Genomic DNA, 57,671 nt, shown 5'->3' on the forward strand with positions numbered 1-57,671 from the left:
AGCATCATTCACGAGTCCGAGCAAAACGCGGTCGCCCACGGCAGGGAATTCCCCAAGCGTCTTGGAGGTGGTCGCACGGTACATGGCTGTAACAGTAGACGGTAGGAAGTCGGAAGTAGGAAGGTTGTCATGCCCGCCTTGAGCGGGCACCTCCTTCTCGTTTAATCTCACTTCGCAGGTGCGGCGGTGGACTTCGAGCACAAGCCCTTCCACGCAATTTTCTTCACCGATGTTTTCGACCGGATTCTTGATGCGCTTGATTTTCGCCTTTTTAAATTCGCGGCTGAAACGCTCCTTGATTGGGCGTTCATCAACGACTCCCGATTCCAATTCTCGCATCACGTCGATACGGCGGCTTCTGTGTTCGCGTCTAGACGTGCGAACACTCTTCAATGGGGCTTCATTTTCGTCGGAATCAAAATCGTTATTTCGCATCTTTCTTCAATTTAGAAAGTTTTTCGTCTTCGAGCTCCCGCGCTTCTTCCAATTCCTCTTCAGTCACAGGGCGTCCACGGCGAATTGATTCCATCAAAAAATGAATCGCCTTCAGGCGGCCATTGCACTTTTCGATGCAATTGTCATAAAAACCTTTCGTTTTCCAGTCACTTTCGGGAATATGTTCCGAGGCGTACAGAAAATGCTCGACACAAATAGAAAGCTGTTCCGCTTCCTTTCTCAAATCTTCCAAATTACTCTTCGTAAAAAAAGGCATAGTGTAAAGATAGAAATTAGAACTTAGAGCTTAGCCCCTATAGACATCATGTTGAGTTCAAAGAACGAAACATCCAGTTATTTCTTGATAACTAGACTTTACTGGATCTATCGCTTCGCTCTGGATGACGTAGCAGTATAGTCGAACTGAACTATTTTTTCGCACATTTAAGGCAATTTTAAAGACATGACTCTTTTCACAGAGGTATTTTTTGTCTATTATTCTGCTATAATCGAAGGGAAAATCAATGATTTCTACGATCTATAAGCTTTTTAAGATGACTCGTCCCGTGAATATCGTGATTGCCATAATCACACTTCTCGTGGGCTACACTTTACTACAGCACAACCCCACCCTCCCTGTTTTAATCCTGCAAATGCTCGGTTTTGCCACCGCCATCGGATTCGCCAACATCCAAAACGACATTCTCGATTTGGAGTGCGACAAGCTGAGCCACCCGGAACGCCCCCTTGCTACCGGCGAAGTTTCGGTCAAGGCAGCCCGCATAACATGCTATACCTTGGCAGCTATAACACTTCTTTGCGGAATTGGCGATAGCGTCATACAAAATATCAGATTCATTGATATTGTTAAAGACCCAGAACACGCTCTTGATTTCGGCTGGATGGGCGCACTCATCTTGTCTTTCCCGATGTGGTTCTTTGCATTGCTTTGCGCACTACTCGTTGCATACAACCGCACGCTCAAGCGTTCTCCAGCACTCAAGAACATCACAGTCGCGTTCCTTTGCACAACTCCGCTACTGTATGCCGTTCAACATTTCTTTAACTTTTCGAACCACGACTTTCCTGAAGAACACATGTGGGCCATCATCCCCGCGATTCCATTTGCGTTTTTGCTGACCATCGCCCGTGAAATCTACAAGGACTTGGAAGACAAAACGGGAGACCTCAAGGCTGGCATTATGACATTCCCGCTCGTTGTTGGAGACAAAGTAGCAAGAAGACTTGCTGGCGATATCATCATTTTCACGTGGATTTCGCTCCCAGTCCCGGTTTTCTTTTTAGACAAACTTTTCGACCACAATTATCCGCCGATTTTCCTCGCCATGACAGCAGCGACACTAACCCCTTGTTTCTTCATCGTCATCATGAGTGCAAGCAGCCAAAATTACCGTCGTGCACAGACATTCACAAAATTTGCAATGTTACTCGGGCTCATTTCACTCCTATTTTGCTCAATAGTCCAATAACAATCCGCGCTATTAACGATTTCCATGAATCTCCTCATTTTCGAGGAGATTTTCATTTTGTGTAATGTTTTACATTTTGTGTTTTACAATTTACGTAATATCATTCGTAGAAAGCGCGTTTTACGTTTATGGCACGCATTTTGCTAATCCGCGGCGTCCGCTTCCCCGCTTGCACCCGTATGGGTGAGCTAAGGCCCTCGAGGCAAGGGAGGCTCCACTTCAAAGAGGCGTTATGCTCGAAGAATTGCATGAAGAATGCGGCGTCATCGGTATCTATAACGGTGATAATGTGGCCCGCAATGTAGCCATGGGACTTTACGCATTGCAGCACCGCGGTCAAGAAAGTGCCGGGTTCGCTGTTTCTGACGGAGACAAAGTCCGAGTCCGCAAGTCCATGGGTCTGGTTTCCACCCTTTTAAGAGATTACAACATCGACGAACTGCAAGGTTTTGCAGGTATCGGACACGTGCGTTACAGCACGACAGGTGCCTCCACCCTCGCGAACGCTCAGCCGATTTTGATCAGCTGCAAATGGGGACAAATCGCAGTCGCCCACAACGGGAACATCACAAACGCTCCCGAACTCCGCGCCGAGATGGAAGCCGACGGTCATATTTTCCAGACCACATCCGATTCTGAAATTCTCCTGCACGAAATCGCCCGCACCAAGGCGGACACTTTAGGCGAAGCCATCAAGATTGCCATTACCAAATTTACCGGCAGCTTCTGCCTCGTATTCTTAAGCAAAGACACAATGTACGTCGCCCGCGACGGTTACGGTTTTAGACCTCTTTCGATTGCCCGCATGGGTAAATCCTGGTGCGTCGCTAGCGAAACTTGCGCTTTCGACTTGCTCGGTGCAAACTACGTTCGCGACATCCAGCCCGGCGAATTCTTGACCATTACCAAGAACGGTCTCCATTCCGAACGCTTTACGCAAAAAGACCGCCTCGCCCACTGCATTTTCGAATACATCTACTTCAGCCGCCCAGACTCCAAGATTTTCGAGCAGAGCTGCGACAAGATTCGCCGTAAGATGGGCAAGCAACTCGCCAAGGAATGCCCGGTCGATGCCGATATCGTTATTTCTGTGCCGGATAGCGCCACCACAGCCGCGCTCGGTTACGCACAAGCTAGCGGCATCCGTTTTGAAATTGGACTTTTGAGAAACCATTACGTGGGTCGCACCTTCATTGACCCGACACAGAATGTACGCGAGCAAAAGGTCCGCTTAAAGTTCAACCCGATTGAAGGTGTGCTTAAGAACAAACGAGTTTGCGTCGTCGAAGACTCCATCGTTCGCGGCACAACACTCCGCATTCTCTCTAGAATGCTCCGTGATGCAGGCGCCCTCGAAGTGCACATCCGCATTGCATCACCTCCGGTCGCCCACCCGTGCTTCTTCGGGATGGACTTCCCGAGCCAGGGCGAACTTGCCGCAAGCTCCATGACTCCCGACGAAATCGCCAAGATGCTCGGTGTCGAAAGCCTCGGCTACCTGAGCGTCGAAGGCATGAAGAATTGCACCGGCGAAGGTGAAAACTACTGCGCCGCATGCTTTGACAACTGCTACCCCGACTACATCGGCGCCCATGCCGAAAAGACGAGATGCGGGTAAACTAGACGAAAGAACGCCCGCATTAGCGGGCTATCGACGAAAGACGAGAGAGGCGGGCTAAAGCCCGCCTTTTTCTATTGACCAAGGACCAATAACTAACAACTATCGCTTATGCGTTTTCGAAAGTCCAACGGATGTGTTCGTCTAAGTAATCGTGAGCGTCAAACGCAAGACCGAAGCAATCCCTGATTTTCTGAACATCATAGAGCATTGGTTCATCGCTCCAGCCCATGTCGGTTTCCACAATCTTGGAAGTACAACCCGGCTTGAGGGCAATCATCTTCTGCGCGATTTCCTTCCAGCTAATCCATTCCGAACCGAGGCCCAAGAAGATTTCTTCGTTGTAGTCGGATTCCAGCAATTTCATATAAATTTGAGCCTGCTGGGAAGCATGGATAAACTGCGTACCGTCGTTCTTGATGATGTTGATATCGCGGTTTTCCTTGACGGCGTAAGCCATTTCAAAAAAGCGGCGGTCCGGCTGCGAACAGCCATCGGGGAACGCCGGATTGCCAAACGTATAGCCCGGACGAATGATGTTGCGCTTCATCTTGACTTCGGGGAACTGGCTTCCGTAACCGTGGCTAAAGCCAAGTACAAAAGCTTCGCCCGCCGCCTTGGTGGCGCCGTACAAGTCAATCGGCATATTGCTTGTGGTTTCGCGCATTTCGGAACGCACACGGCCCATAGCCGAAGTACTACTCGTCATGATGAACTTTTCACAGCCTGCACGAGCGGACATTTCCAAAAGAGCCACCGTTGCACGGGTATCGTTCATGAGCATAGCGCTCGGCGTATCGCCCCAGCCAAGAGCCACGTGGATGCAAGCATCGCAACCAATCAGTCCTTCGCCCATTTTTTCAAAATCCGTAAGAGCAGCCTCGACAAACGAGACATTCGGATTAGCTCTTAATGTCGGCACCTTGTTCGGGTGGCGCGTTGCGACAACAACTTCGTGACCTTTCTCCAAAAGCGCCTTGACCACGTAATGGCCAATAAAACCAGTTCCACCCGTTACAAAAACTCGCATAAGAACTCCTTTTTCAACACCTATCTTTTTCAATATAGATTATGTCAGTTCAATCCGGCAAGAGTTTACGTGAAATTACTAGATTAAATCTCGAAATTTCTAGTGAGGTTTTTATGTCCCGTTTACGCGTTTTGGTATTGATGGGCGGTCCATCTACTGAACATGATGTTTCTGTCGTTAGCGGTACTGGCGTTGTGCGCGCCATGGATCCGGAAAAGTACAATATCCACCCGGTGCTCATCGACAAGGACGGCACCTGGCACTGGTCTTCCCGTGAACTTTCTCCGTACCAGAAAGCAAATTTCTCGGCAAACTATTTCCACAGCCTCGAAGGTTCAGCCGCCAACAAGAAGAAGTCTCCGGCACTTTCGGAACTCCCGTCAGCTGACATCGCATTCCTCGCCCTCCACGGCAAGTGGGGCGAAGACGGCCACATCCAGGCAATGCTCGAAAACTGGAACATTCCGTACACGGGTTGCGGCCTTTTGGCATCGGCACTCGCCATGGATAAGATCAAGTCCAAAGAAATTTATCGTGCAAATGGCATCCCGACTCCGCCTTACCGCGTCATCTGGAAGCACGACTTTACCGGTGACACACTCGTAAGCGTTGCCGACGAACTCGGATACCCGCTCGTGATCAAGGACCCGCTGGGAGGCTCTTCCATCGGCATTGGCATCGCCAAGAATCTCGACGAAGCAGGCAAGATTGCACAGGACTTGTTCAAGGATTCTAACCGTTTGCTCTGCGAAAAGTTCATCGCCGGGGGCGAAGCTAGCTGCGGCTACATCGAAGGTGAAAAGCCCTTGCCGCCGACAGAAATGCGCATGACGACCCGCGAATACTTCGACTTCGAAGCGAAGTACAACGGCGAATGCCAGGAAGTCACTCCGGCTGAATTTGCACCGGAACTCACCGCACGCATCCAGGAACTCGTGAAAAACGCCCACTACGCTTTGGGCGGCGCAGGCTACAGCCGCACGGACGTCCGCATCACAAAAGATGGCGAACTCTTTGCAATTGAAACGAATACGCTCCCGGGCATGACCCCGACATCGCTGTTGCCGCAACAGGCAGCTTGCGTTGGCATCACCTACAGCCAGCTCATCGACCTCATCATCGACAAGAGCTTGGAGATTAAGCGTTAGTCATGAACTACGATCTTTTTGTGGACACTTCCCGAAAGGGGATTGCGATGGCGCTGTGCGCGGACTCCGTGTACGAAGAAATGATCGATCCGTCTGCCAAGGGCGAAATCCTGAGCGCAAGCTTGGATAACCTTTTGGCTAAGGTCGGCGCCACACTTGATGACGTGAAGCGCGTCATGGTGACTGTCGGACCGGGTTCGTTCAGCGGACTGCGCACGGGCGTTGCATTCTGCCAGGGGCTTTGCTTCAGCGGCAAACGCAATTTGTATGGTGTGACGACATTGCAAGCACTCGCCTGCTTCGCCGGCGTTTCCGATGAATCTGTTGCGGTCGTAATTCGTGCACGCAATGGATTCTGGTACTTGCGCTTGAACAACGAAGAGAGCTTTATCGAAACTGCAGACGTTGTTGCACGACTCCAGGCAAGTTCTGTGAAGAACGCCGTTGTCGATGCAGCTGCGCTTGCAGACGAAGCGCTCGTCGCCGTGTTCAATGACAAGGGAATCGCAACGACTCTCGACACCGATAAGAAGCTCAACATGTGGACTCCGCTTTTTGATACAGTGAAGCCTTCGCTCATTCAAGAAGCAAACTACATCCAGCCCTCTTACTTCGAGAAGCTGAAGGTGTAATCACAATGCTACTGCGCGAGATGACCGAATCCGATTTGCCACAAGTTCTCGAATTGCAACGGGAACTTTCGTTTCAGGATTGGAACGAAAAGCAATTTTCGTCGGAAATCCGTGCAAGTTACGCGTACTGCGTTGTTTGTGAAGAAGCCGACAAGCTTTTAGGCTACGCAATATTCCATTTGCTCGGTCCCGATTCCGAACTGTTAAGTATTGCGACACGCACATCTGAACAGCGCAAGGGCATCGGGAGCCAGCTTTTGAAAGCGGGCTTGGACAAACTCACCGAAAATGGTGACCAATGCTTTTTAGAAGTTCGCGATGGCAACGCCAAGGCTCGCGCCTTTTACGAGAAGTACGGATTCAAGCTGTATAGCGTTCGCAAAAAATATTATTCCGATGGCGAAGACGCCGCATTGTACAAATTCAGCAGGTAATTATTTTGTCAATAATTCGCAAATCCGACAAGAACGATCGAAAGAAAAAGAACTTCAGCGTGGGCATAGCGCTGCTGATTTTATTTGTTATTGCAGTCCTCACATACGCCATTTTTGAAAAGAGCGGTCACTGGCTTGTCCAAAATGATGAAGTCGACCACGTCAAATGGGTTGCAGTACTCGACGGACAAACCGCAGATCTTGAACGTAGCGATTATGCGGCAAATCTCGTCAAAGAAGGCAAAGCCGATTCCGTATTGCTCCTTGGTCGCCGTGTCTACCGAGAACGCAGCAATTCCGAATTCTACGCCGAAGACTTCATGAAACTCGGCGCATTTGATAGCAACGCCGTTTTCCTTGTTCCGCACAACGACCCCTCCACCATTAGCGAAGCCTACTCAATTATTCCCTGGTTAAAAAAGCATAATATCGATACAGTTCTTCTGCTGACTGATGCAGCATCTACGTATCGCGTCAAGAGAATTTTCCAAAAACTTTCGGGCAACAGCCCTGTTTACGTGACCAAAGACATCCATCACGTGACATACAATCCCAACTGCTGGTACAGCAATCGCGAGTCGCGCAAAACCTGGCTCCGTGGCTGGGCTGCACTTTTTGCCTCATACCTTGACCTGTTCAACACAGACACGCTTGAAGCAGTCGATTCCTCTTATTACAAGCCTATTAAATCCTACGCAGAATACAAACGCGAATTCCGTTCTAACGTCAACTTGCAAAAAATCTTGCCGAAAATTGAAGACAAGATAAAGACAGAATCGGAAAAAGAAGCTGTAAAGGATTCTGTGAAAGCAACGATCAAAGAATCAGCAAAAGATTCTAGCAAGGCCCAGGAAAAAGCTCCTGAAAAAGCTCAAGCCAAGGAAACGCCTAAAGACGCGCCCAAAGCCTCGGCTAAAGAAACGCCGAAGGATAAGGCTACGGAAAAGAAGACTGATGCTAAAGCGCCTAACAAGACGCCAGCAAAGCAAGGCAAGAAATAACGAGAAAGACAACCCCAATTACGTCATTCTGACACCGAAGGTGGAAGAACCCAGTAAAATCTAGTGTTACAACAAGACTTGACTGGATGGGGCAAAGCCCCATGACAGTGAGTCGGTGAATTAAACGCTTAGCAGCAACAGTGCGGCGGTCAGGGGCGCACTCCAGTTGATAGCGACTTCGTTACTCGCAAAAGAGCATTGTTCGTCAGCATAGGACATGCCACGAGCGTCACCCAAATAATGCGAATTTCGATGAGTATCTTGGCGGTCTTCGTTAATGCCACCAACGACAAGTCCCGGCACAGGTTCATCAACGCCATCGGAATGGCTAATGCGATGGTGCGGGAACTTCGGAGAACTCCACGCCGAGCCTGTTACAAAGCTAACATCCACAGGATTCTTGCCGTAAATAAATTCAATTTGTTCCATCGCCGCATTGCGATACTTCAATTCATCAAGCCATTCATACGCCAAATACAAAGTCAGCGCATGGTTCGCAATATCGCCATTGCTCCCCCAAATAAACTTGCGGATCGAAAGTCCATACGGGTCTTCATTTTGCAAATGCATAATTTCATCGGCTGTGTACTTGAACGCCATTCGAGCACGGTCTTTCCACTTGCAATCAGTCGTTGCCAAGGCAAACCAAGCCAAGTTCTGAGTCGAACGCCATTGCAAACCGTACGTCGGCAAGTACGTATCCATATCCACCAATAATTGACTTTCCAGGCGTTCAAGCATCCCGGCAACGCCCACATCAGCGATACTTTCAACATTTTTCAGTTCGCGGTACAGCATGGCTCGCGCCCAGAAAAAGTCATCGCCTAAATCAGAATCGCCATAGCCGCCGCTGCCTTCCGTATTGTGCGGCCAATCAACTTCGGGATTTTTCTCAGCCCAAAGGAAAGCCCGGATACTAGCAAACAAACATTTTTCTGCAAATTCGCTATCGACATTTGCGTAAACGTGATGCGCCTGTGCAAGCGCGCCCGCAAAATTCAAAGCCGAAGATGTAGACTTGCCAAGAATGTAGCGCTTTTGAGAAGCATCCGATTCCGACGGAGTCACAAAGCCATCCCAACGGTAAGGCGTTACCTTGAAAAATACGCCACCATCTTCGTCTTGCATGCGCAAGAAAAATTCCAGTTCAAAACGGATTTCATCAAGCAAGCTTACCGGCAGTTCGTACGTTTCCTTGAACGCCGCCCCACCAACAATCGAAGACTTTTGAGAATGAGCCTGCATGAGTTCGCAGCCAAGCATCAGCGTCGCCACGCTCACCCCACCATTCACAATGTACTTGCCGTAATCTCCTGCATCATACCAGCCGCCATGAGCGTTCCAAAGCCCAGCACGTTCCATCGTCGGGTGGAATTCCAGCTTATCATCCAAGTGCGCCGCCGGGCGGGCCCAAAGCCCCGCCAAGCGTTCCGGCAATTCGACACCGCTCCGTTGGTAATAGAACGACTTGATATTTGCCTTGAGTTCGCGAACGAGCCATTCATCCGAGACTTCAAATAAATGTGACTTCACATCAAAGTCTTCCAGGACAATCTGATATCGCCCCGGTGCCGTTACAGCCGTAAAAAAGCCTTTGTACAAACACTCGCCCGTATATGCGCAACGGGAAATTTTTTCAGTCTCGCCCTTATAGACTTCGCGAGAATCGCTGTCCAAAATTTTGAACTTGACCGAAGGCAAAGAAACGTCCTCCGAAAAGGCGACCAAAAAAGTCTTGGAAGCCGAGGGAACGTAACCGGGATGACAATAATGGATTTTCGCGTTCATACCCTAAGAATAACTTTTTTCGGACAAAGACGGAAAACAAATCGCGACAGACGTGTTTACCTTAGGGAACATAACATTTTCGTCACAATTATATTTAGATTTTATACTATGAAAAAGCCACTCAAAATTACCCTCATTGTATTAGGATCTCTGATCCTCCTCTACTTCGTCACACTACTCATAGCGCCCAAGATTGCACGTAGCTACATCGAAGAGCACTCCAAGGAAATGATTGGCCGAAGCATCACCATCAAGGACATCAGCCTGAACCCGTTCACCTACGTTTTGGACGTAGATACGCTCGCGGTCATGGAAGCGGACGACAAGACCCGCTTTGTCGCGTTCGACAAGTTCAGCATGAACATCAACCCGCTAAAGCTCTTCACGAGAACGCTCGACATCAGCGACATCTACATGAAGGCGCTTTACGTTCGAGTCAAACAGCATGGCGAGCGCTTCAACTTTAGCGACATTCTGGATTTTCTAGCCCAAAAGGATAGCCTCTACTACGCCGAGCACCCCGAAGAAAAGAAAGTCGAATCGGACAGCAGCAAGAGCGCGGCAGAAATTGCAGCAGGCCTCCCCGTCAAGCTCAGCCTCCGTAACATTGTATTCGACAAAGGCAATATTATATATCAGGACACCAAGGTCGGCTCCAAGTTCCACCTCAAGGATTTCTCGATTAACATCCCCGCCATTTACCTCGAAGACAACTCGACCGGTGTCGACGTGAGCCTCAAGTTCGCAGACGGCGGTGACCTCAGCGTCAAGGTCGACGCCAACATGGCAACATACGACTTCAATATTTTCCTGAACCTGAACCGTTTTGCCCTCAGCTGCATCAAGCCGTACCTGAACGATTCCATCAACTACAAGGACTTCTCCGGTTACCTCTCCGCCAACATCGCTATCAGCGGAAACATCAACAGCATCCTCGCCTCGAACGTCAAGGGCAAGGTTTCGCTTGACAAGATTGACCTCACCGAAGTCAGCGGAAGCAAGCTCGGCGCAGAAAACGTCACGGTCGGCATCAATAAGGCAAACATCGTAGATAACGAATTCCTCATCGACTCCGTCATCGTAGATGGCGCATTTGCCCATATCGACTTGTTCAAGAACGGCAAAAACAATTTTGATATTCTCCTCTCCCCGAAGGGCAAAGTCGAAGAAAGCGCAACTGATTCAACCGCAGCCGAATCTACGCCTGCAGAACCGGTCGCAGAAACAGCAGAAAACGCCAAACAAGAATCCGCTGACACGACAAAGGTCGCCGCAGATACAACTAGCACAGCCGCCGCAGAAAAGCCTGCCGCCGCAAAGAAACTCAAAGCCAAGATCAACAAGCTCCTCGTCAAGAATACCGTCGTAACTGCAACGGACCACACCATCATCCGCCCGTTCAATTACAAGGTGAGCGCCATTACCGTTAGCGGTCAGAACATCAACTACGACACGCCTTGCGACGTGACCGTTTCCGCAGCATTCCCCGAAGGCGGTAGCCTCTCGCTCAAGTACCATGGTGCACTCAGCAACCTCAAGACGATGGACATCTACATCAGCATCAAGAACCTCGTACTTAAGCACTTCTCGAATTACTCGTTGCACTACACCGCCTACCCGCTCAAGGCAGGCACGCTCGCTTTCGCTAGCGAAAACAAGATTGTAGACCGCAACCTCGACAGCAAGAACACTATCGACATTTACAACATCACCGTCGGTGACAAGGTAGACGACATTGATCCGGAATACACCGTCCCGATGAAGATTGGTCTCTACATCTTGAAGGACAAGGATGACAAGATTCAATTCGATGTACCGGTCAAGGGCAATTTGGATGACCCGGAATTCTCTTACGGCAAGATTATTTGGAAGACCGTCGTGAACCTGCTCGTGAAGGTAGCCATCTCTCCGTTCAGACTCGTCGGAAACCTCGCCATGGCAGGCGCCAACGCCCTCGGCTTTGACCTCGGCAAGAACAACGAAGTGCTGATTGACGCCAACACCGAAACGTTCACTAGCGAACAGTACGCGAAAGCAATCAAGATGACGGAAATGCTCCAGAAGGATCCGAAGTTAATGCTGACGTTCACGCAGTATTACAACCCGAGAAAGACCGCCAAGGAATACAAGGTCAAGCAGCTCAAGATTGACTTCTACAAACAAAAGAATAACAAGACTCAACTGAACGAGCTCGACTACAGGGCCATCGAAGAAATCAAGGATAAGGACAAGGAGTTCCAAGCCTACGTCAAGGAACACTCCGCTGAAATCGACAAGAACTACATGATGAAGGTTCTCCCGCAAATGGCAACAAAGCGCAACGCAGACCTCCTCAAGGTCTTGCGCGCACAGCCGGGAGTCACAAAGAAGAACCTGAAGGTCATCACGGCACCGAGAGACGCGCTCCGCGGCTACAAGGACAAGCCGATGTATAAAGTCAATGTAGACGTGCAATAAAGCAAAAAGGACATCGCTAAGCGATGTCCTTTTTTAATACGCATCAAGAGTGCCGCGCTTTTCTGCGCTACACCCTTCAAAAATTACTGGTGAATCACAGCGTCCGCAACTTTCTGGTTTGCAACCTTCACGCCTGCCCAAAGGATAGCATCGCTAACTTCGGAGTTTTCAATCACGCAGCCATCGCCTACCGACACGTTAGGACCAACCTTGGAATTCTTGATGACCACGTTCTCGCCAATATGGCAAGGCATAATCACTTCGGAACCTTCAAAAGCCTTCGGTGCAGATTTTTCATTGCGCTGCAACACGTGAGCATTTGTTGCAAGCAGCGTTTCGACAAGACCACAGTCCAACCACTTTTCGACCGGAGCCGTGTGGAACTTGCAACCGTGCTGGATCATGCGTTCAAGAGCATCCGTCAATTGATACTCACCCTTCGTGCGAATGTCGTTCTGCATGAGGTAGTTCAAAGCCTCCTTGAGAGCCTTGACGTCCTTGATATAATAAATACCGACAATAGCTTCGTCCGAAACAAATTCCTGCGGTTTTTCGACAAGGCGTTCGATATGACCATCCTTGTCCGTAACAGCGACACCGAAACGCTTCGGGTCTTCAACCTTGAACGTGTAGAGAACGTTTTCATTCTCATTTTTCAAAATGGAAAGGTCGGCTTCGAACAGAGTATCACCGAGGATAATCAAAAGCGGTTCGTCATCACTGACATACGGGAGCGCAAGACTAATAGCTTCACCTAAGCCCTGAGGATTGGACTGAACCACCGTACGGACAGCGCCCCATTCCGGTCTCTGCTTCAAGAATTCGTCCACAACCGAAGCTTTATACCCCGTAATGAAAACCGTTTCAGAAGGTTTCAAGAACATGGTATCTTCGACGATCCAATCCAAGATTGTCTTACCAGCAACAGGAAGCAAGCACTTAGGCACATTTTCTGTATATGGGCGGAGACGGACACCGTTTCCAGCAACAGGGAGGACTATTTTCATTCAAAAACCCTTTTTATTATAGTGTAGCAAAACACCCACAAGTGAGGCAAAAGATAAAAAAAATGTAATAAAAAAGCAACTTATTTTGTCTTTTATCGTTATTTTGTACCACTTTTATATCACATGTTGATCGATTTCACATTGAAACACTCTTTTTAGCAATAGAGGACTAGCACGAGCGGACAAGTTTCAAAATTAAACATACATAGCAAAGTCAACACATAAACCTAGCTAAGATTGGTTTATTTATGATTTGGCACGGAAATTGCTTTAAAAGGGTCGAAACGAAAATATGGTCCAATTTGGAACAACTCCAACATCCAGTCGGACCAACCAATTTAACTGGGCACTGCCCAAAAGAGGATAAGTAAGATGATCAAGCCTTTAGCAGATCGAATCGTTGTCAAGCCGGCAGAAGCTGAACAGAAGACCTCCTCCGGTCTCTTCATTCCGGATAATGCAAAGGAAAAGCCGATGCAGGGTAAGGTCGTGGCCGTAGGTCCGGGTCGCAAGAACGACAAGGGCGAACTCGTCGCTATGGAAGTCAAGGTTGGCGACGTGGTGCTTTATGGCAAGTACAGCGGTACAGAAGTCAATGTCGATGGCGAAAACTACCTCATCGTCAAGGAATCCGACGTTATCGCAACGCTCTAATACAAAAAGAATTTAAAAAAGGAAAATCAAAAATGGCAAAGCAATTGAAGTTTGATGTAGCAGCTCGCGAATCCCTCATGAAGGGCGTTGACAAGCTCGCCAATGCAGTTAAGGTCACTCTCGGTCCTAAGGGCCGTAACGTCATGATCGCACGTTCTTTCGGCGCCCCGAACGTCACTAAGGACGGCGTTTCTGTCGCTAAGGAAGTCGAACTCGAAGACGCATACGAAAATCTCGGTGCTCAGATGGCTAAGGAAGTCGCTAACAAGACTTCTGACGCTGCTGGTGACGGTACCACGACTGCAACCGTTCTCGCACAGGCAATCACTCGCGAAGGCCTCAAGAACGTCGCTGCCGGTGCAAACCCGATGGACATCAAGCGCGGTATGGACGCTGCAGTCGAAGCTGTGATTAAGGAAGTCGGCAAGATGGCCGTCAAGATCAACGGCAAGGAACACATCGCCCAGGTCGCAACGATTTCTGCTAACAACGACCCGGAAATTGGCGAACTCCTCGCCAACGCTATGGAAAAGGTCGGTAACGATGGCGTCATCACCATCGAAGAATCCAAGACTGCTGAAACCGTCCTCGACGTTGTCGAAGGTATGCAGTTCGACCGTGGCTACCTCTCTCCGTACTTCGTTACGAACACGGACAGCATGGAAGTCGCTCTCGAAAATCCGTACATTCTCCTGTACGACAAGAAGATTTCTACCATGAAGGATTTGCTCCCGATGCTCGAACATGTTGCTAAGCAGGGCAAGTCTCTCCTCATCATCGCCGAAGACGTCGATGGCGAAGCTCTCGCAACGCTCGTTGTGAACAAGATGCGCGGCACTTTGAAGGTTGCTGCCGTTAAGGCTCCGGGCTTTGGCGACCGTCGTAAGGCGATGCTCGAAGATATCGCAATCCTCACTGGCGGTATGCTCGTCTCCGAAGACACGGGTGCTAAGCTCGAAGATGCTCCGGTGACCGTTCTCGGTAAGGCAAAGTCCATCACCATCACGAAGGACAACACCACGATCGTCGAAGGTGCTGGCGACGCCGCTTCTATCAAGGGCCGTATCGCTCAGATCAAGAAGCAGATCGAAGCTACCACTAGCGACTACGACCGTGAAAAGCTCCAGGAACGCTTGGCAAAGCTCGCCGGTGGCGTTGCTGTGATCAAGGTCGGTGCTGCTACCGAAGTTGAAATGAAGGAAAAGAAGGACCGCGTCGACGACGCTATGCACGCAACTCGTGCTGCTGTCGAAGAAGGTATCGTTCCGGGTGGTGGCGTTGCTCTCATCCGCGCAGAAAAGGCTATCGACGCTCTCAAGTTCGACAATGCCGACCAGAAGACTGGTGCTGCAATCATCCGCCGCGCTATCGAAGAACCGCTCCGCCAGATCGTCCAGAACGCTGGCCTCGAAGGCTCTGTGGTTGTGAACAAGGTCAAGGAAGGCAAGGACGGCTTTGGCTACAACGCCAAGACGGACACTTACGAAGACCTCATCAAGGCTGGTGTGATTGACCCGGCTAAGGTAACCCGCACGGCTCTCAAGAACGCCTCCTCCATCGCTTCGATGATCCTCACGACAGACTGCGTGATTACCGAAAAGAAGGAACCGAAGGCTCCGGCAGCTCCGGCTATGGATCCGTCCATGGGCATGGGCGGCATGATGTAATCAACCGCCAAGTGCGCGCGAACAGCGCGCATCTAGGCTGCTAGAATTTCATATTCTAACTCCACTAAAAATCCCGACTCTGCAGAGTCGGGATTTTTTTTGCTCAATAAATTCGCTTAGTTCAAATAGAACGTTAAACCGCCAGTAAAGCCGTAATTCACAAAACCTTCGTCAATAAACGTCGCTACTAGACCCGCACTCAATTCAACAAAATGGAACCTGTACCCCATCGTAAAATAGTTCGAATAAATTCCAGAAAGTCCCGGACTCGAGTCTTCAATAGTAGGACTCGGCACGTAGATGCTCAAGCTATAGTTTAAAAAGAAATCGCCAAGTATCAAGCCGGCAAATCCACCGCCAAATACAGTCGTATAAAGGCCATGACTTTCATTCGAAAACGAATCACATTTATCATCGCTAAAGATAAAGAGTTCGCAATGTTCACCCTCATATTCGACATCGGAGTAGTGGTGGTAAAGTCCTATGAATAACCCATATTCAACATGCGAAAAGTTTGCACCAAATAAGAAGTGATGGTATATACCATTATTGTACCCTACACCCGTGCCCAAAATGGCGCCATTAGCCTTGTACAGGAAATCCGCTTTGCCAGTAAACTCGACACCGCCCATTTTATAAAGCCAATCCGCTTCGACCCCTTCTTTTGACTTATCTCTGGACTTAGAAACTTGAGGAGTAATCTCTACGTCTTTTCGCGTAGCGCTGTTAATTTTGCCAGTAACACGCCACGAAGCGGAATGAGGTTGCAGAGAAGTATTTCCTCCATGGACTTCGGGCGCTTCCGATGCCGTCGTGTGCAACTTTTGGAAATGCGTATTGATACACCCTGTAGAGACTAGGGCAAACAAAGAACAGAATAGCGGGAAAAGAGCATGCTTTAAATTCATACTTATAAAATAAGTAAAAATGAAGAAACAAAGCACGACTACACGAAAAAAAGGAGCCGCGCAGGCTCCTTTAAATATTATCTAAAAACTAATAACCAAAGACTAATGACTAAAAACCATCATTAGAACATCTTTCTCGTATTGCGCTTAGGCGGCGGAGCGGCGTCCTTGCCCTTGCCTTTCTTCTTGGGCTGCGGGGCTTCGTAGCGGTTGTTCTCGACAACGCTCTTGTTGCTGAACAACGTTGCGTTATCAGCAGACTTTGTCTGCGACGAGAAATGGTTGCCATCGCAACGTTCCGTCGGGCCGTAGCCCGCCGTGTAGAGGCAGTAAGTCTTTTCAGAGCAGAACTCACCAGCAATAAGGCCAGTGTGGTTGCAGATGCCACGGCTAATCACGCCAGGCGGAACCGGGAACGGGAGCTTCGGCAAATCCTTGTGCAACTTGGCCATCGTCGCCATCCAGATCGGGAGAGCGTCTTCGGTACCCGTATGACCGGCACCCATGGTCCCCGGCGTATCGGAACCGACCCACACGCCCATCGTGTACTGCTTCGTGAAGCCGATATACCACGTATCCGTGTAATCGTTCGTCGTACCCGTCTTACCACCGCTCGGGTGGCGGAAACCAGAAGCCCACACACGGCCAGCCGTACCGCGAACGTTCACGTCCTTGAGCATATCGACCATCAAGTAAGCCGATGCCGGGCGCAAGACTTCGTGTTCGACCTTGGAATTCTTCTCCACCACTTCACCATTGCGGTCCACGATGGATTCAATCATGTACGGCTCGATGCGGTTACCACCGTTCGGGAACACCGTGTAAGCAGACGTCATTTCCATAAGCGTTGCACCCACGGAACCGAGAGCCAAGCTCGGGACCGCCTGCAACGGAGCGCGCTTGATGCCGAACTTGCGAGCGTAGTTCACCACGTTGCTGAGACCGTATTTCATACCGGTCAAAATAGCAGGAAGGTTCTTGGACTTGTACAGAGCGCGACGGAGCGTCATCATGCCTTCGAAGTCATGTTCGAAGTTACCCGGGCGCCAAACCTTGTTCGGGTTCTTGTCATCCGGATCCGGAATCGTCACCGGTTGGTCGTTCACAGAGTCGCAGGGGCTTGCACCATTGTCCATGGCGGTCGAATAGACGATCGGCTTGAACGAAGAACCCGGCTGGCGCAAGGACTGCACAGCACGGTTCCACTTGGACTTGTTGAAGTCACTACCACCCACCATAGCGCGGATAGCACCGGTTTCATTTTCAATAATAATTGCAGCCACTTCGGCGTGATGGTAACGGATACTGTCCGGGAAGCGAGCAAACTGGCCACGCTTGTTGCGGACCGTATCAGCAGAAAGGTATTCCTTCTTGAAAAGCGTATAGACGCTATCGAAGTGCGCAACAACGCTGTCTTCTGGCATGTCGTACTTCTTGGTGAGCTGGAGTCTGCGAGTAGCGCGATACTTGATGCGGCGACGGACACGTTCAACCTGTGCATAGGCGACACTGTCAAGGAACGCCTGGATTTCCGGGTCAATCGTACTGTAGACAGACACGCCATCGGCATAGAGCGAATTTTCACCGTACTTCTTCTCCATATACTTGCGTATTTCTTCGAAGAAATAAAGGCCCGTTCCGGTCACATCTTCTTTCTTGGCGAGCACAATCGGCTCTTCAATATACTTGCGGTATTCCTCGTTCGTGATATAGCCGGCATCGCGCATCGCATAGAGCACCGTATTACGACGGCGCTTGGAAGCCTTCGGATGACGGTCCGGACGGTACGTTTCAGGGCGCTGCAACATACCAGCGAGCACAGCGTATTCCGGGATAGAAAGGCTATCGAGAGGCTTGCCGAAATAGTACTTGCCTGCCGCCTGGAAACCGTAGTTACCGCCAGCAAGGTAAACTTCGTTCATGTAGAATTCGAGAATTTCTTCCTTCGTGTAAGTCTGTTCGATGCGGATAGCCGTCATCATTTCCTTGATCTTACGAGAAAGCGAGCGTTCCGGCGTGAGGAACAAGAGCTTGGTGAGCTGCTGCGTCAAAGTCGATGCACCGCGGAGCTTGTTGCCCGAGATGGCACTTTCAAGAAGCGCAGACGGAATCGCCCAAACGTTCATGCCCCAGTGCTTGTAGAAAGCTCGGTCTTCGGTCGCCATCACCGCATGAATCGCATTCACAGGGATTGAGTCAATGGATGTCCACTCGCGGCGTTCCACGAAGTATTCATGCGCAATTTGACCATCCTTGTCGTAAATGTTCGTCACGAGTCGCGGATTGATCTGCTCGAGCTGCGAAAGCGACGGCAGTTCCGGCGAGTAATGGATATAGACGGCCAGCGCAGCGATAAACGCCACGAAAATCGGGCACATAAATATAAAGAACCAGCGGAAAATCTTGTTGGCAAACGCAATCTTTACCAAGCTCCAAATTTTCTGCCAAACGATCGAACCATATTTGACAATGGCCGCGCCTAAAATCTTCATGAATGATTTGAACTTATCCATTTTAAGTCACACTAAAAAAGTTTGGGGACAAAAATAGCTAAACGAGGCAATCTATTCAATTATACGGAAACGTAATTAGGGGTTAAATGGGGGTAATTCAGACGTGCAAATAGTCAAAAAGACCGTTATAACGGTCAAAAACAGAACTTTCGAAACTTTTTTCAAAAAAATTCATTTTTTTTGCCTTTTACCCTTGACATTATTTCTGATTATTCTATATTTGTGCCCGTCGACGAGAGAAGACAACAAAACAAAACGCGGATGTAGCCCAACTGGATAGAGCGTTTGGCTACGAACCAAAAGGCTCCAGGTTCGAGTCCTGGCACCCGCAGAAGAGAAGACCAACCGAAAGGCTGGTCTTCTTTTTTTTTGTTGCAAAACGTACGAACAGCAAAAAAAAACGCGCCGAGAAAGCGCGAGTTAAAAGTTGTTACAAGCTTTTAGGATGGAAACTTTTGCGGTGTGCGGGGGTAAAGCCTTGGCGGCGGATGGCATCAAGGTGAGCCTTAGTGCCATAACCGGCATGCTTGTCAAAACCATAACCCGGATAAAGTTCTTCTAATTTATCCATATAGCGATCACGGAAGACTTTCGCGAGGATTGACGCAGCCGAGATACTTGCAATGCGGCCATCGCCTTTAACAATAGGCATCTGGATGTTCTGCGGCATCTTGTCGATTTTGAGATTGCCATCGACAGCAATGAGGATTTTAGGACAAGAAGGCGGTGCCGGAACGGAGTCCGGCATGACAGCATTAAAAGAGCCTTTGACTTCGATGGGGATTTCGGGGGCCGTTTCGTTAAGGTCCGGGAATCCTAGCGCTTGCAAGGCACGGCGCATCGCCAAGAAATCCGCTTCGAGAATGTTGATTTCGTCAATTTCTTCGACGCTAGCGCTTGCAATGGCGTAGCATGCACAAGCATCTTTCACAGCATCAAACATCGCTTCGCGCTTAGGGCGAGAAAGCTTTTTGGAATCGTTCAGCGTCAAGAGCGCATCGGGCGACTTAAGCACAGCAGCGCATGCCACAACAGGCCCCGCAAGCGGTCCTCGGCCTACTTCGTCAATGCCCACAACAATTGCAGAACCATACGACGCGTTTTCAGAACGCGCACCATTCGCACCCGCAGAAAACAAATCCAAGTCACCGCCAAAAGCGAGTGGATTAGCCGCGAACTTGCGCAGTGCCACCTCCCCTTCTACCGGGGATTCAATGTTTTCTAAAAATGCGGGCAGTTTGAATTTCATAGACCCAGCGAGGCCGCGTATTCCTTAATTGTCTTCCAGTACAAAGCGTGTTCTTGCACCAGCACGCGGGCGGCAAGCGTGTCGGGCGTATCGTCCGGCATCACAGGAACCTTAGTTTGCGCCAAAATGCGACCGCGGTCAATTTCTTCACTCACAAGATGCACCGTCGGGCCAGATTCCGTTTCATGCGCAGCAAGCACAGCCTCATGAACGTGATGTCCAAAGAAACCTTTACCGCCAAACTTCGGCAACAGCGACGGGTGAATGTTCAAAATGCGGTCCGGCATACGCTGGAGCATGCAAAGCGGGAGCGCCTTCATGTAACCCGCCAAAATCAAAAGGTCCACATCGTACTTGTCGAGAACTTCAAGCATGGCTGCTTCGTATGCAGCCTGATCCGGATGAGTCTTACCCGAAATGTGATGCACCGGGATTCCGAACTCTTCGGCATGATGCACAGCACCGCAGCCTGCGTTGTTCGTAATCAAAAACTTGCACTGGGCTTCGAGGTCACCCTCGCCAATGTGATCAATAATTGCTTTGAAGTTGCTTCCACCGCCGGAAGCCATGACGCCAATTTTAAACATGGGCCAAATATAACTATTTGTGGTCGATTCCGGGCGGGGTGCGGAGATAATAGATGACACACGGGACAGTTATGCAGACAACCCAAACTAAAAAGTTGACGTAGACAAACCATGATTCAAAAGTCACGTGAGCTGGGATAACGTAAGCTTTCAACAGGGAAAACACGACGATGAGGAAAACGCCGGGGAGCATATGTGCAATCAACTTAGTCATACCCTAAAGATAATTCAAATCAAAAACATTTCATGTAAAAAGACTGCAAAATACAAGACTTTACTAGATCCTTCGACTTCGGGCTACGCCCTTCGCTCAGGATGACAATTCAGCCCACCGTCTACTGCCTACTGCCTACTTCCTACCGTCTACTCATTTACTATCTTTCCATCCGTATAAACCTTTAAATATCGGACCTCATTATGAGCATTAAAGAATATCTTGCCGGTGCAAAAATGTCCGGCTCCGTCCAGAAGCTGATGACCCCGGGTCTCGCTGTGGAATTCATTCAGCCGTGGTACACCCCGCTTTCTACAACTCCTTCCACCACGGGTATTGCCGTGGGCGGTATCGGTTCTACGTTTACCGCAACACCTGCAGGCACGACTCCCGTGATGAACGTGATGCCGGGCGTCCAGGTTCGCACCGAAAAGGCATCTGACCTCCGTTTCAACAACTTCTTCTTCAAGGAAGCTGTCCTCAGCGCAAAGGCTGCGCTCGTGATCGGCAACTTCGCCGCATTCGGCATTTACAACAACAACTTCCCGCTCCTCGACGCTAATGGCGCACGCGTTTTCGGCGACGCCGACATGAAAGACCAGAAGAAGGCCGAAGCCAAGCTCAACAAGGTTCTCGCCGACAAGACTTTCTTCGAAACGAACAAGGCCGCTTTTGAACGCTGGCACATCCAGTTCAGCGACCGCACCCAGGCTTTGATCGCCGCAGGCAAGGACATCGCCGCCATCAACCGCGCCGTGCTCATCGATTTCTTCGACGGCATGGTTGGCGAAAAGGCAGCCCGCGAAGGCGCCCTCACCGCTGCTTGGACAAATGACTGCGAATTCCTCGGCCAGCCGGGTTATGACGCCGCAAAGATGAAGTACACCGCCCTCTATCCGGTCAGCGAAACCGTTTACGAAGGCAAGGGTGTCGCCATCACCAAGACGCAGTCTAGCTATGTGACTCCGGGCGACGAACGCCTCTCCAGCCTCCCGGTGAACGCCACCGTCTTTACACTCGAAAACAACACCAAGGAAACCCGCGAAGTGACGATTGTCCAGATTCAGGACAGCATCACGGGCTATATGGCCAAGAAGGACCGCCAGGGCGTTCAGGACTCCAGCTTTGTTCTCGTTCCGGCAGCACGTTTCCCGAAGGGCGTGCAGTTCGACAAGGAACTCGAAGATGGCCGCTCTGTTCGCGGTATCGAATTTTATAACGAAAAGGCTCTCGTCGAAAGCGACTTCAACGGTTGCATGGGCGTGAGCGTAGCTTGGAACAAGAAGGACAACCTCAACGTTTCCGTGAAGCCGATGTTCTACCAGGATGACGCCAAGTCCGTCTTGAAGGCAGCTCTCCAAAGCGGTCGCGTTGCCAACTCCTGGGTCAAGAACGTCTACAGCGGTCGTGAAACGATTGCCGGCGCCATCGCCGTTACTGCAGTCCTCAAGCCGAAGCAGAAGGTCAGTTTCCAGTTCAACATGGTGCTCGACTTCCCGGAAATCAAGCTGAACAAGCTCACCTCCGCCAAGAAGTACACCGCATTCTACCCGGAAGCATACGGCCGCGTGGTCGCACTCCTCACGGAAGCTCTCGCTGCCGACAAGACTTTTGACGATCGCCTCAAGGCATTTGAAAACCTTGTTCCGAAGAAGCCGGTTGCAAAGCTCTACAAGACCGCCGCCAAGCAGGCTGAATTCAAGAGCCTCGCCATCAACACGCTCAGCTTCCTCGCTGAAGCAACCGTGTGGGACAAGGAAGACCGTTTCCTCGTCCGCGAATGCGCCGACTATCCGTTCTTCAACTCTCTCGACGTTTACTTCTACGGCAGCTTTAGCTTGCTCGCCCTCATGCCGCGCCTCGATGGCGTTGTGATGAAGCGCTTTGGCGATGCCATCCTCGCCGTGAACGAAAATCGTCGCCGTCACCACGAATTTGTGAACCTCCCCTACGCCGACCTCCCGGACCCGAAGCTCGAAGGCCCGCGTGCTGTGCGTGGTGCCGTGATTCACGACCTCGGTAGCCCCTTCGACGCCGAACCGGATGCCTACGACTGGCACAATGTTAAGGAATGGAAGGACCTCGCTCCGAAATACGTGCTCATGGTCTACCGTCACTACCACAAGACGAAGGACATGCAGTGCCTCGCCGATTGCAAGGAAGCTGTTTACGCCGCCATGGAATACCTCGAAAAGATGGTGAACCCGGGCGAAAACTTCCCGCTCACGCACGGTACGGACGACACGTTCGACAACCTCTGCAGCTACGGCATCTCCGTTTACTGCGGTTCCCTCTGGATTGCAGGCCTCCGCGCTGCCGCCAAGATTGCAGAACTCCTCGGCGATAACGATCAGGCCGCCAAGTGGAACGCAAAGTCTGAAGCCGCCAACAAGGAATTCACGGAATCTCTGTGGGACGAAAACGAAGGCTACTTCCGCTTCTTCGTGACCCCGATGGAAATGAAGGACTTGAACGTCGAAAAGTACGCCGAACTCCGCGAAGCTGTGAAGGTTTCTCTGGAACTCCCGGAAGATCCGAACGCTGGCGTGAAGGCCATCAATGAATGGCTCTGCGCAGGCGAAATCCCGGACGGCGAAGACCTTTCCAAGAACGAACTCCGCGGCCTCAAGAAGGCTTGGATTACGGCACAATGCAAGGAAGCCTTCACCAAGAGCTGGGAAGCAAAGATTGCGAACGACTGCGACGACGTGTTCGCCGATACGATGCTTGCAGACACTTACCTCCGCTTGCTCGACCTCGAACCGATTACCGACAGCGCTAAGGCAAAGTCTAACTTGCTCAGAATTTTCAATACGAACTATAAGGCCAACAGCCCGCTCATCGGTGCCGCAAACCTTGTTCGTAAGGACGGTTCTCCGCTCGACGAATTCAACTTCCAGGCTCACGACGTTTGGATTGGCATTCAGTACAGCATCATGACCGCCATGATGTTCCACGGTTTGGAAAAGGAAGCCTCCGTGCTCGCCGATTCCATGATCGGAAACCTCTATGACGAAGCACGCGTTCCGTTTGCAGCACCGGAAGGATTCAACGGCTCTTGCCGCCTCCACCCGGAAGCACTCGTTGCAAAGTTCGGCCTCAGCGCAACTGCCGCCGACAAGATGCACAAGGAACTTTTGAAGAAGGGCGCACTCCTCGCCGACTCCCGCATCAGCCCGAAGCTCCCGCGCAATCTCGCCGCCTTCACGAAGGCTTTCGGCGCCATTGCCAAGAGCAACAAGGTCGATGTGAACGAGCTCTTCACGCTCCTCCACAGCACGGCATTGAAGTACACCGCTGGTAAGTACTTCCGTCCGGGCATGATTTTCGCACTGCTTTATAAGTAAGCTGAAACGCAGAGAATAAGCTCGCACGCGAAGTCGAAGAATCCAAGACTTCAAACAGGTGTTCCAAGCGGAGCACCTGTTTTTTTTGCCCTCCCTCATGCGACCGCATTTGTCGCACACGGGATGTACATTTTCCTGAGCTTTCCATTTTGATTATATTTTGAATTGAACAACCTCAGGAGTTTTTATGGCGGACATGACGCGTGGCGAACGAACGGTGCAACTTTTTGCAAAAGTGATTTCTAACCCGGAAAAGAAATTCACTATCAACGATTTGATGGAATCGTTCAACATACCCGCAGAAGAACGCCGCAATGTGCAGCGCGACATGCGATTCCTTTCGGAGATGGATGGTGGTCGCTACATCGCCGTCGATACTGTTGGACGCACGTCGTATTACACCTCGGCGCTCCGCAATGCAGAAAGGCTCCTGTTCCCGAATTTCGAAAACACGATGCTCCACTTCGTGTTCCTCAAGCGCATCGCGAATATTTACCCAGCGACAAGCGAAACCATTACACAGCTTTTGGAACGCATCGAAAAAAGCCTGCCGAACAGCGAACAAAAAACACTCAGACATCTCGGTGACGAACTCAACTCGAAGATTTTGTTCATGGGTACGCCGCCAGATTTCGAGGAAGACTCCAGCGAAAAACTGCGAATCATTCTTCAAGCAATTCACGAGCACCGCAAAATAGATGTTTTTTATATGGGCGCGACGACGTTTATGGGTCCTTCTACGTCCGAAAGAAAATCTACGCGCATTCCCTTGATGATTATCGTCTATCAAAACGAAATTTATGTGGCCTGCGAATCAGAAAAAGTCAAGGGCGCCACCTACACGCTGAAATTCCGCCGAATTCTCCAAGTCAAGCTTTCAAAGGAAACGTTTGTCGAAAATCCAAAAGTCATAGACAAATTGCGTAGACAAGTCGCATCGGGAGCTGCGTTCATGAGCGAACAGGAACCGCATCTCGAAGATATCGAAATCGAATTTGAATGGCGGGTACGCAACTACCTTATGGAAAATAAGTTCAACCAATCCATGCACATGCGAGTATTGCGCAATGCCAAAATCTTGGTGACAATGAAAGCGGATGTCAACCAGCTCTTAGTAAACTGGATTACATCTTACACGACAGCCGCCCGCGTCATAAAGCCAGCGTCACTGCGGAATAGTCTCAGGGACTACGCTAAATACCTGCTTGAAAATTACGGCGAGTAATTTTTGTAAAAGACCGAATACACTAGAATCCTGCAGTATTTCTTACGTATAAAAAAAGTTTAAACAAAATCATTTGTTCAGCGACAGCTCCAAGCGAATCGTTGAAGCAATACTCGTGACAGTTATTTATTGAATTTTACTTCAATTTCGGGCATACCTGAAATGTACTTTCGCAGGACTTTATTTTTGGATTTTGGATTTATCATATAGAAAAAATCCCTGTCCTTATGGTTCTTTTCACTTACAGAATAATGCAATCGATTGTCGTCATTCACAGTTGTCTGATATAAATGGCATTGAATCGTTCCTGAGTTTGGCTCTACTCCAGATTCTTTGAATATTGCTTCCTTTATGGATTTTTTGATTTCTTTATCACTATAATCTTTATTTATCTCCATTTTATTATAGAAATCTCGGAAAAAATCAATAACGGGTTTACCGTATATTCTGCGTTCATGATTGGCATTTTTCTTTTCGATAAAACTGCTAAAATTGGCTCGAATAAAACCAATGAATGATTTTAAAAGGAATATGGATTCTTCAGATATGGGATCTATTTCGCCATTGCGTTCCAGCTCCAAAATAGCAAGGATTTTTTCTAATATTGAATTTTTTTCATTGGTATTGTCATTTTTCCAATACAGATGAATTTTTCTTTGTTGGTCATAAACAAAATTTTCAAAAACGTTATCTGAAGCTTCTGTTTTTTGGAGTGTTAGATAACAAAAGTATATATCAGTCCCCTTTTGAAACTGTTTTGTTATTCCTATTGATTCATCATTTAGTTGATTTTTTTCAATAGACGCATCCTTGATTTTGTTTTCGAGACATAAAATTAATTCGGGAGCATTGAGCTTGTTTTTTTGTTCAGTTTTTGATTTTTTTTCTTTTTTCCAAAAAAGAATGACTATATCTATATCTCGATGTTTTTTCTTCGATTCTTTATCTGTTTTGTCATCAATGTCCACTTTGTATTCTGGATTTACTTCCACATCGTAATCTGAAAAATCTTTATCCTTTAAAGATTCGAAGTCGGAAAGAATACTTTTTAAAAGGGAATCTCCTAAACCATGGTCTTCATTGGGATCCAATAGATAGGCCAAAAAAGACGAAACGTTTGGCTCTTTTAATGATCCATCATTGGATGATAAAATCTTAAAGATGTTCATAAGCAGGAATCCATTCTAAGTTCTGTTAATTATTTAACAAGTAATCTAATTCTTTTATTAAAGAATAGACTGCTCTTTCACAAGAATGATTAGGATTGTCAAAAAAAAACTAAGACTATCTTTTTACAAAATCTCCTTGTTTCACGATAATAATCATGCATACATTCAAATACATGCACAATACCAAAACACGCACAAAATGCAAAAACGGCAAAAAGGAGATTTTTATGTCCCAAACCATCAAAGAAGGGTTCACACAGTTCAGCAGACGCCAGCAAAAAGGCGTCTCACTTGTGACGGATGCCGTTAACCAAGAGGAATCGGAGCAGAAGTTTTACTCCGAGTGGCTCGAAAGGCGGCAAAATCGTAAGCGCAAGTTGCTGTACCAGGAACTTGACCTAATTCTTCGCCACAAGGATAAAATTCTCGCGACGCCCCGATATGCGAATATCGATGTTCATTACGCGTTGAGTGGTTTCGTGGGTTTTGCCAAGGCGTTGACCAGGAAGGATCTGAATTTCGGTAGTGCCCGAGTGACAATAAACTTGAGGCTAGCCTCACTCCTGAAAATTTGGGAGGAAGAACAGTTCCAAGTCGAGTGCGGCTGTGGCGCAACAGCGTACATCTACAGATTCGGAGGTTCGCACGGCTCGGGAATGAGCAACGCATCGGCATTCTGCCCCCATTGCAAGCAAGAAATCCACAACATCAAGAATCGTCCCCCTTGGAGGTATTACCACATCGTTACCGACGCCTTTACCGCAGATGCCAAAAGATTCGTTGAAAATTTTTTAGACAAGTGGAAGGTCGCGAACGAAAAGTATCAGGAAAACCTTAAAAACGAAAACCGTAACCCTCGTACTCAACCGGTGAATATGCTTCGTGGCGATGATGCCCCCTGCCGCATAGAAACGCTGATACAAGAATTAAAGTTAAAAGAAGTCGGCAGCAATGCCGGTGAACATTCTTAACACTTTCAAATACGTCAATATTTGACGCATACGAGTTCTATATTATACGTTGGATAAACGTATGAGTAGCAAGATTATCAAAAAAGAAAGTTTTGAACAGTTTGCCCGCAAGTATTGGGAAAAACTGGTTTGCGGGCTTCTTGTTTCTGGAGAGCGTGGGTGTGCGCCTTCTGAAGGCGAGATTCTTTGCGCGTACAATGAGATGAAAAACCGCTTTCCAGAATGCAAATGCAATATAGTAAGGTCGGGCAGAAGTCAAGGTAATGCGCTCCAACGGGATATGTTCCAGCAAGGCGATAAAATATGTGGCATCAGGGTTATCTTTACGCTTGACGCATCATCGTCCATTGAATTCGTTTTGTCGGATTCGCTGTACCATATGCATTTTAGCACCGAAGGAATTGACCCATATACTCACAGGATCGACACTTGTGATTTGTCGCTGACCATGAAGAACATTGAGAATTTTATCAACAATTTTCCCGCATATTTTGCCGCTCTCGAAACTAAAAAAGTTGAATTTGCAAAAAAAGTCAAGCTTAAGGAAATGGCAAGTTCCAGCTTAAAAGCGTGCGTTTCGCAGATGCTATCGCCAATAGGCTATGAATGGAATTTAACAGACAAAGGAAAATATTTTTCACTCCAGATTAAAATTAGCGAAAAGAGAATAATCGAAATATCGTTAAACGAAAAAAATTTCACTAAAAGAATTCCTGTTATACCCGAGATACTCAAGAATATCGAAAATTTGCTTAATACGCTACCGTTCCCAATAGACATTTCGATGACAAAGGAATTCTTAAAAAAATAGAGGTAAGCATGTCAGTACGTATAAATGCACAAGAATTGGAAAATTTATTGGCTGCGACTCCAGCATCGCAGAATATCATGCTCACAGGCAAGCATGGTATCGGAAAATCGCAGATTCTAGAGAAATTCTTTACGGCACGTGGCGAACGTGTGGTAATTCTGTTTTTGGGGCAAATGAGCGACCCTGGCGATTTAATCGGACTCCCGCGACTTGACGAAGCTACGGGCAAAACGATTTTTATGCCGCCGTATTGGTTCCCGACCGATGGCAAACCTGTAGTGCTGTTTTTAGATGAACTGAACCGCGCCCGCCCTGAAGTGCTGCAGACCATTATGGACTTGACTCTGAATCGAACGCTTACGGGTCGCAAGTTGCCAGAAGGTTCGCGTGTGATTAGCGCGGTGAACGACGGCGAAGAATACCAGTTGACGGATTTGGATCCGGCGCTTGTGAGCAGATTCAACATTTACGAATTTAAGCCCACCGCACAGGAATGGCTATTGTGGGCATCGAAAGCAGGGCTCGACAGCCGCGTGATAGACTTCATCTCAGAAAATCCAGAAATGCTTGACGGAGCTGCGTTTACTCGCGAGGATCAAGGACTCGAAAAGTCGCCAGACCGTCGCGGATGGGAACGTGTTTCGAAGATATTGCAGACGAACGAGGTCTCTCCGCTTTTGAAAACCGTCATTGCAGGCATCATCGGCATGCCTGCCGCAACCAAGTTCTTTGCGACAATTAACCAAAAACGCTTGCCAAGCGCGAAGGAAATTTTGCTTGGTGATTTTGCAAAGCAAAAGACCACACTCAAAAAATGCTCTACACCGGAATTTGCCGCCGTGAACGAATCCGTTTTCCGCTTTATAGAAACGAAAAACTACGATGAGAAAGATACCGCAAAGGAGAATAAAGTGGCGACGAACTTTGCCGCATATTTTGAGTTTCTTTCAGGCGAAAAATTCCGTGAAGCGCAGGCTCATTTCGCAAACTTGTATTCGTCTTCGCTGTACCCGTCAACAATGATGTTCATCATAGTGCAATGCCCTGAATTGTATAAGAAGATAACGGCATTCGTCAAGTCGATTTAAAGGCTGCGGAAACGCTGACGGAATCCAAGAAAAGCCAGGGCTAATTCGATATGGATGTTATTGATAGAATAAAGAAAATTGGCGAACGGTGGTTCTTGACTGAGCCGCTCTTGTTTGCGGTGTACTGCAGTCACGAATTCTACGAGAATGATTCGCTAGATGTGGCCATGCGAACCGGCAATAGAAAGGTCGAATTCGCTCCGAAGCTTTTAAAAAGTGTGCAGAATGCCACGCTAGCGGAATTTTTGAAAATTGAAATGTTCCGCATTTTGCTGAAGCACCCCTACCAGCGACAGCCTCCGTTTGCATCGAAGCCCCTACTCACTCGAGCAAGCGATATCACTATCACCGATGTCTATGAAATCCCGCCGATACTCAAAAAACAAACGAGTGGAACGGAATTGAATTTGCCTCGCGGACTATGTTTCGAAGAGTATTACAACTTGCTTAAGGAAACTGCAGTGCCATTTTCGGGAATTTGCGGGGAGCCAAACAACGGCGATGGAAAACAGCACGATGGCGGAGATTCAGGTAAGCAGGGCGAAGAGTGTAATGCAATCAGTTCCGCGCAGGGCAACAGCATATCTGGAGAGCCAAGTGAAAATGGCGGCGATTCTTGCGGCACGCAAGAAAAACTAGATGCGCAAATTTCGGAACTTTGGGAAGAAGATGAGGAAGCCTGTTGCGACATAAACGGATTTATTGAAGTCGCCGAAGCCAGCAACAACTGGGGTTCAATTTCCGGAAAGATGCAAGGCATTATCAAGGCAAGCATGAAAGTCGATATGGACTACCGCAAAATGCTGAGCCTGTTTAAGACTTCGGTGATTTCTAGCAAGCGACGCCTTACCCGCATGCGCCCCAATCGACGTTTCAGCTTTAACGCCATGGGCAGCCGATACGAGCTTTCGACAAACCTGCTGATTGCAGTTGACGTAAGCGGATCCGTCACCGATAAGAGCTTGCAAAACTTTTTCTCGGTAATAAATAGGCTCTTCAAATACGGCATCGAAAAGCTCGACGTTTTGCAATTCGATGCGAAAATTCAAGGCGAACCCGAACCATTAAAAAAGGCGCGCAAGTCCATAAAAATTAGGGGCCGAGGAGGAACAAGTTTTCAGCCTGCAGCTGATTATTACTGCGCACACCCCGAATATGACGGAGTCATCTACTTTAGCGATGGTTACGCCGCGCCGCCCAAATTCAACACCAAGCGCCCAATCGATGTACTCTGGGTGCTCAGCGGAAAAAGAAGTTACGAAGAAAACTCCAAGTGGATTAAGAAGTTAAAACGGAATCGCGTCACATATATTCCTACGAGTGGGTAATTGTCCGCCCGTTTCATACGTCAGCAATTGTCGTATAGGCATAATATATTTACAAGCAAGCAAAGGAGTTTTTATGTTCGAAGACAAGATGACAGATAGTTTTGAATCGTTGGCGGAAAATGAAATCAACAAAGCTTTCCGCTACTACAATTACGTGCGAGAATTTTACGGTTATCTATGCGATTCGCTGGACTTGGTCTTTGAAGACAATTGCAATGAATTCGACCCGGCTTACGCCCCTGCCGAAAAGGAATTTCCACCCGCCGACGGAATTGACGAAAGTTCCACCGATAAGGCTAAATCACTAGACAAGATGACGCGAGCCATTCGCGCCTACGGAACAATGCAGACGATCGTTGGAGCATTCGACAAAGATTGCATAGAAAATGCTGCAAAAAATCGAGGAATGCTACAGGACACGCACAAGTTCGCGCTTACAAGTATTGCACAGTGGTTCCCGAATCCTAGCATTTGGCGTGAATTTGACGAGCCTGCACAAAAACAACTAAACGAATATTCGGGTAACGCACAATGCGCCGCATTGCTGTTGGAGCCGCTTTCGCTCGAAGATGCAATTCATAAAATTTTTGTGAAGCAAAAGAAAAGCCTCGAAAAATTTCTGCCGCAAAAAATCGATAATCTGAAAAAGTTGCAAGCCGAAATGGAACGCTCTTACACGGGTAAAGCGGATTGGACAAATCGTCTTCGCAAGGGCGAATTGACGATTCTGGCATCGCGCCCAGGTGTCGGAATCAGGACATTCGCATTGAACGTTGCAGCGAGCGCGGCACTGGATGACGGCAAAGGCGTTGTCTATTTCAACTTGGATAACTGTGGAATGCGGCGTGGCGATCAGCTCCTTTGCCAGTACGCTAATGTGGACTATAGTAAAATTTGCGAAGAAGCCCTTGATAAAACCGAGACTCAAATGCTCGTAACGGCGGTGGGTAAAATTATGCATTCGCATCTACGAATTGAAGACGCTACCGATATGAGCCTTACAGAACTTGCCCAAAAAGCAAGACTCTATAAACAACTAAAATCATTAGACGTTTTAATTATCGATTACCTGCATTTGCTGAAAATTCGTTCTGGTTCAAACAAGGCGGAATCATTAAAGATGGCAACTTGGGCGCTGAAAAATCTCGCTATGGAATTGAATATTTCCATTCTACTTCTTTGCCCGCTAAGCCGCATAAAATCTGCCGAACAGTCCCCCGTTCAACAATCCGACCTTAATGAAGTCACAGAAATTGCACAAGAATCAGATAACGTTTGGTTGCTCGACCGAGCCTTCCTAACAATCATCAAAATTGCAGACAATTCCACAAAAAAGATTCCTCTGCACTTCACGCACAAAAGCGGATTTACGATAAAAGCTCAATAGATTCCATTAAGGAATGAGGTTTTCAATGAGAACGCTACAGCAAATAAAAAATGACATCATAGCCGTTCAGAAAGAACTGGCGTTTTTCGAAGACAAGCGCGCGATGTTACACAAGGCGCACCTTGAGCTGGTTTCTTTTTGTTGGTTTGACGGAATGGAAATTGATCACGATTCTGAGCCAACGACCAGCCCGAATCTTGATAGTATTGATAACAAAGTCAAGGCGGCAATAATCGCTATTGATATGATTAATCGGACAATCGGAATCATGGAACGCCTGCAACACATGGCTTCGGATGATTATGAAAAGACTTTTGCCAACAAGCAAGAAGAACTCGAATCCTTCACGAAAAACGAAAACGATTCTGAGGAAAAAAGACATCAAGCCCTCAAGGGTTTCCAGAAGATTCGGGATATCTTTCCCGCAATCGGTGTCGAGTGTACTCTATGGTTAGGCTTTGCCGCCGATGACAGAACCAAACTGACAAATTTATTGATGGAAGCAGATAGAGCAATAGCTAGTCACGATGTGCAGGAACTCAGGCGCGCTTTAACAAAGCTGTTCAAAGATCAGGCTACGTTGTTGAAAAGGCAAATTGACGAGCATCTTGAGCCTTTGAAAAATGAACGTAAACAACTGAAAATAGAACTGAAAAATCTAAGCCCTCACGAATTAATTGAAAAATGTGGCAAGCCCTATTGGGTCGAGGTGAGCGGTTCCGAAAAGTTTTTCGTAAAAAGTGGAGCATTCCCGATTCCAAATATTTGTGCGATGGATTTTATTTCGCAGAAAATTGAGTCGCTTGACGTAGACGTCTTCCACTACAAGCGGATTTACGAATATCTTGAAGAGCCATCTTCGATGCGAATCTTTGGATTCGATTCCAGAGAAGAATTTGAGAATGTTGTAAAAAAGTGGGATGTAACCGATGAACAGAGCGGTAAAGCAGATTGGTTTCGGAGCTGTGTCGCGGAAATAGACGAGAATATCTATTACGGATTTTCAAACGAACTGCTGCCGCAGTGGAAGGCTGTACTTGAAAAAGCCGTTCCGATTCTCGAAAGGGAATCTGAAGAAAAATGGCTAATCGAAATGGGGAAAAATTTACTTCAGGAGCCTGTGATAGAACTAAGGTTAGCTCCGATCCCTGTGCCAGATTTTCTCAAAATAAGTGATAAACAGCTCAAAAAGTTTATGAAATCAGCGAAAAAGTAAGGAGCCAATATGAGATACACGCTAAAAATAGATTTAAAACCGAAAAAGTTCGTCATCAAAGAAATCAAGGGAATAGGCGCAGCTAACGCCTACGAATTCGATAAAACCATTCATCCAGAGACTGAACGTCAACAAATCGACAATATTGGCGGAGTGATTACCTACCCGGCGGATTTGCAATTCAAGCCAGATTTGTCCGTTGTATCAAGTTTCTTGAGATACAACCGAGCACAGATTTTTCATCGCAGTTTCTGGGCGCGACTCTTCGGCAAGAAACGTGATGAAGTCGTTATAGACTACAACGATTTCAGCAACGATGGTATTTTCAAGGGGCATTTTATAAACCAAGAATCGGGCGAAATGTACGACAACCATTCCGCAACTTTAGAAATAAACGAGCTTTCGTCGAAAGAACTCCTCACCCTGGCAAAATGTATTCTTGACAATCAACGAGGTCAAACCCGTGATAAGGAACTTTTGGTCAACGACTTGAATCAGCACAAGCATTATTTAGTAAGCATTCAAGACCAGCCGCAGAAGCAAATCCCAATTGCCATCGATGGCGCCGCTGTCGATAATATCTCAAAATATTTCGAACCATTCGAATGCGCTATTATCAGCAGATTCCCCCAAAACATCGAAAGCGTAAACGACGGTATTTTTAGCAAAATTCGAGAGTACGCAGAGAGCGAAAAATACAAAAATATCGGTTTTGTCCCGCTGATGTACCGACGCTATTGGGATCGCAAGCTCTATGCGGTGGCACTCAAGTTGCGTTATGTCATAGCAACATGCAATGACTGCTATGTATTTATCAATACAAACAGTATGCCTGACTTTTTCAAGAATGTACAGAAACTCGCCAAGGCGTTTAATCAAAAATCTATTATCGTCAAGGAAGCTGCTTCGCAAAATGCGTTCAGGGAACATGTCGATATTGACAACAAGCAACGAGAATCAGTCGGTCGTTTTGTGGAAAACATTCCGCTGGCTGAAATTTTGCAGCAAACATTTTGCCAGTCGAGCACGCCATTGCATTTTAAGGACAATGACGAATTAAAGAGAACAATGCAGCTTTGCCTTGATTCTTGGGAAGGGCGGAATAATATGGGCAAATACATGATTTCGCAGACAACCAAGAAACTTATGGAAGAGCTTGGACTTGAATCATAACGAACGGCAACTATAAATTTGTGGGGACATTCACGGTAATGAATGTCCCCCATTTTTTCTACAGTCCCATCGTTCGACCTTCGCGACTGTCCTTGTAGGCGATTTCCGCCTTTAGAGCGTCCATGATGCGGTCTGCAGTGAGTTCGCTTTCGGCGTAGAAACGGAGCGTGCTGTAGACAGCGTTGAAATCACCCGGAGTGAGCATGCGCAAGTTGCGGGCTGCTTCAGGCATTTGTACGCTCGGGAAGAATCCGCGCCACAACGATTCAATGCCTTCCGGCTTGAGGTAGCCGAACTTGACTTTGAGCGCAAAGCGTCTGCGCGATGCAGTGTCGAGTTCGCCTTCGAAGTTGGTGGCGGCAATGAAGATTCCCTTGAAATTTTCCATTTGCGTGAGCATTTCGTTCACCTGGGTCACTTCCCAATTGCGCGATGCACCGCTGCGGTCACGAATCAAGCTATCGACTTCATCGAGGAAGAGGATTGCCTTAGCTTCTTCGGCTTCCTTGAACATCTTGCGGATGGCTTTTTCGGTTTCACCGACGTAGCTGTTCAGCAAGTCGCTTGTGCGCTTGATGATGAGCTTGCGACCGAGCGTACGAGCGATGTGCTTGGCGAATTCCGTCTTGCCGGTGCCAGGAGCGCCGTAGAGGAGCATGTTAAGACTATCCGGGCGGTCGCCATCTTGCATCTGTTTCCACTTTTCGTCAAACGCGCTCATGACTTTCAGCACGTTCTTCATGTCTGCATCGATGTTCAGCGCATCGAGCAGGTACGTGGGCGAACGGCTTTCCTTGTCGCGGTTGGCATAAACCATGTCCAAGTCCAACAGCTCCGATTGCGCTTCGGCAATGGTACGGATTGCCTTGATGGGATCAATCTTGCAACCAGATTCTACGAGTTTTTTAGCACCGACAATGGCTTGCGTGATGCCGCCTGCGGTAATCTGCAATTCTTCGGAGAATCGCTTCACAACATCTTGCGGAATGATGGACGATGCACCATGTTCGCTTACCACAGATTCCCAAACCTGTAAACGCTTTTCGGCATCGGGGCGGTCGAAATGGATGGAGTAATTAAACCTGCGGAGCGTGCTGTTTTCAATCCAGCGCGTGGTATTCGAAATCCAGATAACGGGAACCTTGATCTGTTCGAGGAAAAAGTTGAGACTACCTTTTTCGCAACAGTTGAGAATGACGTCAGATTCATCCACGAGGAGAATCGCCTTCTTTTTCTGGAACTTTGTGGCAGCATAAAGAATGCTCCCCATGCGACTGCGGACGACAGAGTTTTCCTTGCTTTCGCGATGTTCACCGACAATGCTAATGTTCGTAAGCACGAGCGGGCGATTGAGTTTTTTCGCGATAGCTTTGGCAAGTTCAGTTTTGCCCGTACCTTCGACACCATAGAAGAAAAGGTTCAAGCCTTCACCAACATTGGCATGTTTGAGCATGTTAAATGCCAGTTCCACTTTCGGATTGCCGTTGCAGAGTTTCTTGAACGGAACAGCATCGCCTTCATAGACTCTAAAATAGAGGCTGTCCAAATCGTTACCGGAATGACCGTCCAGGAACATGCCGATGCGCTTGGAAATATCGAGGTCTTCGTCAAGAATGCCCATCTGCTTGAGCGTACCCTTGTTCGAAACAGCATTTTCGAAGTCCACGTCTGGATAAAGCTGCGGGAAAATGTCCGGAAGCACTGCACCTCTGAACCTGCGGGAGCCGATCATCTCCAAAAGCGAACTGCACTGTTCCTTGTTGAAGAAAATCCACGAGAACATCATGATTTCCATTTCGTCATCGGTCAAATTGAACGACTTCTGCACGATTTCAAGGCGCTTGTAATAAGCGTCATGCACGTCTCTGTTCTCTTCCAGAAAACCGAGCAGTTCACGGACAATGCTATCGTAGAAAACCTTTTGCGACTGCTGGTCAAAAATGCCTTCACCGCACAGGTAATTGCGCACGAAATCCGTAATTTCGCGGACAGAACAGGAACGGTCAATGACGTCGTTGAAACGCACGACAGCCATTTGGCGGCGCTGGTAAGCAACGCTCATTTCTTCGCTCTCTTCGTTGCAGCGGAGCCTCTTGCCGGCATAATTCCCGTTCGATTCCTTGATAAAGCGCTTTTTTGCATGAAGCGGGAGGCGGTCTTCTTCGGCGTTGAGCTTTTCGAAATGTTCCGAGAGGTCTTTCAGCACGCGGGAGGCGCGTTCTTTGGAGATGATTGCAATGCAGTCGTCGGCATCCGGGTAGCTTTTGCAAATTCGCATCATGCGAATCCAGTATTCATAGCTCTTGAGCGTCACGAAATCGAGTTCAAAGTTTTTGCGGGTGCATTCGGTATTCAGGGAATTTAAGACACGACCGAAGTAATTATCTCTCATAAAACCTCCTTTCAAACGGCAATCTCATTTTAAGCCGCAATTATATATCGTTTTCTACACTAAATATGTAAAGAGATTAAATCAATCTTTCGATGACTTATATATAGAAAGCGCACGCGACAAATAAAGTCGTATAAACATGCCTGTCGAAAATTCACAAAAATAGGGTTACACCGGTCGAGAACGACAAAAAACACACTATAGTTTACATCCCCTGTAAAAAGCGCCGTTTTTGTACAATAAGATTTACATTTCGTCCCTAAAGATTTATTTTTACCTTGAAGGAGAACGAAATGACTCATAAGAAAACGATTCATAGAAGTCTTATTCTGGGTAGCGCCGTCTTTATCGCATTCATGTGCTTTCTGCTTTCGATCCAGGCGTACCTCACCTACTCCCAGTCGCTTTATAAACGCTACGACGACAAGCTCAGCAACATCCTAAACTATGCCACCAACCGCATAGACATGGACGACCTTTACCAGAACACCATAACGGGCCAAAAGACCGAAAAGTACAACGACGTGCAACAGTTGCTCAACGGCATGGTCGACGATTTCGAGCTGTTCTACCTCTACTCCCTTTTCGTGCGTAACGATTCCATGTACAATATCTGCTCCGCCACAAGCAAGGCAGAACGCGAACGTGGCGAAGAAGACATGAAGTTACTGGAACCCACAGACGCGTATGAACTTTCTGAAATTCGAAAATTCGCCAAGGCAATGACCAAGGGTGAAATTTCATACTTCGAAGAAGATTCCGAATGGGGACCCGCCTACACCGCCTGTAAACCGTACGTCAATTCGTTGGGTGTCCATTTCGGCGTCATCTGCGCAGACATATCCATTTCTGAGCTTCACAAGACCGTCAACAATTACGTTTTATACAACGTTACACTGACACTGGGTCTCGGATTACTCTTCGCACTGATTCTATTAGCCTGGTTGCGCCGCAACGTAACAGGACCGATTCTTGAACTCGAAAAGAGCGCCCGCAATTTTGCCGAAAAGAGCCGCGGCAAAAAGTCGCCCGACGAACTTATATTCGACGCCCCAAACATCCACACAAACAACGAAGTCGAATCGCTCTCGAACGCTATATCGCAGATGTCGCAGGACATGCGCACTTACGTCCAAGGTCTTCTAGAAGCTGAAGAACAGGCGCGCTCTGCCCAGGAACAAGCCGAAGACATGACTCAACTAGCCTTCAAGGATGCCTTGACCCACGTCAACAGCAAGGTCGCTTACGACAAGATGAAGGAATCTTTGCAAGAACAAATCGAAAAGGGTGGCGCGACATTCGGATTTGTAATGATAGACCTCAACGATCTCAAGGAAGTCAACGACCACTATGGCCACGACTGCGGCGACAAATACATTTTAGGTTGTTGCCATATATTCTGTAATATTTATAAGCAATCCCCCATTTACAGAGTCGGTGGCGACGAATTTGTAGTTCTGCTGCAAAACAGCGATTACAAGAACAAGGACAAGTTAATTAAAGTTATCGAGTCAGAATTTAAAAAGACCCGAAACAACAATTCACGCAAGCCGTGGGAGCGCTATTCTGTCGCTTTTGGCATGGCAGAATACAAGCCCGGCGATACAGTCGACAACGTATTCAAGCGAGCCGACGAAATCATGTACCACAAGAAAATGGAAATCAAGAATTCACCCAAAGCTTAAAGCATGAAAGCCTCCCCGAAGGGAGGCTTTTTAGCACTGCTATCTTTGTTTAAAAATCACTATTAGAAATATCGTCAACGCGAATAACATCTAAATCGACAACTTCCATTTTATTGTCGAAATTGGTGCTACTGCCATCATTTAGAACAAGATATTCAGCCGTATTATAAGCAGGGTCAATTTTCACGCTGAATGTAATTTCCGAACGGCACAAGCACCTTTGTGCATTTGTGAAGTCGTATTTCGCATTGACATAAATTGTATTATCAGCCGTTGTGATTTCAAGGCTGTCAATGGAAACATTGCAAGTCATCGTAACATTCTTTATCGTAAAACCAACATTTTCTGTAGACACATAGCGGTAAGCGACCGGCGGAAGCGCGGCATCACTTTTTTCACGCGTAAACGACTCTGCAGACGCAGAACCATCGAGCATCGGGTCATCAAACGTACGACGGTCTTCGCACTGCGCCACTGCATCCGTAACAATCACACGGGACGGATCCTCCGCTGCAGAAGAAGACGAAACCTCAGACGACGAAGACTGCGCCACATCCGAAGAGGAAGCCTCCTCAATTGAAGATGAGGACGGCGTCAAAAAATCACTTGAAGAAGACTGTACAGGAAGCGGTTCCGCCACGACTTCATAAACAGTATTCTGATATACCAAATACTTGATGTCGGCATCCAATGGATCGATATTGAACCATACATCATTAATACAATTACATTCTGCAGGATCACCTTCAAAATTGATTTTTAGCGTATCAAGTACACGTTGGTTATTGAATACAATGTTTTCGTAACCGCAAGCTCCTCCCATGTCCGGAATAACCACATGATATCCCGCATCGTCGGTAACCAAATAGGCTTTTGGATTTTCCACAGCCGTTTTCTTCAGGGCATCATTATATGAATAGTCGAAACAACCCTTAAACGCGACAGATATATTGCGTGTGGAATCCAACGCGACTCCACCCCCTTGACCAGCGCCACCAGCAAGCGGAACGGCAGTAGTCACCGAATCATCACTACAAGCAACAAACATCAGTGCGGCAAACGCAGAGCAGGCAACAATCGAAAGCTTTTTCATAATCTTCTCCTTTTAGGAAACCACCAAGTTTTCTCATTCACAATATAGCCATTCTGTTTTGCAAAGTCAATACTTCACGCAACAAAATATTTAAAATTCTTAAATTTTAAACAATTTTAGTAAAAATTCTATAAAATATTTTTCCATATGCAACAAATCGTTTGATATAGCGAAACACGGTTCCACCCCCTAGCCACCCGCCACTAAATTGCTAAATTTGGGGTACTATGAGCTTAAAATTCGAAACCCCCATTACCGAAGTTCCGCTGTTCCACCAGGGTAAAGTACGTGACATGTACGACCTCGGCGACAGCTTCCTGATGGTCGCTAGCGACCGTCTTTCCGCATTCGACGTGGTTCTCCCGACCCCGATTCCGGGCAAGGGCAAGATCCTGAACCAGCTTTCCCTTTTCTGGTTCAAGCACCTTGGCATGAAGAACCACCTCATCACCGCCGACGTGAATGAATATCCGGCAGTGCTCAAGAAGCACGCAGATTACCTCCGCGGCCGTTCCATGATCGTGAAGAAGGCTAACCGCCATTCCGTGGAATGCATCGTGCGCGGATACATCGTCGGTTCTGGCTGGAAGGACTATCAGAAGACCGGTAAGATCTGCGGTCACGTTCTCCCGGAAGGTCTCCAGCTCTGCCAGAAGCTCGAAAAGCCGCTCTACACGCCGAGCACCAAGCCGGATGTAGGCCACGACGAAAACATCAGCTTCGAACAGACTTTCGATATCGTTGGCGAAAAGGTTGCAACAACTCTCCGTGACATGTCCCTCGACATCTACACGAAGGCTCGCGACTACGCCGCCTCCAAGGGCATCATCCTCGCTGACACCAAGTTCGAATTCGGTGAAATCGATGGCGAAACCATCCTCATCGACGAAGTGCTCACTCCGGACTCCAGCCGCTACTGGCCGGCAGACAAGTACCAGGTCGGCAAGAACCAGGAAAGCTTCGACAAGCAGTACGTCCGTGACTGGCTCGAAACTCTCGACTGGGGCAAGACCTACCCGGGTCCGGAAATTCCGCCTGAAGTCGTGAAGAACACGCTCGCCAAGTACGAAGAAATCTTCGTGCGCCTCACCGGCAAGCAGCCGGAATTATAAAAGACCGCTCGGCTCTTTGCAAGGCGGGGACTCCGTCTTCGCCTCGCTCTCGCAACCACGCCTCGTTAATACGAGGCGTTTGTTGCTCACGGAGACCGCTCGACTCTATCGCATAAGCAAGAATGTGATAATAAAAACGCGCAGACCTTCGGGCCTGCGTTTTTTTAATTATTCTAGGTAGTATTCCCGAAGCGCATCGATGGTCGCTGTGGGCACGTGCATGCGCTGCGTGATGAAGTTCAGTAGCGAACCGTATTCCACATTGATGCGATTGAGCGGGATTTCAAGATACTCGCGCTTGACGCTCACCAAGAAATGAAGAATGTCGAGCTGTTCGTCCGTCATTCCCGATTCACGACCTTTAGCAGTCATCGCCTCTAGCGGCTTGCGGTACGAATTTTCGGATTCCGCATAATCATCCAAAATAACATTATCGTCAGCACCGAGTGCAGCAAGCATCAGCGCAGAGCAAAAGCCACAGCGGTCCTTGCCCGAAGTGCAATGCCACAAAACAGGCGCTCCTTTTTGCGCAACAACAGTTTCAAAGACTTTCGCATACTGCGAGCTCGCATAATCGCTATCCACAAAGTAATTATAGAGTTTGTCCTTTAACGTATTTGCAATCGGATGGCGCGCAATGCCAAAAAGGAATTCCATAAAGTCCACACCCGTCGCAGGCACCACCTGGTCCTTGTTGAAGGCATCGCCATGCATGGAATCGTCCAGAACAGGAATCAAAGCGGAATCCATTCCATCAAGGAGCTTGTCCGGCTTTTGCATGTATTCAAAGTCAGAGCGCAAATCAATCACCAGATGAACGCCAAAATCATCGCGCAGGCGGTGCAAATCATGCTCCGTCGCTTTGGACAAATTGCTACTGCGAAAAAGCAAATTATGCTTGACATGGGAACCGCCCGCCGGAATCCCGCCGAGCTGTCGCGCGTTATCAATCGATTCAAACTTTAAAACATTAGCCATAAGCTCCCCTTCTATTGACTTCGTCGCCAGCGAGCGCGTTATTTTTTCACGATTCTCAGAACGCCCTGCTTGTTGTACTCAGGGGCATCCTTCGAAAAAAGCGTCTTCGTTTCTTGACGGAGCACGTATTTTTCGCCCTCGCCCCAGTCAATGACACTTCCAGACTTTGCCGGGATACCATCGCCAAACAAGCTATCCGCCGCCATCAAGAGAGCCTCTTCCGGGTCTTCAATCGTACTCGAAATGCATAAATCCGGCAGCGTAAACACAGACAAGCCAAGCGTGTAAAGCAAATCACCCGAATCAAGGATATTAATCCACGGGTCCATCGGATAATCGCAATCGCCGAACTGTTCTTCAAAAGCCTTCGCAGTCCATGCCGTGCCAGACTGCTGCATATAAACGCCCGCGGCCTTTGCGTAGAGAACCTTCAAAATGGCGGAATTTACCATTTCGACATCGTCCATCGTCTTTACGTTCCCGAGCAAGAACAAGAGCGACTTGTGATCGGCAAGAGCCTTTTCTTCGTCTGCAGAAATTTCGTCACGTTCCTTGAAAATTTCTAAGAGGTCGGCAGAAGCGCCCTGGCGAACCACATTAAACTGCACGCTGCAACCAGGAATCATCAACGTCTTAGTATCAGCATTTACCTGAACCGTTTCGGTAATGGCAAACGGTTCATTGACCGCAACGGGAATCGGGAAAGCTAAAACGAACTGGTTCATATCGACCTCTCTTTAAATTTTCGAACAACATCTTCAACCGCATCGTGAAGCAAATTTTGCTTTGCGACTTTCGGCATTTTCACGGACTTTTCGAAAGCGCTTGTGAGCGTTTCAGCAGAAAGTTCATCTGCCGGAATTTCAACGGCATAACCCGCCTTCGACAAATCGTGAGCAAGGACAATCTGTTCAAACTGACCTGGCGTCGGTACAAAGATACATTTTGCACCAAGTTCCGCCATGTCCATCACCGTACTGTAACCGCCTCGACTTACCACAAAATCGGCTCGCTTCACGGCTTCTGCAAAATCGTTCGTCGCCAAGTGCGTGTGGAACTCTATATTCCCTTCGGTCCACGCTTTTTGCTCCGCCGAGGGCTTTCCGAGAATCATCATGTGGCGGCCAGGAATCTGAGCCAACGCTCCACGCAACTGCTGTTCGAACTGCGTTCTTGCAGGTTCCACCCCCGATACAACCGCCACGACCTTGTAGTTTGCGCGCATTTCAAAAGAGTAGTTTCCAGAAGTACGCTTTTCAGGAGCAGCGTTCCACTCCACGTTCGCCGAGTGCGCCATAAACTCCGACATGCTCATCAAGTCCACCTCTCGTTCGAGGTCAACCGGCGCCGGCGCATTCCCAAGCGCGTTCCCAACATTCCCCATCTCCAAGAATCTCGAAAGCGTCCCGACGAAACGCATCGGCTTATCACCTGGCGTTGCGCCCGAATGCGAAAGCGAGCCCGCATAGCCTGGATAAATTTCCAAATCCGGCACCCAGACTTCATCAAACTTGCGCATGATGTTCGCATGCCACATCACGCCAATGCGTTCAAACGCCGCAAAAGCCCGCGGGAACGCAATCCTGCGTTGGTGCGTCATATAAATGCTAAGCGCGTTCTTAGAATAAAACGCAAATCTGTTGTCCGAAAACAGCACATCATAGCCGTGGCGTTTTACCATTTCTTCGGCAAAGTGGTGTTCGTAACGCATCACGGCATTCAAGTGCACACTGTTTTTGAGCAGCCAAAGCGCCATGTTGTAGCCGTGCTTCGGGTAGACAATGTTGTAGCTCGGAGCCAAGCGCTGTCGCAAATCCGGGAATACTTCACGGAAAAAATTTGCGTTCGCCTTGACTACCGCCAGTTCCACCTCGGCACCCGCCCGCAAGAATTCGCGGACAACAGGCACGCAACGAGTCGCATGCCCAAGTCCCCAATCAAGCGGCGCTACAAGGACTTTCATTTTTCAGCCTCAAGCCAGGCATGAGCCCAGTCGCCGTGGTCACAGTCCTTGTCGTTGCCCATCAGCACGCGCAAATTAATCGACTTGGCGCCCTTGATATCCAGCTTCAAACGTTCCTTGTCCGTCGTATAAAGTTTCTTGGAACGATAAATTTCACGACCATCCGCTTCGACAGCAAAGTAGGCGCCATCGCCACAAGCACTTTCGTCATCAAGACCAATGACCACGTTCAACCAATCATAGCTGCGTGCAAGCGGGAATTCAATCGCCGAGTTTGCATGGCTACCAATACCATAGCGGAACGGTTCACCGTCAATCGTAATCTTGTGGTGATCGACCGTCTCGTTCATTTGCGGCTCGCCCCATTCCTGGAAGAACTTGCCCATCTTGAGCTTCGAGAGGAGCGCCACATTTTCGCCATCGACAAAGAAGTCGCGGTACGTCACAAGCGTATCTTCATCCGGCATCGAGCAGCTCAGCACCACGCGATTCATACCTGCACGAATCTTGGCAGAGTCGAGCAACAGCGTATCTGCGCTATTCGACACAAGCATTTCGCCTTGGTCCTTGTCATTCACCTTGTAATCGCAAGCAATCGATTCCGGGAAACGCTTGTTCACGACAATCATGCCGTTCGATTCTTCGGTTACCATGAAATTCTGCGCATAATGCGACACACCCTTCTTCGAGATAATCTTGTAAATGGCAAGTCCATAACCAAACAGACGAGCTTCCATCAGTACACGTTCGTTCTTGTACGCGCCTAAAATATCGTCAATCTGGTCGGTCGTCTTGAAGCCCACCACACGGCTATTGCGATTTACCTTGCCATAGCCATCCTGACCACGCACGAGATAAATATTGCCACCCGACTTTTGCATCCATTCAGCAAACTGTTCGGTACTCCAGCTCTTAAACGAGCTTTCGCTAAACGAAGTGTGTCCAGACGCAAGCATCTGCCACGGTCTAGCGTAAATGAACACGGAGTTCTTCGGATACTTTGCCAGTTCCGTATTCAAGAAGTCTTCTTCGGCCAAGAGCTTGTTCTTGTAATAGAGCATGTTAGCCTTGTAACTCGGAGCATGGTAAACCATAAGCCCGATAGACAGGAGGCAAGCGACCCCCGCCACAATCTTAGCGGCAGCATCGCTCTTCATCTTCGTCGTAAACACGAGCGCATCATAAAGACCAAGAGCCATCAAGAGAGCAAACATCGGAAGCGCTACAAGCACATAACGCTGGTTGATGTCAATCGTAAACGTTCCAGACACGTTCAGAAGGATTACAAAAATCTGCACGCAGAACGTGATGCCCAAGATGAACCCGCGCACGTAACGGCGAGAGTAAATCATGCGGAACAATAGCCAGACCGTCGCCAAAAGCAAAATCACGGTAAACGTTGTGTAGAACGGATTTTCCATGATGCCGCCAAAAGCGGAATCCGGCTTGAGGTTCATCATGACTTCAATATTCGTCTTGAGGTTGTACCACAAGTTTTCAAACGAGTGCGCCGCATGCGTACCGCCCTGGAAGTCGTACCCGCGATAAGCAGCCATCGTGTTGATCGAAGGCCAGCTCACCGCAATCACCGAAGCCACAAAAGCAGGCAAACGATACGGTTTTTCGAGGAAGTAACGGTAATAGTAAAGCGCAAACGGGATAAACGCAAACACGGTTTCCTGGCGGGTCTGCGCAAAGAATCCAAGCAGCGGAACCGTCAAAAGGAAATGCTTCCACGTGACCTTGTTCGTCGGTACAAACGCGTACCATGCCATGAGTACCGCAAGCAAGAGGATGTAGAGGACTTCAGTCGAAGCAGAACGCGCCTGTAACAGGTAAATCGGCATGCCGCCCAAGAACGCCGTCGCCGCAAGCGCAAGCTTATCGCTTTTGAACCACTTGCTAAGCGCAAGGAAGAACGCAATCAAGCTCAAGATGTAGAACGGATAGTTCACCATCAGCGCCGAATCGCGATTCGGTTCCATGAAGTTGAACACAAGCGAATAGACAAAGCCAAGAGCCTTGCCCTTGAAGTTGTTCACTTCGGTCTTGCAGTCGAGAACACCATCCGTCCAGACGCCTTCGTTACAGACACCGCCCGTGTGCTGGAAATACATCTGGAGACCCATCGATTCCCAGCTCGTCTCGTCACTCAAGACGCGGTGCGTATTGCCGATGTTCCCGAAAATGAACACCGAGAACACGATGAGCAAAAGCGCAAGCCCGCAAAAGCTCTTGCCACTCGGCAAGAATCCACGCACATGTTTTGCCACGAACGGAGCATTGACGACAACGCCCGCCACGAGTAACAGGAACGTGACGAAAATCGAGTAATACCCCCACTGGATATCCCAATGGCACGCATACGACACGGATAAATTGTTAAAAATAAGGAAAGCCGCTACGAGCACGAATGCCGTAACCGCCAACATGATATTCTGAGGTTTTTCCCAATGAAGGGAATTCTTCCATTCCATAAAGGACTGACGCAAAGACTTAGACTTTACACCGTCCCTTCCTAACGTTTCTTTTTTCATAGTGACCTAAATATAACTTTTATACGCAAAATCCGAGCGAGGCTGGGCGAATTTTTGACCAAAACTCCTTACTACAAGCCTATATGCAACAGATGCAACAAAATCTTTTCGGCACACGGGTTTTATCGCCTTTTTGGAGCATTTTGAGCCTTATTTTGTATATATTTGTAGAAGTGAGGACCCAAGTGGGCACGAGGAGTTAAAAATGTTTTACAAACACTGGAAAAAGATTGCATTAGCATTAACCGGATTCTTTTGGAATAGCTGCGACAACAGTTCCACCACAGTGGAACCTCCCCTATACGGAGTCCCTCCACAGTATTCCAGTAGTTCAGAAACACTGAGTTCAAGCTCCAGCAGCGAAGATAATATATCAAGCAGTTCCGAGCCATTGCCTATGCCCGCCTACGGTGTACCGCAAATGTATTGCGAAGTCACCTCCGAAAACGGTTCTACAGTCACTTGCGAAAACGGATACACCTGCATAGCAAAAACAGATACAATCCATGTTTCCGCCCCAGCATGTGAAACATTTAACGGCACTACAATATGCCCCGATTACGGTGTAGACGCAGATGTCTTTATAAAAAAATACGAATGCAACGACGGTTTCACCTACGACGATACTGAATTCAAAAAAATCTATAAGAATACAACATCCAACTAAACCAACTAAAATTATGTTCTACAAGCACTGGAAAAAAATTTTTCTCGCCATCGCAGCATTCTTCTGGAACGGCTGTAGCGACAACGTTTCTTCGAGCGACGTGAGAGGGACCTGCACCTTTTCGGGTGGAGCATGTCCAGAATATGGCGTTGATATGTATGTTTGCGAAAACCCTGAAGATTTCCAATCTCCCGACACGACCAAATGCACCTTTCAAAAGCGCTTTCCGTGCACATTTTATTACAAGTGCGATGACGACGTATCTTGTTACAAGGACGAAGACCAAACCGATTTTACTTGCTACGACAAACAAGAGCACGAAACGACTTACACCGAAGACGAATTTAAAGCAATGTACAATGTAAAGGAACCAGAATGAACTTACGCAAGCACTGGAAAAATCTTCTACTCACGATTACCGCCTTTTTATGGGCGGGGTGTCACTACGAAGACGACGCACAACCCCTGTATGGAGTATACTGCCCGCCAGAAGGTTGTGGCGAATTCGAACAGAGCAGTTCTTCTGACGCACTCGCAAACAGCTCATCTGAAGCAGAAACAAGCAGTTCATCAGAGATTAACGTGCCAAGCTCCAGCAGCGTCGTCGAATCTAGTTCCAGCGAAAGCGTTTCGTCAAGTTCCAGCGAAGCCATATCTTCGTCTAGTTCCGAATTGGCAAATTCAAGCTCCAGTGCCGGCGAAGTAACTTGCGCGCCCGGCGATTCGACTGTATCGTATTACCCGCCGAGTTATTCAGCCGATATTGCCAAGATGAACGCTGAAGAAAAAGCAAAGCACGCAAGCGTTAGCAAAATCGACAGCATTTCAAATACACTGCAAACAGTCCCGCAATGCCTTGCTGATTTGCGCCAGGAACTCGACATGTTTGTTGCTCTATACGGCGCTCCGGTCAGGCTCCACAAAGACGAAGTTTGCAGCGATGGCACGACCCGCCCCACGCAAGAATACCTCAATTACCTGAAAATGAAAGAGGAATGGGAAAAGAACAAACCCGCGCTTGACGAGGAATGCCAAAAGATTTACGAAGACAAGTTAAAAGAAATCGAGCAGACCGTCAAAGAATGCCTTGCAACATCAAACCCAAACACGGATCTGACAGTTTGCGATCTTGACGCCATGTGCCCCGAATACGGTGTAGATTCAAAATGCACTTATAAATACACCTGCAATGACGGAGTCACTTGCCGCAGAACCGAAGGCGACACCAATATGGTTTGCACCGACAAGCAAGGCGAAAAAACAACCTACACCAAAAACGAATTCAACAAGAAATATTACACCAAAGAAAATTATTAGGATTTATGCAACTTTCGCTTAAAAAGAAACTCGCTCTCGAAGCTTATCGTCTTTACCGCCACAACGAAATCAAGGCGCACCCGCTCACGTACTTTTTCTGGGAATGCACGCTCCGCTGCAACTTGCATTGCTTGCACTGCGGTAGCGACTGCGTCAAGGACGCCATCCCCGACATGCCCCGCGAAGACTTTATGGCCGTGCTCGACAAGCTCGCCCCACACATCGACCCGAAGCACTTTATCGTGGTCATAACCGGCGGCGAACCGTTGATGCGCCCGGACCTCGAAGAATGCGGCCAAGAAATCAAGAAACGCGGCTACCCCTGGGGCATGGTCACGAACGGTCTTGCGATGACTCCCGAACGCTACTCGCGCCTCTTGAACGCAGGGCTGCGCTCGCTTACCATCAGTCTTGACGGCCTTGAAGCAAACCACAATCATTTCCGCGGCGACCCGCATAGCTTTGAACGTGCCCTCCGCGCCATCGACATGGCGGCCCACACGCAAGGACTCACCTTCGACGTGATGACCTGCGTGAACCGCGAAAACCTCAAGGAACTCCCGAAGATTCTCGACCTGCTTTTGAAAATCGGCGTGAAGCGCTGGCGCATTGCAACCGTGTTCCCGAAGGGTCGTGCCAAGGACAATCCGCTGTTCCAGCTCACGAACCAGGAATTCCGCCAAGTGTTCGACTTCATCCGCGAAGTAAAATCGATGAACGTCATCAACGTGAACTACGGCTGCGAAGGATTCCTCGGCAGCTACGAGAAAGACGCGCGCAATTACCCGTTCTTCTGCCGCGCCGGCGTAAACGTCTCTTCCGTGCTTTGCGACGGAAGCATCTCGGCATGCCCGAGCTTGCGCGGCGACTACATCCAAGGCAACATCTACAAAGACGACCTCTGGGACGTGTGGCAAAACCGCTATCAGGTGATGCGCGACCGCAGCTGGGCTAAAATAGGCGACTGCAAGACCTGCAAATACTGGCGCTACTGCGAAGGCTCCAGCCTGCACTTGAGAGACGAAAAAACAAAAGAGCTCGCCTACTGCCATGTGCAGCGATTAGAGGCTGCTGGGGCATAACCACTTCTCGTCATCCTGAACGGCGTAAGCCGTGAAGGATCCAGTGAAATCTTGCATCCAGCCCCCATCCAGTTAAATCTAGAGCTGAAAAACAAAAAACGCCCGGTTCCAAAGAACCGAGCGTCTTTTAATTTCAAACGTATTCCGAATTATTTGGCTTCGAAATAGTAGGTCTGGAGAGTCTTTCCGTCCTGGGAAAGCTGAATAATCTGCTTGCCCTTCGGGAGGTTGCCGGTAATCTTGAAGAGGTTTTCAGCAACGTATTCGACCTTGAGATCGGTCGCCTTGTCCTTGACCGGGAACACGCCCTTCGTTTCGCCTTCGCCAAAGCCCTTGCAGTCCTTGTGAGATGCGATCGGAGCAACAACTGCCGGATAGGTCTTAGCAGTGATTGCGGTAGACACGGAAGAAGAGTTGTGGTAGAACACTTCGAGCTTGCCATCGACGACGCGCGGATCCGGGAGGTTCGTTACGGCAGAAGTAACAGCTGCCGGAGCGGTGGCCTTCTTAGCCTTCTTGCCCTTCTTGCCTTTCTTCTTGGCGCCAATCTTTTCAGCAAGGCTTGCCTTTGCATCACCAGCCTGCTGCTGCGGCATGGTCAAGCGGTAACCAGCGATGGATTCGTTGCAGTTCGTGGAGTAGACAACCCACTTGTTATCAATCTTGAGCGGACCTTCCGGAGTACCCTGGTACAGACCCGGATCAACCTGGGCGCTGTAGATGTAAAGAACGAGAGAAGCGTTCGGATTCTGTTCCGTCGTTTCAATCTTCATACGGGTCTTCACGTACTTGGAGCGACCCGCATAAACTCTATAGGCGCCAACCGGAACCTTGACAAACTTAAACTTACCCTTACGGAGTTCCTGATTAAATTCGTACTTCTTGGAAAGAGTGGTGTAAATCGTGGAGTCCATACCGACAGTCGGCATTTCCAACGGCTTGTTGGTGAATGCATCACGGACTTCACCTTCGATAGTACCAGTCTTACCGTTTTCGCAACCAGTCATAGCGAGAGCGATGATGGCAGCGGCACAAATGCTAAGTTTCTTTTTCATTTTGCGTCCTCTAGGGTTAATAAGAGAAAAGCCTCCCTAGTTAGGGAGGCCCCAAAATTTAAGAAGATTAAGCTTCTTCTTCAGCCTTGACCGGAGCAGCCTTGCGAGTCTTACGCTTTGCAGAGGTGATGTTAGCACCGCCGCCATAGCGCTTGTTGAAGCTGTCGATACGGCCAGCCGTATCCACGCGATGCTGCTTGCCCGTCCAGAACGGATGGGTATCAGCCGTAATTTCCAAGGAAATTACGCTATATTCAACACCATCGATAGTCTTCTTTTCGGCGGAAGACTTCGTGGAGCGGGTGATGTATTCTTTACCCGTATTCGCATCGACGAACACGACCGGTTGATAATTAGGGTGGATACCTTCTTTCATTATAAAACTTCCTGTGAAGTAATTGTTGAGAGCCTAAAATTTAGTTGTTTTTTAGGATTTTGGCAAGTTGCAACCTCATTTTTAGTATTTTTTATAGCATGAAATCTTTATTGTTGCTCAGTTCTTTGCTTTTGATTGCCTGCGGAAACGACCACCCGACTGCCAAAATCGTCGAGGTGAACAAACGCATGGTGCTCGAAGAATGGCCCGACAGCAATTACATCGCCTCGTTGGACTCCATTTTGAAGCTCGAACCGGTCAAAAAGGGCAAAGATACCGCCGACGTGAGCCTCAAGATGAACGCGTTCAAGGCACCTACATTCAAGCTCCCGCCGTCCGTTACGGGAAAAAGCACAAGCCGCAAATCCGGGCTGAGCAAACCGCCCAAACAGGTCAAGCAAGCTGCAGAAGCCTCCAAGCCGAGCAACAACGCAGAAAATTTCGTCGCCAAGTTCTCGAACGCGCTCTCCGCCTTGCAGTCCGACCCCTCGAACAAGGGTCTTTACAAGGTCGTTACCGCTAACGACGGCGAAGACCTGTTCAAACTTCTCCGTAGAACCTATGGCGCAGGTACGCAAAACCTCCCCCGCTTCTACGTGCTCTCGGCGCTCCAATCCGTGAATCCAGGCGTCATGCTCGAGCACCTCAACGCCGGCGACAAAGTCCGCGTCCCGAGAATGTAGTAGGAAGTAGACAGTAGGCAGAGCCCATAAGCCTAAAAAAGCGTCTTCACGCCAAAGCCAAGCACACCATCCAGATAATCGCACCCATTGCGGAGCGCATAGTAAATGCTAAAGCTCCAAGACTTGCGGTACTGCGTAAACCCGATGCCATAATCGTGCTCGCGCGCCCACCCATGGAACGGCTTCATCCGCCTATAAAGCCCCGGCTGGTAGAAAAGCTCAATCGACAAATCGTAGCCATCTTGCCATAAAAGCGCCGCCTGCGAAAATCCGTACGCACGCGTCCGCATAAAGCCATACATCATCCCCTTGAACGAATTGATGCCGCCCAAGCTAAACAAGTCCTCACGCGCAAACGCACCACCCGACGGGAGCATAGCGCCAGCCGCTGCCGAGTAGCGCACAATAAAGTTCTTCCACAACGGCAAATAGTACACAAGCGACGACTGCAGACGCAAATAGCTATCGAGTGAATCCGGGCGATCCATCATCCACGCAAGCGACAGATCAAACGACGTTCCGCTACGAGGCAAAACGCTTCGGTCAAACGAAATGTACGAAAGCTCCAGCGTCGAGCTTTTCTCGTCATTGCCAATACCCACAAACGCAGAAACTTCAAAATTAAAGCCGATGTTCCGCGACACACCAAGCTCCAATCGCGAATCGCGCGACAGCGAATCATCCTCAAAGAACCCGCGAACAACAACATCCCAAGCGGTCCCAAAGATAAAGCGTTCGCGATACGAGCCTTCCAACCGCCGAGAATCATTCTGCGAATTGCCCTCCAATTGCAAATCGCGCCCCGTGCCCAAGATGTTGTACAAAGCAAGATTGATGTTGCCTTCCCAGACATTTTCATCGCTCGAATACGTGAGGAATCCTTCTGCCGCAGAAATCGGAGTCGCCCTCATGGAATACGCCGGGATAATGCGGTTGCGCACCGGATCGCGGAACAAGCGCACTCCCGCCGTCTGCTCGTAATAGCCCAATCGCAAGAGCCTACGCTCCGAGCGTTCCAAATCAGAAAGTGAAACTTTTTCGCCAATTTCAAGTCCAGTCAATCGCCTAAAGACATCGATTTCCGTCGCACCAGAATCAAGATTTTCTGGTTCCGCCCACACCCACGCACTACCGCGTTCAAACTTGCAATGCGCCACCCCCGCACTATCTACATGTACCTGTAACGAAGCCCCAACAAAACCACGGTCTTCGTAATAGCGCAACAACTTCTGTTTCGCCCCACGCCAAGAATCGCACGGAGCGCCCACAATAACACTCATCGAGAGCTCTTCAAATTCGCTATGGTCGCCATCCCATTCCACGCGTTCTATACGACACGTCGAAGCAAAGCACAGGTTCAAAGCCGCTCCCAGCAGAAGCACAACAAAAGCGACGTACCGTCCATTCTTCACTTTTAATTCTTCATTTTTCATTAGAAAAACGCCTTCGCCTCGCTTGCAAGTTTCTGGAACACATTTTCTTCGGCATCGCCAAAACGCAAAATATACCGGAGCGAAAGAGACAGGAAATTATTGACTTCCACCGAAACCATCGTTTCAAGCCTGTAGGTCACGCCATCGCCAAAGCCAGACATCATCTGATACGGAATCGTACCGTCGTGACGGTCCATTTGTATGGACGCAAATGAGATATGACCGTCGACAACACCATCCCTCTCGTAACCAACGCGAAGTTCTTCTTCCCAGAGATGCGCTCCAAACGATGTTTTTAAATCATCTTCACCCGAGCCTTCCCTATAACGGACACGCGGTTCCAAACTAAAGCCAGCCGGCAACTTCCAAATATATTTCCCGGTAATTTCCCAAATGTTCCAGTCCAATTTTTGCAGAGCCGTCAAACGGACCGTTTCTAAAACATTTTCAACACCAACGTAATGGTCTTCATTTATTTTAAATCCGGCCATCAGTTTGTGATCGAACATGTCCTGATAATATCCAATAGAAGACATCTTCTTTTCATAACTTGCACTCGGGCTGTACATGGCAGAAGCTCCCGACGGATGATCCCAAGCAAGGCTCGCTTCCCACGAAACAGTTCCCGCGGTTACGTTCCGCAAACTCGATGTCATAATCGGTGGAAAATAAATCTTTTTGCCAGTCGTATCTTCCGCTTCGGAATGGAAAGACGCACTCAACGTAATATCACGCAACAAGCCTTGCGTTATCCCCAGCGAAACACCCGGATTCCATTCTAGCGAAGCTTCAAAAGTCGCATTTGACGAAAGGACAGCACCCACGGAATCGTTACGCCCCATGCCTTCATAGACAAAGTCACCGTTATCGACACCTTCGATAAACGTTCCCGTAAGGCTATCGTAACGCACATCGCCCGTTCCCTTCGCCACTGCTTTATAAATGGCAGTGTAAGTCTGCTCCGAAGTCATCCCGAAACTATACGTGACAGAACCTTGCACACCCATATCGTCATCGCCAAAATTCGTCGTCAAGTCGCCCACCCAAGAATCCGAGGCGCCAAGCGAATCCGTCACCGCATGTGAATACTGCAACAAATGTGACAAGTTGAAATTGCGAAAGTTTGCTTCAGCCGACTGCGTCCACGTTACAGAACTCACAGAATCGCGCCAGTCTTCGTCGCGGGAACGCCCCGAGATATCATGCTTGCGCACGGTAAGCGTCCCGACCGATTCCTTTACATTCCACAAGTCTTCGTTCAAAGTTGCACCAACAGCAGTCTTCGCATAACCGCGCTCCGTCTTGTAGCCAAGAGAATCACGCACGGAATAGCGCACATCGCCACTGCCAAACGGCCTAAAGAATCCGCGCAAAAATTCCGAAGAGAATGACCCCTGATAGCGTTTCTGATCCACTTCCTGCGAGCTCGATACATACGCTGCCGTAAATTCACTTGCTGCATTCAAGTTGCGATGCACAAGCGAGAATTGAGACCGTGAAGAATTCCAGCGTTCATCATCACCACGGCGGTAACCCCATTTCGCCGTTCCAAACCAATCCTTGCCTAAACGAATCCGGAGAGCAAGTTCATCATAGCGCAAGTCGCCTTTCAAAAGCGCACTATCTAAATCCCATTCATTGCGGAGCGCATACGCATCCCAGTCCCGTTCAGTACCGCTAAATTCAGATATGGCAAAGCCCTCTTGAACGTAATTTCCATGGACCAAGAGCGCTACCGGAAACGCATTCATGTTCTGCGTCGAATCAGTCGTCACAAACCATCTGAACGCACGCCCACTCGGGCCACCAACATTTTTAGAAACTGTATTCGAGTCCATGCGATTGAGCCCGAGTTCGACATCGGCGTAAAACCGATGTTCCGCCTGTAGGCGGAGGCGTGCTCCCAAGCGTTCCGACATTTTCGGGCGGTGCAAATCCTGATCCAGCGAATCCTTCAATTCTCCGCCACGATCATTTTTCAACTGCTCATACGCCGTACTGTCCAATGAACTTTTCCGCATGCGGTCCACATCATTTTCCAAATGGAATCCAGCCACATCAAAGAAAACATTTTCAAGACGCAGGCTTCCACGAGCCGCATACATCGTATAAATATCATCGTTCAAGTACGCATCGTATTCCACACGGACATCATCATCAGTTCCAGGAATAATCCCATTTTTAAAGTCCAAAAGACCGCCCGCATAATTCACCTCGTAATCGCGATTACGCACAAGCTCTACACCATTCAACCAGACTTTTTCAGAATTCGGCACCACCGAAATAAATCCGCCCGCCTCATCTAAATGGTAACCTTCGCGCTGCCCCTGCACACCGCTAAACGACCGCGAATAACGCGTTACCTCGTCCGTTCCCCACGCACCACTGACTTCGGAACCATGATAACGCAACGTCGCCATTGCACCAAGCGTTGAACGGCTAAACGACGTGAGCCCCATGGAATTATCCGTCCATGTCAAATCGCCTAAATGCAACATCGCATATGGAGATTCCACGCGGAAATAAATTTGGTCTACATCCTGGAGAGTTGCCGTTGTCTGGTCGCCCGCCTTGCGGTCCACATCCGACAACAGAGCGTCAATATAAACGCTATCCGTGAGGCGCCCTTGAATCGAAAGTCGCAATTCCTGATCGACCTGCGTACCGCCATCACCCACAGTCACTTGCATCGTCTTGTAGCCGTGCGTCTCAATTTCAGCATGCGAAGAATCCGATGCTTCCGGCGCATCCTTTGTCGCGACAAGACTCGTCGCGCCCGACGCATTTTCCAAACCATTTTTTGCAAGAATTGAAGAATCCCAAACCGGGAGCGAATCCACATCCAAAGCAAAGGCTAAACTGGCAAGCAGCAGGCCCAGACAAGGAATAGACCGCATATAAAATTACCGAGAAGGCGTCACCACGCGGAACTGTCTGCTCGCAAGCAGCTTACGCCCCGCCACCAGATCGACGCTCCATTCGCCAAGTTCGACCAAGTCCGAAGCAAGCATCGAACTGCAAACATCACCCGCAAGATTGCAAGTTTCAACAAAAATCGTATCGATTCCCAAGAACCAGATATGGAAAAGCGTATCCTCTTGGTAACGTGCAGAATTTGTAATAGACGAAAAAACGTAAAGTCGCGTATTCTCTTCGAACACGCTATCGGCACCAAATGGTTCCCCGTTCACAATATGACGGCAAACCACACTATTGGCAGGAGAAAGTTCAATATCGGAATTGTCCGTAAAGTTGACTTCGTCATCGATGAAGAACATGACAAAGCGGTGAACGAAAAAAGCAAGAAAGACGACTATCGCAAAAACAGTCGTCTTACGCAAATTTCTCAGTGGCGGAAACTTGCCTGCCACAAGCACCTCCTAGCGAACAAGACTGCTCGTATTCTGCGTAAATGCAGGAACGGCGTCCTCCAGCTTTTCGACCAGCAAGCGATTAAAGTCATCAATGCGGTTCGGAAGTCTACCAGATTTAAAGACCTGAACAAGCAATAGCGACTGGTCTACAGGGGAAATATAAACGGAACGGTTTTCGCCCGTAAATGAAACGGACTGGAATTTTTCGCCACCAAGCATCACCCCGATCTGACGAGAAGAGTCAAATGCAGCAATGCTCAAAACCGCAAGGGGAGTTGCATCCAAGTCAGAACCGAGAGAACCGACTTCGGCAATGATGTTTCCATCACGATGGCAAAGAACAACATATTCGCACTTGACGCTTGCCTGGTAGGCGGTCATCAAGCGACGCACTTTGTTAGCATCATCAGAATAAATTGTATAATCGCTCATATAACACCACAAACATTTATAATATTACTGGTCTTTTGGCTTGTACGGACGCAAGACAATTTCATCGTCATCCGCCTGTGTCGGTTTTTCCACGGCACGACCAAACGTCGGCATTCTAGGTACTGCAGTCGCCACACGCGGGCGAGCAAACGGAGATGACATCGCGCCCTTCTGGAACAAACCAGAACCGGCACCGCCAGAGTTCCCTGCATTTGCCTGCGGCTTTGCCGCAAACGACGGCATGCGGAACGGAGAAGTCGGCTGTTGCGGAGCGGCAGCCTCATTCTGCGGTTTGCCCGCTTCAGCATTTTCAGCCGGAGTTTCGCTCGCTGCAGGAGCGGCAGCAACAGCGGCCTTGCGCAAGAACCCCTGCTTCACGTTAAACTTTTCAATCACCAGCATGGCAATCGTCTTAAGCGTCGTCACAACGCCCTTACCATTATGGGCAGTCGCCGGGAAGAACTGGATCTTCTTTTCTGGATTGAGCATATCATTCATCTCATCCAGAGTAAAGACATTTTCCATATCGCGCTTGTTGTACTGCAACACGAACGGAATATCATCCAAGTTCATGCCGTAGTCCTGCAAGTTCTGACGCAAATTCTGGAGGCTCTCCAAGTTTTCAGCCTGACGTGAACGTTGGGAGTCCGCTACAAAAACAATCCCATCGACACCACGAAGCACGAGCTTACGAGTGCTGTTGTAATAAACCTGACCAGGAACAGTATAAAGCTGGAAACGAGTCTTAAAGCCCTTAATGTCGCCCAAGTTCAAAGGCAAAAAGTCAAAGAACAAGGTACGATCACCTTCAGTTGCAAGCGACACCATGTCCGTGCGCTTGTCTTGGGGCATTTTCTGATGGATTACCTGGAGATTTGTGGTTTTACCACTTAAACCAGGACCATAATAAACGACCTTACAACTAATTTCTCTTGTAGCAAAATT

At 48.6% G+C, this 57,671-nt stretch carries 48 protein-coding genes, 1 tRNA gene and 1 pseudogene (2 of these 50 cut by a window edge); 26 read left to right on the forward strand and 24 right to left on the reverse strand.

Annotated features, from left to right (window positions below; genetic code table 11):
* Both rsgA and BUC30_RS08905 read right to left on the reverse strand, forming a co-directional pair.
* On the reverse strand, positions 1-435 hold the beginning of the coding sequence (gene rsgA / locus BUC30_RS08900) for a ribosome small subunit-dependent GTPase A (protein ID WP_073424501.1). Its footprint begins 774 nt before the window's first position; only the first 435 of its 1,209 coding nucleotides appear in the window; its start codon is at positions 433-435; the stop codon falls past the left edge of the window.
* Positions 425-688: a hypothetical protein gene (locus BUC30_RS08905; RefSeq protein ID WP_088629177.1), complete on the reverse strand. Its 264-nt coding sequence runs from the start codon at positions 686-688 to the stop codon at positions 425-427. Before BUC30_RS08905 ends, rsgA begins: the two co-directional genes overlap by 11 nt.
* 271 nt (positions 689-959) lie before the next feature.
* Here BUC30_RS08905 and BUC30_RS08910 point away from each other — a divergent pair, with 271 nt between their 5' ends.
* Together BUC30_RS08910 and purF are read left to right on the forward strand one after the other, a co-directional pair.
* Entirely contained in the window at positions 960-1,925 is a 966-nt protein-coding gene (locus BUC30_RS08910; protein ID WP_073424503.1) for a UbiA family prenyltransferase, read from the forward strand.
* Positions 1,926-2,157: 232 nt separating this feature from the next.
* Positions 2,158-3,543 (forward strand): amidophosphoribosyltransferase, encoded by a 1,386-nt coding sequence (gene purF / locus BUC30_RS08915; protein WP_073424504.1) that lies wholly within the window; start codon positions 2,158-2,160, stop codon positions 3,541-3,543.
* Between the two features lie 109 nt (positions 3,544-3,652).
* On the opposite strand, the gene BUC30_RS08920 is transcribed toward purF, so the two are convergent.
* Positions 3,653-4,573, reverse strand: coding sequence for an NAD-dependent epimerase/dehydratase family protein (locus BUC30_RS08920; RefSeq protein WP_073424505.1), 921 nt, complete (start codon positions 4,571-4,573; stop codon positions 3,653-3,655).
* Between the two features lie 113 nt (positions 4,574-4,686).
* On the opposite strand from BUC30_RS08920, the gene BUC30_RS08925 reads away from it, so the two are divergent.
* Genes BUC30_RS08925 through BUC30_RS08940 form a run of 4 tightly spaced genes read left to right on the forward strand, consistent with a single transcriptional unit; the run spans position 4,687 to position 7,788 of the window.
* On the forward strand, positions 4,687-5,721 hold the full coding sequence (locus BUC30_RS08925) for a D-alanine--D-alanine ligase family protein (RefSeq protein ID WP_073424506.1): 1,035 nt from the start codon (positions 4,687-4,689) through the stop codon (positions 5,719-5,721).
* Positions 5,722-5,723: 2 nt separating this feature from the next.
* The gene (gene tsaB, locus BUC30_RS08930; protein ID WP_073424507.1) at positions 5,724-6,353 is read left to right on the forward strand and encodes a tRNA (adenosine(37)-N6)-threonylcarbamoyltransferase complex dimerization subunit type 1 TsaB; all 630 of its coding nucleotides are present in this window, start codon (positions 5,724-5,726) and stop codon (positions 6,351-6,353) included.
* A 5-nt stretch (positions 6,354-6,358) separates the two neighbouring features.
* Positions 6,359-6,787, forward strand: coding sequence for a ribosomal protein S18-alanine N-acetyltransferase (gene rimI / locus BUC30_RS08935; RefSeq protein WP_073424508.1), 429 nt, complete (start codon positions 6,359-6,361; stop codon positions 6,785-6,787).
* Between the two features lie 5 nt (positions 6,788-6,792).
* Positions 6,793-7,788 (forward strand): YdcF family protein, encoded by a 996-nt coding sequence (locus BUC30_RS08940; RefSeq protein WP_073424509.1) that lies wholly within the window; start codon positions 6,793-6,795, stop codon positions 7,786-7,788.
* A gap of 120 nt (positions 7,789-7,908) precedes the next feature.
* On the opposite strand, the gene BUC30_RS08945 is transcribed toward BUC30_RS08940, so the two are convergent.
* The gene (locus tag BUC30_RS08945) at positions 7,909-9,576 is read right to left on the reverse strand and encodes a glycoside hydrolase family 9 protein (RefSeq protein ID WP_073424510.1); all 1,668 of its coding nucleotides are present in this window, start codon (positions 9,574-9,576) and stop codon (positions 7,909-7,911) included.
* Between the two features lie 108 nt (positions 9,577-9,684).
* Between BUC30_RS08945 and BUC30_RS08950 the strand changes: the two genes are divergently transcribed.
* A complete protein-coding gene (locus BUC30_RS08950; RefSeq protein WP_073424511.1) occupies positions 9,685-12,033 on the forward strand; it encodes a DUF748 domain-containing protein in 2,349 nt (782 codons plus the stop codon).
* Positions 12,034-12,116: 83 nt separating this feature from the next.
* Here the strand turns inward: BUC30_RS08950 and BUC30_RS08955 are convergent, their stop codons facing one another.
* Positions 12,117-13,040 carry a sugar nucleotidyltransferase gene (locus tag BUC30_RS08955; protein WP_073424512.1) on the reverse strand — a complete coding sequence of 308 codons (924 nt, stop codon included), beginning with the start codon at positions 13,038-13,040 and terminating at the stop codon, positions 12,117-12,119.
* A 363-nt stretch (positions 13,041-13,403) separates the two neighbouring features.
* On the opposite strand from BUC30_RS08955, the gene groES reads away from it, so the two are divergent.
* Together groES and groL are read left to right on the forward strand one after the other, a co-directional pair.
* Positions 13,404-13,694, forward strand: coding sequence for a co-chaperone GroES (gene groES / locus BUC30_RS08960; RefSeq protein ID WP_348536625.1), 291 nt, complete (start codon positions 13,404-13,406; stop codon positions 13,692-13,694).
* 32 nt (positions 13,695-13,726) lie between these two features.
* The gene (groL, locus tag BUC30_RS08965) at positions 13,727-15,361 is read left to right on the forward strand and encodes a chaperonin GroEL (protein ID WP_073424514.1); all 1,635 of its coding nucleotides are present in this window, start codon (positions 13,727-13,729) and stop codon (positions 15,359-15,361) included.
* 116 nt (positions 15,362-15,477) lie between these two features.
* On the opposite strand, the gene BUC30_RS08970 is transcribed toward groL, so the two are convergent.
* Entirely contained in the window at positions 15,478-16,269 is a 792-nt protein-coding gene (locus BUC30_RS08970) for a hypothetical protein (RefSeq protein ID WP_139260817.1), read from the reverse strand.
* 122 nt (positions 16,270-16,391) lie between these two features.
* Positions 16,392-18,782 carry a penicillin-binding protein 1A gene (locus tag BUC30_RS08975; RefSeq protein WP_073424516.1) on the reverse strand — a complete coding sequence of 797 codons (2,391 nt, stop codon included), beginning with the start codon at positions 18,780-18,782 and terminating at the stop codon, positions 16,392-16,394.
* A 257-nt stretch (positions 18,783-19,039) separates the two neighbouring features.
* Between BUC30_RS08975 and BUC30_RS08980 the strand changes: the two genes are divergently transcribed.
* A tRNA-Arg gene (locus BUC30_RS08980) sits at positions 19,040-19,113 on the forward strand.
* 99 nt (positions 19,114-19,212) lie between these two features.
* On the opposite strand, the gene BUC30_RS08985 is transcribed toward BUC30_RS08980, so the two are convergent.
* Genes BUC30_RS08985 through BUC30_RS08995 form a run of 3 tightly spaced genes read right to left on the reverse strand, consistent with a single transcriptional unit; the run spans position 19,213 to position 20,832 of the window.
* Positions 19,213-20,031 carry a ribonuclease HII gene (locus BUC30_RS08985; RefSeq protein ID WP_073424517.1) on the reverse strand — a complete coding sequence of 273 codons (819 nt, stop codon included), beginning with the start codon at positions 20,029-20,031 and terminating at the stop codon, positions 19,213-19,215.
* On the reverse strand, positions 20,028-20,618 hold the full coding sequence (gene purN / locus BUC30_RS08990) for a phosphoribosylglycinamide formyltransferase (protein WP_073424518.1): 591 nt from the start codon (positions 20,616-20,618) through the stop codon (positions 20,028-20,030). The genes BUC30_RS08985 and purN overlap by 4 nt, the downstream gene beginning before the upstream one ends.
* Positions 20,619-20,631: 13 nt before the next feature.
* The gene (locus tag BUC30_RS08995) at positions 20,632-20,832 is read right to left on the reverse strand and encodes a hypothetical protein (protein ID WP_014547299.1); all 201 of its coding nucleotides are present in this window, start codon (positions 20,830-20,832) and stop codon (positions 20,632-20,634) included.
* Positions 20,833-21,035: 203 nt separating this feature from the next.
* Here BUC30_RS08995 and BUC30_RS09000 point away from each other — a divergent pair, with 203 nt between their 5' ends.
* On the forward strand, positions 21,036-24,179 hold the full coding sequence (locus BUC30_RS09000; protein ID WP_073424519.1) for a GH116 family glycosyl hydrolase: 3,144 nt from the start codon (positions 21,036-21,038) through the stop codon (positions 24,177-24,179).
* A 187-nt stretch (positions 24,180-24,366) separates the two neighbouring features.
* On the forward strand, positions 24,367-25,404 hold the full coding sequence (locus tag BUC30_RS09005; RefSeq protein WP_073424520.1) for a helix-turn-helix transcriptional regulator: 1,038 nt from the start codon (positions 24,367-24,369) through the stop codon (positions 25,402-25,404).
* Between the two features lie 122 nt (positions 25,405-25,526).
* Here BUC30_RS09005 and BUC30_RS09010 read toward each other — a convergent pair whose 3' ends face one another.
* Positions 25,527-26,573: a PD-(D/E)XK nuclease family protein gene (locus BUC30_RS09010; protein WP_073424521.1), complete on the reverse strand. Its 1,047-nt coding sequence runs from the start codon at positions 26,571-26,573 to the stop codon at positions 25,527-25,529.
* 227 nt (positions 26,574-26,800) lie between these two features.
* Between BUC30_RS09010 and BUC30_RS09015 the strand changes: the two genes are divergently transcribed.
* The 7 genes from BUC30_RS09015 (at position 26,801) to BUC30_RS09045 (ending at position 34,547) form a co-directional block, all read left to right on the forward strand.
* Positions 26,801-27,544 (forward strand): hypothetical protein, encoded by a 744-nt coding sequence (locus BUC30_RS09015; protein WP_073424522.1) that lies wholly within the window; start codon positions 26,801-26,803, stop codon positions 27,542-27,544.
* A gap of 61 nt (positions 27,545-27,605) precedes the next feature.
* Positions 27,606-28,355 (forward strand): hypothetical protein, encoded by a 750-nt coding sequence (locus BUC30_RS09020; RefSeq protein ID WP_073424523.1) that lies wholly within the window; start codon positions 27,606-27,608, stop codon positions 28,353-28,355.
* Between the two features lie 8 nt (positions 28,356-28,363).
* Positions 28,364-29,443: an AAA family ATPase gene (locus BUC30_RS09025; protein ID WP_073424524.1), complete on the forward strand. Its 1,080-nt coding sequence runs from the start codon at positions 28,364-28,366 to the stop codon at positions 29,441-29,443.
* A gap of 50 nt (positions 29,444-29,493) precedes the next feature.
* Entirely contained in the window at positions 29,494-30,771 is a 1,278-nt protein-coding gene (locus tag BUC30_RS09030) for a VWA-like domain-containing protein (RefSeq protein WP_073424525.1), read from the forward strand.
* A gap of 73 nt (positions 30,772-30,844) precedes the next feature.
* Positions 30,845-32,158 (forward strand): DnaB-like helicase C-terminal domain-containing protein, encoded by a 1,314-nt coding sequence (locus tag BUC30_RS09035; protein WP_073424526.1) that lies wholly within the window; start codon positions 30,845-30,847, stop codon positions 32,156-32,158.
* A 25-nt stretch (positions 32,159-32,183) separates the two neighbouring features.
* Positions 32,184-33,374: a hypothetical protein gene (locus BUC30_RS09040; protein ID WP_073424527.1), complete on the forward strand. Its 1,191-nt coding sequence runs from the start codon at positions 32,184-32,186 to the stop codon at positions 33,372-33,374.
* Positions 33,375-33,383: 9 nt separating this feature from the next.
* Complete coding sequence (locus BUC30_RS09045; protein ID WP_073424528.1) at positions 33,384-34,547, forward strand: hypothetical protein; 1,164 nt, start codon at positions 33,384-33,386, stop codon at positions 34,545-34,547.
* Positions 34,548-34,605: 58 nt separating this feature from the next.
* Here BUC30_RS09045 and BUC30_RS09050 read toward each other — a convergent pair whose 3' ends face one another.
* Positions 34,606-36,939: an AAA family ATPase gene (locus BUC30_RS09050; RefSeq protein WP_073424529.1), complete on the reverse strand. Its 2,334-nt coding sequence runs from the start codon at positions 36,937-36,939 to the stop codon at positions 34,606-34,608.
* 293 nt (positions 36,940-37,232) lie between these two features.
* Between BUC30_RS09050 and BUC30_RS09055 the strand changes: the two genes are divergently transcribed.
* A complete protein-coding gene (locus BUC30_RS09055; RefSeq protein WP_073424530.1) occupies positions 37,233-38,624 on the forward strand; it encodes a sensor domain-containing diguanylate cyclase in 1,392 nt (463 codons plus the stop codon).
* 49 nt (positions 38,625-38,673) lie between these two features.
* Here the strand turns inward: BUC30_RS09055 and BUC30_RS09060 are convergent, their stop codons facing one another.
* Positions 38,674-39,717, reverse strand: coding sequence for a hypothetical protein (locus tag BUC30_RS09060; protein WP_073424531.1), 1,044 nt, complete (start codon positions 39,715-39,717; stop codon positions 38,674-38,676).
* A gap of 227 nt (positions 39,718-39,944) precedes the next feature.
* On the opposite strand from BUC30_RS09060, the gene BUC30_RS09065 reads away from it, so the two are divergent.
* Positions 39,945-40,829, forward strand: a complete 885-nt coding sequence (locus BUC30_RS09065; protein WP_012820053.1) for a phosphoribosylaminoimidazolesuccinocarboxamide synthase — start codon at positions 39,945-39,947, stop codon at positions 40,827-40,829.
* A gap of 168 nt (positions 40,830-40,997) precedes the next feature.
* Here BUC30_RS09065 and BUC30_RS09070 read toward each other — a convergent pair whose 3' ends face one another.
* From BUC30_RS09070 to BUC30_RS09085, 4 genes are read right to left on the reverse strand one after another with little or no spacing between them, the layout of a single operon-like run.
* Positions 40,998-41,807: a tyrosine-protein phosphatase gene (locus BUC30_RS09070; protein ID WP_073424532.1), complete on the reverse strand. Its 810-nt coding sequence runs from the start codon at positions 41,805-41,807 to the stop codon at positions 40,998-41,000.
* 38 nt (positions 41,808-41,845) lie between these two features.
* Positions 41,846-42,532 (reverse strand): hypothetical protein, encoded by a 687-nt coding sequence (locus BUC30_RS09075; RefSeq protein WP_073424533.1) that lies wholly within the window; start codon positions 42,530-42,532, stop codon positions 41,846-41,848.
* Positions 42,529-43,770 carry a glycosyltransferase gene (locus BUC30_RS09080; protein WP_073424534.1) on the reverse strand — a complete coding sequence of 414 codons (1,242 nt, stop codon included), beginning with the start codon at positions 43,768-43,770 and terminating at the stop codon, positions 42,529-42,531. The genes BUC30_RS09075 and BUC30_RS09080 overlap by 4 nt, the downstream gene beginning before the upstream one ends.
* Positions 43,767-46,307, reverse strand: coding sequence for an NPCBM/NEW2 domain-containing protein (locus tag BUC30_RS09085; RefSeq protein ID WP_073424535.1), 2,541 nt, complete (start codon positions 46,305-46,307; stop codon positions 43,767-43,769). The genes BUC30_RS09080 and BUC30_RS09085 overlap by 4 nt, the downstream gene beginning before the upstream one ends.
* A 205-nt stretch (positions 46,308-46,512) precedes the next feature.
* Between BUC30_RS09085 and BUC30_RS09090 the strand changes: the two genes are divergently transcribed.
* Genes BUC30_RS09090 through BUC30_RS09105 form a run of 4 tightly spaced genes read left to right on the forward strand, consistent with a single transcriptional unit; the run spans position 46,513 to position 49,373 of the window.
* Complete coding sequence (locus BUC30_RS09090) at positions 46,513-46,974, forward strand: hypothetical protein (RefSeq protein WP_244536569.1); 462 nt, start codon at positions 46,513-46,515, stop codon at positions 46,972-46,974.
* A 13-nt stretch (positions 46,975-46,987) separates the two neighbouring features.
* Complete coding sequence (locus tag BUC30_RS09095; RefSeq protein ID WP_073424536.1) at positions 46,988-47,353, forward strand: hypothetical protein; 366 nt, start codon at positions 46,988-46,990, stop codon at positions 47,351-47,353.
* A complete protein-coding gene (locus BUC30_RS09100) occupies positions 47,350-48,291 on the forward strand; it encodes a hypothetical protein (protein WP_073424537.1) in 942 nt (313 codons plus the stop codon). The genes BUC30_RS09095 and BUC30_RS09100 overlap by 4 nt, the downstream gene beginning before the upstream one ends.
* Before the next feature lie 5 nt (positions 48,292-48,296).
* Positions 48,297-49,373, forward strand: coding sequence for a TIGR04133 family radical SAM/SPASM protein (locus BUC30_RS09105; RefSeq protein ID WP_073424538.1), 1,077 nt, complete (start codon positions 48,297-48,299; stop codon positions 49,371-49,373).
* A gap of 149 nt (positions 49,374-49,522) precedes the next feature.
* Here the strand turns inward: BUC30_RS09105 and BUC30_RS09110 are convergent, their stop codons facing one another.
* Both BUC30_RS09110 and BUC30_RS09115 read right to left on the reverse strand, forming a co-directional pair.
* Positions 49,523-50,428: a hypothetical protein gene (locus BUC30_RS09110; protein ID WP_073424539.1), complete on the reverse strand. Its 906-nt coding sequence runs from the start codon at positions 50,426-50,428 to the stop codon at positions 49,523-49,525.
* A gap of 67 nt (positions 50,429-50,495) precedes the next feature.
* Complete coding sequence (locus tag BUC30_RS09115) at positions 50,496-50,804, reverse strand: type B 50S ribosomal protein L31 (RefSeq protein ID WP_073424540.1); 309 nt, start codon at positions 50,802-50,804, stop codon at positions 50,496-50,498.
* Between the two features lie 98 nt (positions 50,805-50,902).
* On the opposite strand from BUC30_RS09115, the gene BUC30_RS09120 reads away from it, so the two are divergent.
* Complete coding sequence (locus tag BUC30_RS09120; RefSeq protein WP_073424541.1) at positions 50,903-51,487, forward strand: hypothetical protein; 585 nt, start codon at positions 50,903-50,905, stop codon at positions 51,485-51,487.
* 32 nt (positions 51,488-51,519) lie between these two features.
* On the opposite strand, the gene BUC30_RS09125 is transcribed toward BUC30_RS09120, so the two are convergent.
* The 5 genes and pseudogenes from BUC30_RS09125 to BUC30_RS16515 form a co-directional block, all read right to left on the reverse strand.
* Positions 51,520-52,920 (reverse strand): BamA/TamA family outer membrane protein, encoded by a 1,401-nt coding sequence (locus BUC30_RS09125; RefSeq protein WP_073424542.1) that lies wholly within the window; start codon positions 52,918-52,920, stop codon positions 51,520-51,522.
* Positions 52,920-55,817, reverse strand: coding sequence for a hypothetical protein (locus BUC30_RS09130; protein WP_073424543.1), 2,898 nt, complete (start codon positions 55,815-55,817; stop codon positions 52,920-52,922). The genes BUC30_RS09125 and BUC30_RS09130 overlap by 1 nt, the downstream gene beginning before the upstream one ends.
* Before the next feature lie 6 nt (positions 55,818-55,823).
* Positions 55,824-56,291, reverse strand: coding sequence for a hypothetical protein (locus BUC30_RS09135; RefSeq protein WP_073424544.1), 468 nt, complete (start codon positions 56,289-56,291; stop codon positions 55,824-55,826).
* Between the two features lie 9 nt (positions 56,292-56,300).
* A complete protein-coding gene (locus BUC30_RS09140) occupies positions 56,301-56,726 on the reverse strand; it encodes a roadblock/LC7 domain-containing protein (protein ID WP_073424545.1) in 426 nt (141 codons plus the stop codon).
* 366 nt (positions 56,727-57,092) lie between these two features.
* Positions 57,093-57,671: pseudogene (locus tag BUC30_RS16515) on the reverse strand (ADP-ribosylation factor-like protein) (its annotated part continues 12 nt past the right edge of the window); the annotation flags it as partial.

Source organism: Fibrobacter sp. UWB7, assembly GCF_900142945.1.
GTDB lineage: Bacteria > Fibrobacterota > Fibrobacteria > Fibrobacterales > Fibrobacteraceae > Fibrobacter.

Coding starts and splice junctions, on each gene's coding strand:
- BUC30_RS08910 (WP_073424503.1), top strand. CDS start 960: ATGATTTCTACGATCTATAAGCTTTTTAAGATGACTCGTCCCGTGAAT.
- purF (WP_073424504.1), top strand. CDS start 2,158: ATGCTCGAAGAATTGCATGAAGAATGCGGCGTCATCGGTATCTATAAC.
- BUC30_RS08920 (WP_073424505.1), bottom strand. CDS start 4,573: ATGCGAGTTTTTGTAACGGGTGGAACTGGTTTTATTGGCCATTACGTG.
- BUC30_RS08925 (WP_073424506.1), top strand. CDS start 4,687: ATGTCCCGTTTACGCGTTTTGGTATTGATGGGCGGTCCATCTACTGAA.
- tsaB (WP_073424507.1), top strand. CDS start 5,724: ATGAACTACGATCTTTTTGTGGACACTTCCCGAAAGGGGATTGCGATG.
- rimI (WP_073424508.1), top strand. CDS start 6,359: ATGCTACTGCGCGAGATGACCGAATCCGATTTGCCACAAGTTCTCGAA.
- BUC30_RS08945 (WP_073424510.1), bottom strand. CDS start 9,576: ATGAACGCGAAAATCCATTATTGTCATCCCGGTTACGTTCCCTCGGCT.
- BUC30_RS08950 (WP_073424511.1), top strand. CDS start 9,685: ATGAAAAAGCCACTCAAAATTACCCTCATTGTATTAGGATCTCTGATC.
- BUC30_RS08955 (WP_073424512.1), bottom strand. CDS start 13,040: ATGAAAATAGTCCTCCCTGTTGCTGGAAACGGTGTCCGTCTCCGCCCA.
- groL (WP_073424514.1), top strand. CDS start 13,727: ATGGCAAAGCAATTGAAGTTTGATGTAGCAGCTCGCGAATCCCTCATG.
- BUC30_RS08970 (WP_139260817.1), bottom strand. CDS start 16,269: ATGAATTTAAAGCATGCTCTTTTCCCGCTATTCTGTTCTTTGTTTGCC.
- BUC30_RS08975 (WP_073424516.1), bottom strand. CDS start 18,782: ATGGATAAGTTCAAATCATTCATGAAGATTTTAGGCGCGGCCATTGTC.
- BUC30_RS08985 (WP_073424517.1), bottom strand. CDS start 20,031: ATGAAATTCAAACTGCCCGCATTTTTAGAAAACATTGAATCCCCGGTA.
- purN (WP_073424518.1), bottom strand. CDS start 20,618: ATGTTTAAAATTGGCGTCATGGCTTCCGGCGGTGGAAGCAACTTCAAA.
- BUC30_RS08995 (WP_014547299.1), bottom strand. CDS start 20,832: ATGACTAAGTTGATTGCACATATGCTCCCCGGCGTTTTCCTCATCGTC.
- BUC30_RS09000 (WP_073424519.1), top strand. CDS start 21,036: ATGAGCATTAAAGAATATCTTGCCGGTGCAAAAATGTCCGGCTCCGTC.
- BUC30_RS09005 (WP_073424520.1), top strand. CDS start 24,367: ATGGCGGACATGACGCGTGGCGAACGAACGGTGCAACTTTTTGCAAAA.
- BUC30_RS09010 (WP_073424521.1), bottom strand. CDS start 26,573: ATGAACATCTTTAAGATTTTATCATCCAATGATGGATCATTAAAAGAG.
- BUC30_RS09015 (WP_073424522.1), top strand. CDS start 26,801: ATGTCCCAAACCATCAAAGAAGGGTTCACACAGTTCAGCAGACGCCAG.
- BUC30_RS09020 (WP_073424523.1), top strand. CDS start 27,606: ATGAGTAGCAAGATTATCAAAAAAGAAAGTTTTGAACAGTTTGCCCGC.
- BUC30_RS09025 (WP_073424524.1), top strand. CDS start 28,364: ATGTCAGTACGTATAAATGCACAAGAATTGGAAAATTTATTGGCTGCG.
- BUC30_RS09030 (WP_073424525.1), top strand. CDS start 29,494: ATGGATGTTATTGATAGAATAAAGAAAATTGGCGAACGGTGGTTCTTG.
- BUC30_RS09035 (WP_073424526.1), top strand. CDS start 30,845: ATGTTCGAAGACAAGATGACAGATAGTTTTGAATCGTTGGCGGAAAAT.
- BUC30_RS09040 (WP_073424527.1), top strand. CDS start 32,184: ATGAGAACGCTACAGCAAATAAAAAATGACATCATAGCCGTTCAGAAA.
- BUC30_RS09045 (WP_073424528.1), top strand. CDS start 33,384: ATGAGATACACGCTAAAAATAGATTTAAAACCGAAAAAGTTCGTCATC.
- BUC30_RS09050 (WP_073424529.1), bottom strand. CDS start 36,939: ATGAGAGATAATTACTTCGGTCGTGTCTTAAATTCCCTGAATACCGAA.
- BUC30_RS09055 (WP_073424530.1), top strand. CDS start 37,233: ATGACTCATAAGAAAACGATTCATAGAAGTCTTATTCTGGGTAGCGCC.
- BUC30_RS09060 (WP_073424531.1), bottom strand. CDS start 39,717: ATGAAAAAGCTTTCGATTGTTGCCTGCTCTGCGTTTGCCGCACTGATG.
- BUC30_RS09065 (WP_012820053.1), top strand. CDS start 39,945: ATGAGCTTAAAATTCGAAACCCCCATTACCGAAGTTCCGCTGTTCCAC.
- BUC30_RS09070 (WP_073424532.1), bottom strand. CDS start 41,807: ATGGCTAATGTTTTAAAGTTTGAATCGATTGATAACGCGCGACAGCTC.
- BUC30_RS09075 (WP_073424533.1), bottom strand. CDS start 42,532: ATGAACCAGTTCGTTTTAGCTTTCCCGATTCCCGTTGCGGTCAATGAA.
- BUC30_RS09080 (WP_073424534.1), bottom strand. CDS start 43,770: ATGAAAGTCCTTGTAGCGCCGCTTGATTGGGGACTTGGGCATGCGACT.
- BUC30_RS09085 (WP_073424535.1), bottom strand. CDS start 46,307: ATGAAAAAAGAAACGTTAGGAAGGGACGGTGTAAAGTCTAAGTCTTTG.
- BUC30_RS09090 (WP_244536569.1), top strand. CDS start 46,513: ATGTTTTACAAACACTGGAAAAAGATTGCATTAGCATTAACCGGATTC.
- BUC30_RS09095 (WP_073424536.1), top strand. CDS start 46,988: ATGTTCTACAAGCACTGGAAAAAAATTTTTCTCGCCATCGCAGCATTC.
- BUC30_RS09100 (WP_073424537.1), top strand. CDS start 47,350: ATGAACTTACGCAAGCACTGGAAAAATCTTCTACTCACGATTACCGCC.
- BUC30_RS09105 (WP_073424538.1), top strand. CDS start 48,297: ATGCAACTTTCGCTTAAAAAGAAACTCGCTCTCGAAGCTTATCGTCTT.
- BUC30_RS09110 (WP_073424539.1), bottom strand. CDS start 50,428: ATGAAAAAGAAACTTAGCATTTGTGCCGCTGCCATCATCGCTCTCGCT.
- BUC30_RS09115 (WP_073424540.1), bottom strand. CDS start 50,804: ATGAAAGAAGGTATCCACCCTAATTATCAACCGGTCGTGTTCGTCGAT.
- BUC30_RS09120 (WP_073424541.1), top strand. CDS start 50,903: ATGAAATCTTTATTGTTGCTCAGTTCTTTGCTTTTGATTGCCTGCGGA.
- BUC30_RS09125 (WP_073424542.1), bottom strand. CDS start 52,920: ATGAAAAATGAAGAATTAAAAGTGAAGAATGGACGGTACGTCGCTTTT.
- BUC30_RS09130 (WP_073424543.1), bottom strand. CDS start 55,817: ATGCGGTCTATTCCTTGTCTGGGCCTGCTGCTTGCCAGTTTAGCCTTT.
- BUC30_RS09140 (WP_073424545.1), bottom strand. CDS start 56,726: ATGAGCGATTATACAATTTATTCTGATGATGCTAACAAAGTGCGTCGC.